Raw genomic sequence first — 56,973 nt, 5'->3', positions numbered from 1 at the left:
CGCCCGCGCGGTCGTCACCGTCGTGAACCTGCTCGACATCGACCACGTCGTCTTCGGCGGACCGTTCTGGGCGCCGCTCTCGCGCGTCGTCCTCGCTGAGGTGCCGGAGCTCATCGACCGGCATCCGGCCCTCGTGCAGCCGCACGGAGTCGTCGTCACGGGGTCGTCGACGGGGGAGGACGTGACCGCGATCGGCGCAGCCTGCCTGGTGCTCGACCACACGTTCTCGCCGCGTCCGTCCGCGCTCCTCATCTCGCGCGCGTAGTCCGATCACGGTTTCTCCACTTCTCGGAGAAATGTCTTGACATGGGTTACTCCATTCGATTGAGTTATGCGTGACCAACGCACTGCGGTGACGACGCCGCACGTGGAGATCCGGTCGTGGAGCAAAGGAGCATCCATGAATCGCACACTCGGAGTCCTCGCCGTTGCAGCGGCGAGCGCACTCGTCCTGTCCGGCTGCAGCGGCGGAGCGGGTGGCGGCGGAGACGCCGACACCCTCAAGGTCGCGTACCAGAAGTTCGGCACGTTCACGCAGCTCGACGACCACATGAAGGCCGTGAAAGCGGAGTACGAGAAGGCCAACCCCAAGGTGACCGTCCAGCTGATCCCCATCGAGGCGCAGCAGAACGACTACTTCACGAAACTCGCCCTCATGAACAAGTCCGCAGCCACCGCGCCAGACGTCATGTACGAGGACACCTTCATGGTGAAGTCCGACGCCGACGCCGGATTCCTCGCGCCGCTCGACGACTACACGGCGAAGTGGGATCAGTGGGACAGCTTCTACGAGAACGCCAAGGGCGCCGGTCTCGGAGACGACGGCAAGACGTACGGCATCCCGATGGGCACTGACACGCGCGCGCTCTGGTACAACACGAAGGTCTTCAAGGACGCAGGCATCGCGGTGCCGTGGGAGCCGAAGACGTGGGACGACGTGCGCGAGACGGCCGAGCAGCTGAAGAAGGCGCTGCCCGACGTGCTCCCCATCAACATCTACTCCGGCAAGGCGCAGGGCGAAGCGGCGACGATGCAGGGCTTCGAGATGTTCCTGTACGGCACCGAGGACACGCTCTACAACACGGATGACCGGAAGTGGATCACCGGTTCGAAGGGCTTCGAGGACTCGCTCGACTTCATCGGCAAGATCTACCAGGACGGCCTCGGACCGAGCCCGCAGCAGGCGCTCGACAAGAACGTCGCCACGACGGTCGCCTCGGAATGGCTGCCGAAGGGCAAGCTCGGCATCTCCCTCGACGGTTCGTGGCTGAGCAGCACGTGGATCGAGACCGGAACGGCCCCGTGGCCGGAGTGGAACGACGTGATGGCGCAGGCCCCCATGCCGACACAGGACGGCCAGGCTCCCGGCGCGACGAGCATGTCGGGTGGTTGGACGCTCGCGATGGGCGCGAAGACGGCCAACAAGCAGGCCGCCTGGGACTTCATCGAGACGGCCCTCAGCAAGGAGAACTCGCAGGCGTACGACATCGCGGCGAGCCAGATCGCGGTTCGCAGCGACGTCTCCGAGGACGCTGACTACCAGGCGTCGAATCCGACCTTCGGGTTCTTCTCGAAGATCGTCGACGTGACGCACTTCCGTCCCGCGACGAGCGACTACGCGAAGATCTCCAACGCGATCACGGTCGCCATGGAGGCCGTCATGACCGGTCAGCAGTCCGCGAAGGAAGCGGCGAAGGCGTATGACGAGGCCCTCGTCGGCATCGTCGGCGAGAAGAACACGGCGCGGGCGAAGTAGACGATGACAGCCGTCACTCCGAGCGCGACGGCGGGAGAGCTCGGCCGGGGTCCACACGGACCCGGGCCGAGCGGGTCCCGCCCGAGCGGCTCCGCACCGCGCACCCCACGCGGTGCGCCCCGCGGGCGCGGGCTCCTGCGGACCCTGCCGCTCCTGCCCGCCGTCCTCCTCCTCGGCGTCTTCCTGCTGGGTCCCGTCATCTCCTCGTTCACCGGGTCCTTCACCGACGCTTCGCTCTCGGGTGCAGCCGCCCAGGGCGCCAGCTTCGTCGGCTTCGACAACTACATCGCGCTGTTCACCGACAAGGACTTCCCGAAGTCGGTCCTCCTGACGCTCGTGTTCCTGCTCGCCTCGGCGATCATCGGGCAGAACGTCCTCGGACTCGGTCTGGCGATGCTCATGCAGTCGTCGAACAAGGTCGTCCGGTCCGTCGTCGGCACACTCGTCGTCGGCGCGTGGGTCCTCCCGGAGGTCGTCGCGTCGTTCGCCGCGTACGCGTTCTTCAGCGAGGCCGGCACGCTCAACAGCATCCTCTCCGTCTTCGGCATCACCGGACCGAGCTGGCTGTACACCTTCCCGATGCTCTCGGTCATCCTCGCGAACATCTGGCGGGGTACGGCGTTCTCGATGCTCGTCTACTCGGCCGCCCTCAACGACGTGCCGCCGGAGATCACCGAGTCCGCGGCCGTCGACGGCGCCCGCGGCTGGCAGCGACTCCGCTACATCGTGCTGCCGATGATCCGGCGCAGCATCTCGACGAACCTCATGCTCACGACTCTGCAGACGCTGTCAGTGTTCGCCCTCATCTACGTCATGACGGGCGGCGGGCCGGGGACCGACAGCACGACGCTGCCGCTCCTCGCGTACCAGGAGGCGTTCAAGTTCGGTGAGCTCGGCTTCGGAACGGCGATCGCGACGATCCTCCTCCTCGTCGGCGGCATCTTCGGCGTCGCGTACATCAAGGCCCTCAAACCGGAGGTGGACTGACCATGGCGATGACCTCACCCAGCGGGCGCTCCATGCGCGCCGTCTCGAACGGCGTCCTCGTGCTCATCGGCGTGTGCTTCCTGCTTCCGATGCTCTGGCTCCTGCTCGCCTCCGTCGATACGCGGGCGTCGCTCACGGTGAAATGGCCGGAGCAGTTCTCGCTCGACAACTTCCTCGCGGTGCTCACGCCGGAGACCTCGCTCATCCCGCTCTGGAACAGCCTCCTGCTGTCCGGTGGCTGCGCGATCCTCACGGTCGTGTGCGCGGTGCTCGCCGCGTACCCACTCTCGCGGTACCGGATGCGGATCAACAAGCCGTTCCTCTACGGCATCCTGTTCGGCACCTGCCTGCCCATCACGGCCATGATGGTCCCCGTCTACAGCCTGTTCGTGTCGCTCAACCTCATCGACTCGATCGGCGGATCGATCCTGTTCCTCGCCGCGACCTCGCTGCCCATGGCGATCTGGATGACGAAGAACTTCATGGACTCCGTGCCGATCAGTCTCGAGGAGGCGGCATGGATGGACGGCGCCTCGATGATGACGACGCTCACGCGCGTCGTCGTGCCGCTCATGCGCCCCGGCATCGGCGTCGTGTTCATCTTCGTGTTCATCCAGGCGTGGGGGAACTTCTTCGTCCCGTTCGTCCTGCTGCTGAGCCCGGACCGACAGCCGGCCGCCGTGAGCATCTTCACATTCTTCGGCCAGTACGGTTCGGTCGCCTACGGGCAGTTGGCGGCGTTCTCCCTCATCTACTCGGTGCCAGTGCTCGCGCTCTACGTCCTCGTGTCCCGCGGGATGGGCGGCTCGTTCGCGCTCGCCGGAGCGGTCAAGGGGTGACGGGGTGATGATGACGTAACGCCGGGCCACCGCCCCAGATCTGCCCTCACACACGCTCGAGCTGAAGGAACAGCCCATGCACACGGATGCCGCCCTCGTCGAAACCCGACTCGCCAGATTCGTCTCGGAACGCCTCGTTCCGGCCACCTATGCGGTGTCGGTGCCGCTCACCCTCACCGCGTGGGAGGTGCCGGACGAGCCGGTGCCGTTCGCGGAGGCCGTCCAGGCCGAGTACACCCCGTTCGTCGTCGGCAGCCCGTGGGGGAAAGCGTGGGGGACCACCTGGTTCCACGTCACCGGGACGGTCCCGGAGGGCTGGGACGGTGCGGACACCCGGGTCGAGATCGTCGTCGACCTCGGTTTCTCCTTCGCGCAGCCGGGGTTCCAGGCGGAAGGGCTCGTCTACGACCCGTCCGGCCGGATCGTGAAGGCGCTCGAACCGCTCAACGCGCACATCCCCGTCGAGGTCGGCCCGGGCGGCGCGATCGACGTCTGGATCGAAGCCGCCTCGAACCCGGACGTCGCGGGCGTGTGGAACTACGCACCGACACCGCTCGGCGACAAGGCGACCGCCGGCGACGCCCTCATCTACGTGCTGCGCCGCGTCGATGTCGCTCTGCTCGACGTGGCCGTCTGGGAGCTCGTGCAGGACGTGTGGACGCTCAGCGGCCTCATGAACCAGCTGAGCGCCGAGCTGCCGAGGCGAGCGGAACTCCTCCGCGGGCTCGAGCGGATGGTCGATGCGATGGACCCGGACGACGTCTCCGGGACCGCAGCCGCCGGCCGCGCTGAACTTGCGCCGCTCCTCGCCTCACCCGCCTATGCGAGCGCGCATCGCGTCGTCGCCGTCGGGCACGCGCACATCGACTCCGCCTGGCTGTGGCCCGTGCGGGAGACGATCCGCAAGTGCGCCCGCACCTTCTCCAACGTCCTCGACCTCATGGACCAGGACCCCGAGTTCGTGTTCGCCTGCTCCTCCGCACAGCAGTTCGCATGGATGAAGGAGCACTACCCGCAGCTGTTCGAGCGCATCCGGGCGCGCGTCGAGGAAGGACGGTTCGTCCCGGTCGGCGGCATGTGGGTCGAATCGGACACCAACCTGCCCGGCAGCGAGGCGATGGCCCGGCAGCTCATCGCGGGCAAGGGCTTCTTCCTGGGGGAGTTCGGCGTGGAGCCGCTCGAAGTGTGGCTCCCCGACTCGTTCGGGTACTCGGGCGCGCTTCCGCAGATCGTGACGGCCGCAGGATCGAAGTACTTCCTGACGCAGAAGATCTCCTGGAACGAGACCAACCGCTTCCCGCACCACACCTTCCAGTGGGAGGGCATCGACGGCACCCAGGTGTTCACGCACTTCCCGCCCGTCGACACGTACAACTCGATCCTGAGCGGCGACGAGCTCGCGAGGGCGCAGCGCCAGTACGCCGAGAAGGGCGCGTCGAACGTGTCCCTTGTCCCGTTCGGCTTCGGAGACGGAGGCGGCGGGCCGACGCGCGAGATGCTCGCGGCCGCCAAACGGACGAAGTCGCTCGAGGGCTCGCCGATCGTGGAACTCGCTTCGCCGCAGGCGTTCTTCGAGCGTGCGGAGGCGACGTACGAGCGCCCGCCGATCTGGTCGGGTGAGCTGTACCTCGAGTTCCACCGTGGCACCTACACCTCGCAGGCGCGTACGAAGCGCGGCAACCGCCGGAGCGAGCACCTCCTGCGCGAGGCGGAGCTGTGGGCCGCGACGGCCGCCATCCGCACGGGCGCCGAGTATCCCTACGCCGCGCTCGAGACGTCGTGGCGGACGGTCCTGCTCCAGCAGTTCCACGACATCCTGCCCGGTTCGTCGATCGCCTGGGTCCACCAGGTGGCCGAGGCGAACTATGCGGAGGTCGCCGAGCGACTGGGCGGGCTCATCGATGCGTCGCTCGCCTCGCTCGGCGGCGGTGCCGGTGATGCTGGCGCGACTGCCGCTTCGGCAGAGGTCGTCCACGTCAACGCATCGCCCTACGCGGTCGACGGCGTGCCGGCGCTGGGCGCTGCAGCTCGCGTCTCCGGCGAGGCGGCGAGCATCGTGCAGGACGCCGACGGCTGGCTCCTCGACAACGGCCTCGTGCGCGTGCGGATCGATGCGGTGGGCCGCGTGACGTCGATCTTCGACGTCGTCGCCGATCGTGAGACGGTCCCGGACGGGGAGACGTCGTTCGCGTTGCAGGTCTTCCGCGACACCCCCAACCAGTGGGACGCGTGGGACGTGGACATGCACTACCGTAGACACCTCACGGAGCTCGCCGCGGCGGAGTCTGTGGCGCTGGAGGCCGACGGGAGCGATGCCGTGGGGCGGGTCGCCGTCCGCATCACGCATCGCTTCGGCGCCTCGACGATCACGCAGTCGATCTCGGTGGAGCCCGGCCGTCCGACGGTCGATGTCGTCACGACGGTCGACTGGCACGAACGGCAGAAGCTCCTGAAGCTCGCGTTCCCCGTGGACGTCCGCGCCGAGAATGCGACCTCGGAGATCCAGTTCGGGCACATCCACCGGCCGACGCACGTCAACACCTCGTGGGACGCGGCGCGCTTCGAGACCTCCGCGCACCGGTGGGTGCACGTGGGGGAGCCCGGCTACGGCGTCGCCGTGGCGAACGACTCGACGTACGGGCACGACATCACCCGGGCGACGCGGACGGACGGCGGGACGACGACACTCGTGCGCCAGTCGCTCCTCCGCGCGCCGCTCTTCCCCGATCCAGAAGCCGACCAGGGCGTGCACGTCCTCCGGTCGACGCTCACCGTCGGTGCGGAGATCCTCGATGCGGCACGTGAGGGCTACCGGATCAACCTCCCGTTGCGGACCCTCACGGGTGCGCCCGTCGCGCCGATCGTGTCGGTCGACGACCCGGCCGTCGTCGTCGAAGCGGTCAAGCTGGCGGAGGACCGTTCGGGCGATCTCGTCGTCCGCCTGTACGAGGCGTCCGGCGGACGGTCGTCGGCGAACGTCCGCTTCGGGTTCGCCGTCGCGGGGCTCCAGCGGACGGACCTCCTGGAGCGCACGACCGGTGACCAGCCGGCACTCGCCGCGGACGGTTCGGTCGCGCTGCGTCTGCGTCCCTTCGAGATCGTGACGCTCCGCGTGCAGCGCGGATAGCGCCCAGCCCATCCGCTCGTCGGCGGCTTCGTGTCATCCGGGCCTGGCCTGGACGACACGAAGCCGCCGACGAGCGGTGCGTTCGGGTCAGGCGAGCTGGATGACCGCGGACTCGTCGTTGAGGACGACGATCGGCGTGATCGACGGATGTCCGGCGGCCCGGATCTTCGCGAGGTCGAACCGGAGGAGGGGCGTGCCCGCGGTCACCTCGTCGCCGACCTGGACGAGGGTCTCGAAGCCGTCGCCGCGCATCTGGACCGTGTCGATCCCGACGTGGATGAGGAGCTCCGTGCCGTCCTCGAGGAGGAGCGCGACGGCGTGGCCCGTGTCGAAGACGTGGCCGACGGTCCCGTCCACCGGTGCGATGACGGTGTCGCCGGAGGGCTCGATCGCGATGCCGGGCCCCATGATGCCCTCGCCGAACGTCGGGTCCGGCACCGCTGAGAGCGGCAGGACCGTACCGGCGAGCGGCTGTCGAAGGACGAGCGTCTTCGCGGGCGCTTCAGCGGTGAGCACGGTCGCGGACGGTGACGCATGCACCGGTTCGTCATCGCGGGTGGGCGCGGTGGCCGTCCCCGCGATGAGCTGTTCCATCGCGTCCTTCACGAATTGGACGTTCAGGCCGTAGACGACCTGGACCGATGTGCCGCCCGGTTTGATCGTGCCGGCGGCACCGGCGCGTTTCAGCGCCGCTTCGTCGACGAGGGTGGTGTCCGCCACCTCCAGACGCAACCGTGTCGCGCAGTTGTCGATGTCCGTCAGGTTGTCCTTCCCGCCGAGGGCGTCGATGAACTTCGAGGCGGTCGCTAAGTAGGCGGCGCCCGAGGTGCCGCCTGGTGCGGACTCGTCTGCGTCGACCTGGTCATCGTCCTCGCGACCGGGCGTCTTGAGCTTCCAGCGGAGGATCACGAAGCGGAACACGAAGAAGTAGATGAGGAACCAGCCGACGCCCATGACGGGGATGAGCCACGGGTTCTCCGCCATGGGGTTCGTCCAGTTGAGGACGAGGTCGATGAATCCTCCCGAGAAGCCGAAGCCCATCCGGACCGGCAGGAGTGCACTGATCGCGAGCGAGACGCCCATGAACACCGCGTGGACGAGATAGAGCCAGGGTGCGAGGAACATGAAGGCGAACTCGAGCGGTTCGGTCACGCCGACGAAGAACGAGGAGACGGCGGAGGACAGGAGGATGCCATAGACGATCTTCTTCCGCCTGGTCTTGGCGGTGAGGTACATGGCCAGAGCGGCGCCGGGGAGGCCGAACATCATGATGGGGAAGAAGCCCGTCATGTACTGGCCCGTGACCCCGTAGACGCCGGTCCCGTCGAGGAAGTTGCCCAGGTCGTTGATGCCGGCGACGTCGAACCAGAACACCGAGTTGAGGGCGTGGTGCAGCCCGAGCGGGATGAGCAGACGGTTCATGAAGCCGTAGATGCCCGCTCCGATGGGCCCGAGGGTCACGATGTACTCACCGAATCCCACGAGACCGCCGTAGACGAACGGCCACACGAAATAGAGGACCAGGGCGACGACGAGCGAGACGCCCGCGGTGACGATCGCGACGGACCGTTTGCCGGAGAAGAACGACAGCGCGTCGGGCAGCTTCGTGTCCTTGAAGCGGTTGTAGCAGAACGCGCCGATGAGGCCGCAGAGGATGCCGATGAAGGCGTTCTGGATGCTCGAGAACGCCGGATCGACGTCTCCCGGATCGATGCCCTGGAACAGCGCGACGGTCTCGGGTTTCAGGAGCGTCGTGACGGTCAGCCAGGACACGAGTCCGGCGAGGGCTGAGGTGCCGTCGGTCTTGTTCGCCATGCCGATCGAGATGCCGATCGCGAAGAGGAGCGGCATGTTGTCGAGCAGCGCCCCGCCCGCCGCGCTCAGGAACGTGGTCGCGAGGTTCTCACCCGCAGCGGATCTGATCCAGTAGCTGAGGCCCACGAGGATCGCCGCTACGGGCAGGACGGCGACCGGCAGCATGATCGATCTGCCGAGCCTTTGGAAAAACTTCATCGGTGCCTCCTACAGCATCGTCGTAAAACCATCTTACGCACTGACATACTGATGAGTTCACACCCATAGTTGATCCGGAAACGCCACAGGGCCCGGATCGCACGGATCCGAGCCCCTCGTCTCCCCTGGTGGGGAGTGGGAACGCTTAGGAGTTACAGGCGGTCTGCAGGTCGGTCGCGTCCGTCTGGAATGCGGTGATGCCGTCGCCGAGAGCCGTCTGGTCGGCCTTCGCCGGGTCGGCCGCGGCTGCGACGAGGAGGCTGATGACCTTCGAGAGTGATTCCTTCGTGGCCTGGGCGGGTTTCTTGATGTCCTCGTTCGAGACCTTGTCCATCGTCTCGCCGAAGTTCGTGTCGATCTTCTTGAGATCGGTCGTCGCCTTGTCCGGGTCGGTGGCGATCCCGGAGAAGGCTGCGGAGAGCTGTGCTGCGGAGTCGGTCAGCTCGGTGCTGATGAGCTTGCACGCGTCGGCTTTGCTCTGGCCGCCGCCGGCACAACCCGTGAGGAGCAGGCCGACGATGGCGAATCCGCCGAGCAGGGCTGCTGTGTTCTTCTTCATGCTGTGGGGTCCCCCTACGAATGTGTGGTGGCGCGAGCTGCGCACCGCCCTCCAGGCTATCTGGCGCAGCGGAGAGCGCCATGGGCAGTGGTTCCCATGTCGGTGCATCCGATGCGCACGTGTCGTGTTTCCGCGGGATAACGGCCGGGTGGCGTTTGTAACGACTGGGTAAACGAGTGGTGGATCGGTGCTGTCCTGCTTGCGATGGTTTAGTTCGTACGCTTTACTAACAAATACGACCGGATCGACGATGACCGGGAAGCGCGGCTTCTCGAACATGCGCAGACAGCATCACCGGCCGTCACGGTCCTGTAGACCACCCCGGGCGTCACAGTAGACGTCCGAACTCGATGTGTGGCTATCCCGGCCACGCTGACAGCACCAAGAGAAGGAAGATCACTATGAAGCGAAAGCTCGGTATCCTCGCGCTGGTCACGGCATCCGCCATCGCGCTCGCCGGCTGTTCAACCGGCGGTGCAGCGGGCAGCGAAGCCAGCGGCTTCGACGCCAAGGGCGCGAAGGACCAGGACGTCACGTTCTGGGTCATGGGCAGCGACACGCCCCAGGAACTCCGCGACTACCTCATCTCCGAGTACAAGAAGGCCACGGGCGGCACCCTCACGATCGAGGAGCAGGGCTGGGGCGACGCGCTCACGAAGCTCACCAACCAGCTCCCCGACGCGAAGAACACCCCCGACGTCACCGAGATCGGCAACACCTGGTCGCCGACCTTCACGAACGCCGGATCCTTCACCGACCTGAGCCCCATCTACAAGGACCTGGGCGGCGACAAGCTCCTCCACTCCTTCGTCGAGGTCGGCGAGGTCGACGGCAAGCAGTACGCACTGCCCTACTACTTCGGTTCGCGCTACATCACCTACCGCAAGGACATCTGGAAGGCTGCCGGCCTCGAAGAGCCGAAGACGCTCGACGAGTTCAACGCCGACGTCGCCAAGCTGAAGACGCCCGCACAGTCCGGCTTCTACATCGGCGGCGAGGACTGGCGCAACGGTGTCTCGTGGGTCTTCGCCAACGGCGGCGAGCTCGCCACGAAGGACGGCGACAAGTGGGCGTCCGCACTCTCCTCCGCTGACACGCAGAAGGGCCTCGAGCAGTTCCAGCAGCTGTTCACGGACGCGTCCAACGCTCCTGTGACGGAGAAGGACAGCACGCCGTGGGTCAACATCAACAATGACCGCAACGGCGGCGCTCCCGAAGCCGCGACGATCATCGCACCGGGTTGGGCCCACTGGTCCATCGGTGACTTCACGGGCGACAAGAAGGACGACGCGGGCAACGCGGTCGTCGACGCCAACGGCGCACCCGTCGAGGTCCGCACCTGGAACGACGACACCTTCGGCGTCTTCCCGCTGCCAGGCAACGACGGCAAGCCCGCCCCGGTCTTCGCCGGCGGATCCAACATCGCCATCTCCAAGACGAGCGCGAAGCAGGCCGGTGCGAAGGAACTCCTCCGCATCATCTTCTCCGACACGTACCAGGAGATGCTCGGCAAGAACGGCCTCGGCCCGGCGAACACCGACTACGTCTCCTCGCTCGGCGACGACCAGTTCGCGAAGGCGCTCGTCGACTCCGCACTGCACTCGAAGCTGACGCCGGCCGCACCCGGTTGGGCAGCCGTCGAGGGCAAGTCGTACCTCGAGGAGTTCTTCGGCAAGGTCGCCGGCGGTGGGGACATCAAGGCCCTCGCCAAGGAGTACGACGACAAGATCAACAAGATCATCAACGGCTGATCCAGCCCTCCACGGTTCGGACCCCGTCGCACGCGCGGCGGGGTCCGAACTCCGAACTCGAACCGAACGGAGGACGCACGTGACCTCGTCGACGCTGCAACGCACGCCGCGCGCCACCATCACCCGAACCGCGGTCCAGAACCGCCGCCGCAAGCGCTTCGCGCCGTACATGCTGCTCATCCCGGCCATCGCCATCCTCCTCTTCGGACTCGGCTATCCCGTCATCTGGCAGATCGTCACCTCGTTCCAGAAGTACGGGGCGCTGCAACAACTCGGTGGGCAGGCCCCGCCGTTCGTCGGACTCGACAACTACATCGCCGTCGCGACCAACCCGGAGTTCTGGGGCGTCGTCGTGCGCTCCCTCGTCTTCTGCCTCGCGACCGCGTTCATCACGCTCGTGATCGGCATGCTGTTCGCCCAGCTCATGACGGCCATCGGCAAGGCGGCCAGACTGACCCTGCAGATCGGCCTGCTCCTGGCCTGGGCCATGCCGGTCGTGGCCGCCACGACCGTGTGGATCTGGCTCTTCGACCGCCGCCGCGGCGCCATCAACTACCTGCTCGACATGATCCCCGGCGTCGACATGCACCGGTTCGACTGGATCGGCACCCCCAGCACCTTCTTCGTCGTCGCGAGCATCATCGTGATCTGGATGTCGGTGCCGTTCGTCGCGTTCTCCGCGTACGCCGCCCTGACCCAGGTCTCCGACGAGGTCCTCGAAGCCGCGGCCCTCGACGGCGCCGGCGGATGGCAGCGCTTCAAGGACATCATCTTCCCGACGATCCGGCCCGTCATCGCGATCGTGCTCCTCCTGCAGCTCATCTGGGACCTCCGTGTGTTCACGCAGATCACGCTCCTGCAGGACGCCGGTTCGAAGGGGTCCGACTTCGACCTCCTCGGCACCTACATCTACAAGTCCGGTGTGGCCGGCCTCGACTTCGGTCAGGGCTCGGCGATGGCGCTCTTCGTCCTCGCGCTGACGATCGCGCTCAGCTGGTTCTACATCCGCAGTCTCCTCAAGGAGGACGAGCAGTCATGACCGCAACCCTCATCGAAACGGGCACGCCCGGCGTCCCCGTCGCGGAAGCGCCCAGAGCGCGCGTGAGCGGAGGCCGCCCCGGCCGTGCCAAGCGCAAGGTCGGCAAGACGCTCCTCGGCGCACTCGCCGTGGTCCTCGGCCTCATCTGGGTCTTCCCCGTCTACTGGATGATCAACTCGGCGCTGCTGCCGAAGAGCTACCTCGAATCGTTCACGCCGACGTTCTTCCCCGTGGAGGCCTCACTCGGGAACTTCCGCGCGGCGATCGCCGACGGCTCGTTCTTCACGGCGCTCGGCATCAGCACGGGTGTCACCCTCACCGCCGTCTTCGCCTGCCTCATCTTCGCGTTCCTCGCCGCCATCGCGATCAGCCGATTCCGGTTCAAGGGTCGGACGACGTTCATCCTCGCCGTCCTCATCGTGCAGATGCTGCCGGCGGAGGGCCTCTTCATCGCCCAGTACAAGATGATGTCGACGCTCGGTCTGAAGGGCAGCATCGTCGGTCTGAGCCTGCTCTACATCGCGTTCGTGGTGCCGTTCACGGTGTGGATGCTGCGCGGGTTCGTCGCCGGCATCCCGGCAGAACTCGAGGAGGCGGCCATGGTCGACGGCCTGAGCCGCACCCAGGCGTTCATGCGGATCACCTTCCCGCTGCTTGCGCCCGGCCTCGTCGCCTCCGGCGTATACGCGTTCCTGCAGTGCTGGAACGAGTTCACCGTCGCCCTCGTCCTCATGGACCAGCAGACGCAGACGCTCCCGCTCTGGCTGCGCGGCTTCGTGATGCAGAGCTCCACGCGCGCGATCGACTGGGGCCAGGTCATGGCCGCATCCGCGCTCGTCGCCGTCCCCGTCATCATCTTCTTCCTGTTCGTCCAGGGTCGCCTGACGAGCGGGCTCGTGAGCGGGGCGGTCAAGGGCTGATGGCCGGACTCGGAACCGCCGCGGCGCGGCGGCCCGTCGGTGAGCTCTCGTGAGGGTCGGACTGGACATCGGCGGCACGAAGACCGACGCCGTCGTCATCGATGCCGAAGGACGCCTCCTGCACCGCGTGAGGATGCTGACGGGCCTCGGGCCGGAACAGGTCGTCGCGACGGCGATGCTCGCGGTCGAGGAGCTCGCCGCGCTCGCGGACGTGCCCGTGAACGGCTTCGCGTCCATCGGCATCGGGATCCCCGGCATGGTCGACGCGGTGAGCGGGAGAGTCGCGCACGCCGTGAACCTCGAGATCGAGGACCTCGACCTCGGCGGGATCCTCGCGTACCGACTGGGCCTCGCGGTGAGCGTCGAGAACGACGTGAAGGCCGCGGCGCTCGGCGCAGCGCACCTCCTCGGCGCGACCGGTTCGCTCGCCTACCTCAACCTCGGGACGGGCGTCGCCGCCGGCCTCGTCGTCGACGGCCGCCTCTGGCGGGGCTCGACGGGCATCGCGGGAGAAGTCGGTCACATCTCGGTCGACCCCGACGGTCCCCGCTGCGCGTGCGGCCAGTACGGTTGCGTCGAGGTGCTCGCATCCGGCGGCTCGCTGTCGAAGGAATGGGGCGGCTCGCACGAGTTCCCCGTCCTCGACCTCTTCGACGCGGCGGACCGCGGCGACGAGCGCGCCATCGCCCTCCGCACACGGCTCGGACACGGCGCCGCAGCCGCGCTCCGCATCCTCGCGCTCACGGTCGACGTCGACCAGGTCGTCATCGGCGGGGGCCTCAGCTCCCTCGGCGAACGCCTCCAGATCGTCGTCCGGGACGCGCTCGTCGAGTCCGCCCTGGACTCCCCGTTCCTCGCCTCGTTGCACCTCGAGGACCGGGTCGAACTCGTGCCGTCCGGATCCCCGGTCGCCGCGATTGGTGCTGCGCTCGTCGGTGTAGGAGAGTTATCGCATGGCTGAAGTTGTGATTGTGAAGAACGCCGCTGCGGCAGGCGACCTCGTGTCGGGAGCGATCGTCTCGCTCATTACCCGTAACCCCCGGGCGGTGCTCGGTCTGGCGACCGGATCCACCCCGTTGTCCGTCTACGAAGCGCTCGCGAAGAAGGTCGTCGGACTCGATCTGTCCGGCGTCCAGGGCTTCGCGCTCGACGAGTACGTCGGCCTGCCGGAGGGTCACCCGGAGTCCTACCGCGCGGTCATCACGCGCGAGGTCGTGGAGCCCGTCGGACTCGTCCCGTCGCAGATCCACACGCCGAACGGGGCAGCGGAGACCATCGAGCACGCCGGCGCCGACTACGAGAAGGCGATCCGCGCGGCCGGGGGAGTGGACCTGCAGATCCTCGGCATCGGGACCGACGGCCACATCGGCTTCAACGAGCCCGGTTCGTCGTTCGCCTCGCTCACGCGCGTGAAGACGCTCACCGAGCAGACCCGTCGCGACAACGCGCGCTTCTTCGACTCGATCGACGACGTCCCCATGCACTGCATCACGCAGGGCCTCGGCACGATCCTCCGCGCGGAGCACCTCGTGCTGCTCGCCTTCGGCGAGGGCAAGGCCGATGCGGTCGCCGCCGCCCTCGAGGGCCCCCTCGCCGCGAACGTCCCCGGCTCCGCCGTCCAGCTGCACGCGCACACGACCGTGGTCGTCGACGAGGCGGCCGCGTCGAAGCTGCAGCACGCGGACTACTACCGCTACACGTACGCCAACAAGCCCTCCTGGCAGGGCATCTAGGCGTTTCACCCATCGACAGGCTCAGGGACCGGACCTCGGTCACTGAGCCTGTCGCTGTGCGGTCGCTGAGGCCGTTCTCCGGTCACTGAGGCCGTTCTCCGGTCACTGAGGCCGTTCTCCGGTCACTGGGGCCGCTCTCCGGTCACTGAGCCTGTCGAAGTGGGGAAGCGGCGCCTCAGTCGTCGATGACGTGCACGAGCTCGTCGATGAAGCTCCCGAAGTCGTCCGAGCGCCGGATGATCCGCGCAACGCTCGCGCGCTCGGAGAACACCTCGACGAACTGATCGAAGACGGTCTGGAACGCGGCCCGATCGCTCTCGCTGAACGCGACGAGCGCCACGACGCTGACCCGCGCGCCGCCCCAGTCCATGGGCGTCTCGTTGACGGCGATCGCGATGGCCGTCGACGTCGCGCTCATCGCCATCGCGTGCGGCACCGCGAGGGTGTCGGTGAACGCGGTCGACGACATCCGCTCCCGCTCGATCGCGCCGGTGACATAGCCCTCGTCGATGACGCCGCGCGCGATCATCCGCTCGCCGAGGAGCCGGATCATCGACTCCTCGTCCTTCGCGTACGCGTTGCGGACGAAGAGCTCCGGGTGGAAGTACTGGAGCAGTTCGTCCTTGATGCTCGTGAGGCGGACGGCCCGTCGCACACGGCTGACGGCGGTCCGGACGCGTTCGACGTCGCCGGCCGTGAGGAACGGTTGGATGAGCACGATGCCGTCCGCCGGCGTCGGCGGTTCGATCGTCGTCAGGACGAGCTCCGTGTCGATCGACGACCAGTCGACGTCGCTCCGGGTGACGACGGCACGCACGTCGAGCACGTCGCCGAGCAGCGTCTCCACGCGAGTCCGCAGCACCTCGTGCATGTCGTAGTAGCCGGGGGACACGATCGTGCACCCGAGGAGCGTGTCCTTCAGCGCATTCTGTTCGAGTTGCGCGCCGACGTGCATCGCGATGTAGGCGATCTCGTCGTCGTTGATGACGATCGAGCCGTGCCGTTGCAGCTGGCTCGCGATGAACACGGCGAGCTCGTAGATCATCGGGTACGAGGTCTTGATCGAGCGCGTGAGCGGGTTCCGCGAGTACGACTGGTCGTGGGCCCGGCGGATGAGGTTCTGCACGTGGAGGGTGAGCCGCACGATGAAGTCCTCGTCCGAGAGGTCGACGAGGTACTCCTCGCCCGCCCGCCGCACGGCTTCGCGGACCGCCGCGAGGTCGCCCGCGTTGACGTAGTCGTCGACGATCGATTCCGCCGGAGCACCGCTGCCCGGCGTGATGACCCGTGTGACGAGGAGATAGGCGAGGTAGACGAGGTCCGCGTCGCTCAGCGTGACGTCGAAGTGGAGGGTCACGAGCCTGGCGAGGTCGACGGCGATGACGTCGACCTCCGGCGTCTGCGGGGTGTGCGTGACGACCTCGACGGGCCGGTCCTTCGCGACGCGGTCGACCGCGATCGCGATGTGGAGCAGCACGTTCGCGACGCCGTACTCGTTGACGTAGTAGCCGCGGTCCGTGAGCGATGCGATGAGCTCGCCCTTGAACGGACCGAACTCGGCAGGCGCGAACGCCCGCTGCAGGGCTTCGAGTTCCACGAGGCCGCGATCCGTCTCATCACGGAACATCCGACTGAGCAGGCGCCTGCGTTCGGTCTCGCCGCCCGTCATCGTGACCGTGCTGCCGGACCGTTCGAGCGTGAGCGTCGTCTCCGCGAGCATCGAACGGACCCTCGTCAGATCGCCCTCGACGGTCGATTCACTCACGTGCAGACTGCGCGCCGTCTCGAACACGTCGATGCCCTGTGGCGAGGCGATGAGGAGCCGGACGAGACCGTACAGGCGGTCCTTGGGCGTCTCGGACTCGTGGGCGGACGCCGCTCGCTGCCGGTAGACGGCGTAGCCGTCGGCGTTCAGCCGATAGCCGGACGGCCCGGATTCGACGACGTCGTGCGGTGCGGCGCGCGTGTTGACGGCCGTGACGTAGCTGCGGACGCTGCGGGGAGTGACGCCCAGGAGGTCGGCGAGTTCCGTGGCCGTCGTCCACGAACCGCGCTTGGCCAGATGGCCGAGCATCCGTTCATGTTTCTCGCGTGCCACGTCCCACTCCCACTCGGACTCGATCCGTCGACGATGACCGTTCTGCAGTCCTTCCCAACGAGTCAACCATCTCCAGCCGTCGGCCGTCGCGTATTCGAGAACCTTTCCGCCCGGGCGGAAGACGATCTGGTGGTGCCGGGGACGGCGAGGGGTGCACGATGACGGTGCAAGGTTCGGCGGTTTCTGGAGGCGGGTCGATGAAGATCCTGGTGGTCTGTGGCGCTGGTGCGTCGAGTACGTTCGTGGCGCTCCGGATCCGGACCGCGGCGAAGGCCCGCGGCATCGCGGTGACGGCATCGGCCGGGCAGGAATCCATGCTCGGCGACGGCCTGCAGGACGTCGACGTGGTCCTCGTCGGATCGCACCTCGGCGGTCGCCTCCACGCGATCACGGAGCAGGCCGGCCGGCACGACGCTGCCGTGGCGCTCCTCCCGGAGGACGTCTTCGGCGAGAACGGCGGCGACCGGGCCCTCGACCTCGCGCTCGGTGCGCGGACAGCGTCCGCGTGATGTGTCCACAGTCTTTTCACCACCCACGATCCACCACAGCACGGAGGTAGTCCCCATGGCCACTCGCACGGTTCGCATCGGCTCGTCGCACGGTTTGCACGCACGTCCCGCGAAGCTCTTCACCCAGGCCGCCACGAAGTCCGGGTCCGCGGTCACGATCTCGAAGGGTTCAGGCAAGGCCGTCAACGGCGCGAGCATCCTCGGAGTCATCTCGCTCGGCATCGAACACGGCGACTACGTGACCCTCACGGTCGACGGTGACGCCGCAGGCACCGAGTCGGAAGCGGTCCTCGACACCCTCGCCGAACTGCTCGTCACCGACCACGACGAGCAGTAGGAACCCCATGAGCACCACCACGCACCACCAGGGCATCGGCATCGGGCAGGGTTCCGCGGTCGGCCCGGTCGCACGGATGGCGGCACCACTGCCCGCCCCGGACGATGCCGCCAGCACCCTCGACGTCGCGACGGAGACCACCCGCACCCGCGAGGCGCTCGCCGCCGTCGCCCGTGAGCTCGAAGCCAGGGGCGAGGCCGCAGGCGGCGCCGCACGCGACGTCCTCGAAGCCCAGGCCATGATGGCCGAGGACCCGACCCTCGCCGAGGAGATCGATACGCGCCTCGCCGACGGCAAGACCGCCGAGTTCGCCGTGCACGCGGCCTTCGCCTCGTTCCGCGACCAGTTGGCCGCCATGGGCGGGTACCTGGGTGAGCGGGCCGCCGACCTCGACGACGTCTCGCAGCGCGTCATCGCGAACCTGCTCGGCGTCCCCGCGCCTGGCGTCCCGAACCCAGGGCACCCCTTCATCCTCGTCGCCCGCGATCTCGCCCCGGCGGACACCGCGCTCCTCGACCTCGACCAGGTCCTCGGCCTCGTCACGAGCGACGGAGGCCCCACCTCGCACACGGCGATCCTCGCCCGTGAGAAATCGATCGTCGCGATCGTCGGCGTCACGGAGGCTGCGGATCTCGAGGACGGCACCGTGCTCGTCATCGACGCGGCCACCGGCACCGTCACCCCGAACCCGGACGCTGCGCTCGTCGCGGAGACCGAGCAGCGCATCGCCGACCGCCTCGCGATCGTCAGCGCCCCCGTCGTCCCAGGTGTCCTCGCCGACGGCACCCCCGTCCCGCTCCTCGCGAACCTCGGATCGGCCGAGCACGCCGATGATGCGGCTTCGCTCGGTGCGGAGGGCGTGGGCCTGTTCCGCACCGAGTTTCTCTTCCTCGACCAGGCCCTCGCGCCGACGGTCGAGCAGCAGCGCGTCCACTACGAGAAGCTCCTGAACGCGTTCCCCGGCAAGAAGGTCGTCGTCCGCGTCCTCGACGCAGGAGCTGACAAGCCCCTCGCCTTCCTCAACGACGCGCACGAGGACAACCCGGCGCTCGGACTTCGCGGCCTCCGCGCACTCCGGGCGAGCGAGGACATCCTGCGCGAGCAGCTCACCGCCCTCGCCCAGGCCGATGCGGCGACGTCAGCGGATCTCTGGGTCATGGCGCCCATGGTGTCGACCGTCGAGGAGACCGTCTACTTCGTCGAACTGTGCCGCGAATACGGTCTGAAGACGCCGGGGGTGATGGTCGAGGTCCCCTCGAGCGCGCTCCTGGCCGACCGTGTCCTCCAGCACGCGGACTTCGCGTCCATCGGCACGAACGACCTCACCCAGTACACGCTCGCCGCAGACCGGCTCCTCGGTTCGGTGGGCGCGTTCCAAGACCCGTGGCACCCCGCGGTCCTCCGTCTCGTCCAGCTCGTCGGTGAAGCCGGGCGACGACTCGGAAAGCCTGTGGGGATCTGCGGTGAAGCCGCGGCGGATCCACTCCTCGCCGTGGTGCTCACCGGGCTCGGCGCGACGAGCCTGTCCATGTCGCCGTCGGCTCTCGCCGACGTCCGGCACGCACTGAAGCAGTACACGACGGCCGACGCCGAACGGCTCGCACAGGCGGCGCTCGCCGCCGATAGCGCAGCCGGAGCCCGCGCGGCGGCAACAGCAGCAGCACACCCGAACACGACGCCGGAGGCGACCCCCACCGCCGACGGCTCGATCCCGAAGCCCGTCGCGGCCTCCACCGCGACCGGCGACAACACGAAAGAGGCAACATCATGACGACAACGACGTCCACACCACGGAAGCCGGGAGGTGTCCGGGTCGGTGTCCAGCGGTTCGGCACCTTCCTCTCCGGCATGGTCATGCCGAACATCGCGGCATTCATCGCCTGGGGTCTCATCACCGCGTTCTTCATCGCCACCGGCTGGCTGCCCAACGGCATCCTCGGCGGTTTCGGCGATGCCGGTCAGATCGGCTGGCAGGGCGCCGCCACGGCGCTCGCCCAGGCGCCTGACGGCACAACGTTCCAGCAGTACGTCGGCCTCGTCGGCCCGATGATCACCTACCTCTTGCCCCTCCTCATCGCGAACACCGGTGGCCGGATGATCTACGGTGAGCGCGGTGGCGTCGTCGCCTCCATCGCCACCATGGGTGTCATCGTCGGCAGCAACATCCCGATGTTCATCGGTGCGATGATCATCGGCCCGCTCGCCGCGTGGCTCATGAAGCAGGTCGACAAGCTCTGGGAGGGCAAGATCAAGGCCGGCTTCGAGATGCTGGTCAACAACTTCTCCGCAGGCATCCTCGGTGGTCTGCTCTCGGTCGGCGCCTTCTTCGGCATCGCGCCGATCATCGAAGCGGTCAGCAACTGGCTCGAGGGCATCGTCGACTGGCTCGTCGCCAACTCGCTCCTGCCGCTCGCGAGCATCTTCATCGAACCGGGCAAGATCCTCTTCCTGAACAACGCCATCAACCATGGCGTGCTGACCCCGCTCGGTGTGCAGCAGTCGGAGCAGTCCGGCAAATCGATCTTGTTCCTCCTCGAGGCCAACCCCGGCCCCGGCGTCGGCATCCTGATCGCCTTCGCAGTGTTCGGCGTGGGCATGGCACGCGCATCCGCACCCGGCGCGATCATCATCCAGTTCTTCGGCGGCATCCACGAGATCTACTTCCCGTACGTGCTCATGAAGCCGATGCTCGTCCTCGCCGCCATCGGCGGCGGCATGGCAGGTGTCGCAACGAACGTGGCGTTCAACACGGGACTGCGAGCACCCGCATCGCCGGGCAGCATCATCGCCGTGCTCATCCAGACGGCCCCGGACAGTTACGTCGGCGTGATCCTCTCGGTCATCGTCGCAGCGGCGGTCTCGTTCACGATCTCCGCGATCATCCTGCGGGCCAGCCGCAAGCGCGACCTCGCGAACGAGAACGCGGGCGACCTGACGGCGGCTGTCGCAGCGACCGAAGCCGCCAAGGGCAAGAAGTCCAGCGTCCTCGGCAACCTCGCCGCCGACAGCGCGGCGGCCGGCGCCAACGTCACCGAGGAGGGCCTCGTCGCCACCCTCGAGCGGAAGCCGATCAGGAACATCGTCTTCGCCTGCGACGCCGGCATGGGGTCCAGCGCGATGGGCGCGAGCGTCCTCCGCAACAAAATCAAGAAGGCCGGCATCGACGAGGTCACCGTCACCAACAAGGCGATCGCGAACCTCGAGGACGACATCGACCTCGTCATCACCCAGCGCGAGCTCACCGAGCGCGCGCAGGCCAGGACGCCGAGCGCCGTGCACATGTCCGTGGACAACTTCATGAACAGCCCCAAGTACGACGAGGTTGTGGAGTTGCTCCGCGAGGAGGGTGCACACTAGCCCCGGGATCGAATTCCCGCCGGCGAGTGCGAAGGGCGCTCGCCGGCGGGAACCCACCGGTTCCACACGCCCTTCACCGGGTGGGCCACCACCCACCCGCAACGAACGCAGAGGATGACATGACGTCGCAGGTTTTGACCCAGGAGCAGATCAAGATCGTCACCGAACCGGTGACGAAGGAAGAGGCGATGCGGCAGGCCGCCGACATCCTCGAAGCGGCCGGCGCGGTCACCTTCGACTACTACGACGCCATGCTCGCCCGCGAGCAGGCCGTCTCCACCTACATGGGCAACCTCCTCGCGATCCCGCACGGCACGAACGACGCCAAGGACGCGGTCCTGAAGTCCGCACTGTCCTTCGTCCGCTACGAGAACACGATCGACTGGGGCGGCGACGACGTCCGTTTCGTCGTCGGCATCGCCGGCAAGGACGGGGGTCACATGGAGATCCTGTCGAAGATCGCCATCATCTTCTCCGAGGAGGACGACGTCGAGAAGCTCCTCGCCGCATCCACCCCCGAAGAGCTCTACGCCCTGCTCGGCGAGGTCAACGAATGACGAAGGCCGTCCACTTCGGCGCGGGCAACATCGGCCGCGGCTTCGTCGGTCTGCTCCTCCACCAGGGCGGCTACGAGGTCGTCTTCGCCGACGTCAACGCCGGCCTGATCGATCAGATCGCCGCGGCTGACGAGTACACGGTGCACGAGGTCGGCGTCGGCGGGTCCGACACGGTCGTCACCGGGTTCCGCGCCATCAACAGCGCTGCGGACGAGGAGGCGCTCGTCGCTGAGATCGCGACCGCCGACATCGTCACGACCGCCGTCGGTCCCACGATCCTCCGTTTCGTCGCGCCCGTCATCGCACGCGGCCTCGACCGTCGTTCCGCCGACCTCGGCCCGCTCGCCGTCATGGCCTGCGAGAACGCGATCAACGCGACGGACCTGCTCGCGAGCGAGGTCCGTGCCGCCGTCGGTGAAGTCGCCTGGGAGTCGCTGTCCACGAAGGCCGTGTTCGCGAACACCGCCGTCGACCGCATCGTCCCGGGTCAGCCGGAGGGCCACGGCATCGACGTGACCGTCGAGACCTTCTTCGAGTGGGCCATCGAGTCGCCGGCGTTCGGCGGGAAGCTGCCGAACCTGCCCGGTGCGCACTTCGTCGAGGACCTCGCGCCGTACATCGAGCGGAAGCTCTTCACCGTGAACACGGGTCACGCGACGGTCGCCTATTACGGCGCGCGTGCCGGCATCGGTCCGATCTCCGAGGCGCTTGCGAACCCCGAGATCGCCGCAGCAGTCGCTCGTGTGCTCGAGGAGACGTCGAGTCTGCTCGTCGCGAAGCACGGCCTCGACGAGGACGAGCTGCGCGAGTACCGCGAGACGATCCTCACGCGCTTCGCGAACGTGCACCTGCCGGACACCGTCGAGCGTGTCGGTCGTCAGCCGTTGCGCAAGCTGTCTCGGACCGAGCGGTTCATCGGTCCGGCCGCTGAACTCGCCGAGCGCGGGCTGTCCTCCGCCGCGCTGGTCGACGCCGTCGGCGCAGCGCTCGAATTCGATGTCGCCGACGACGAGCAGAGCGTCGAGCTGCAGCACCTGCTCGGCACGCTCTCCGCGGAACGTTTCGTCGAGGACGTCACGGGTCTCGCTCCCGAGCACCCGCTGTACGCGGCGATTCTCGCGACCGTCTCCGCGCGCCAGTCGTCCCGCTGACCGCACGCGAACCCTTCGACAGGCTCAGGGACCGGAGACCCCACTGAGGAGATCCCCGGTCACTGAGCCTGTCGAAGTGCACACCCCTCCGACAGGCTCGGGGACCGGAGACCCCGGTCACTGAGCTTGTCGAAGTGCTCTGACGCCTAGAAGACCTTGCCGGGATTCAGCAGGTTCTGCGGGTCGAAGACCGCCTTGATCGACTGCTGCAACCCCAGTTGATCCGCGCCGAGCTCGTCGCCCAGCCACCGCTTCTTGAGCAGGCCGATGCCGTGCTCGCCCGTGAGCGTGCCGCCCAGGCGGAGCGCCGTGACGAACAGTTCATCGGCGGCCTGCCAGATGAGGTCCGGCACCTCCACACCGTCGAACACGAAGTTCGGGTGCAGGTTGCCGTCACCGGCGTGCGCGACCGTGGGGATCACGATGCCGTACTTCCGCTCGATCTCGGCGATCGCCTGGAACATGGCGGCGAGCTGGCTGCGCGGCACCGAGACGTCTTCGATGAGGGTCGTGCCGATGGCTTCGAGCGAGGGGTGCAGAGCGCGGCGGACGGCCAGCAGGTGCTCGCCCGTCGCGGCATCGGTCGAGAGCTCCGCGCGGCCGCCGGAGGCGACGAGGACCTGCGCGATGGCGGCCGCATCGGCTTCCGATCCGGGTCCGTCGGTCTGGATGACGACGTGCGTCTCGCCGACTGCGGGGGCCGGCAGCCGCAGATAGCGGTGGATCGCCGCGAGGGCGTTGGGGTCGATGAGCTCCATGATGGAGGGCTGCACGCCCGACGCCGTGACGGCCGCGGTGGCGGCTGCGGCTGCGACGACGCTCGGGAAGTATGCGGCGACGGTGGCGACGGCCCCGACGGGGATGCGACGGATGCGCACGGTCGCTTCGACGATGACGCCGAGCACTCCCTCGGAGCCGACCATGAGGCTCGTGAGGTCGAGGCCCGTGACACCCTTGACGCTGCGGTGGCCGAGGGTCAGCAGGCGCCCGTCCGCGAGGACGACCTTGAGGCCGAGGACCGCGTCGCGCGTCACGCCGTACTTGGCGCAGAGGAGTCCGCCGGCGCCCGTTGCGATGTTGCCGCCGACCGTCGAGATGGCGCGGCTCGCCGGGTCCGGAGCGAACCAGAGACCGCGCTCGCCGAGCAGCGCGTTGAAGTCGCCGTTGATGATGCCGGGCTCGACGACCGCGAGGAGATCGGGTTCGTTGATCTCGAGCACCCGGTTCATGGCGAGGGTGGAGAGGACGATCTCACCGGCGGACCCGAGCGCGCCACCGGCGAGCCCGGTTCCGGCGCCGCGTGTGACCACCGGGGTCCCGGTCGCGGTGGCGATCCGCATCGTCGTCTGCACGTCCTCGATCGAACGGGCGCTCACGACGGCGAGCGGAGGGGTCGGCGTCACATGTCCGGACTTGTCCGCGCGCGCGATCGTGAGGGCCGCGTCGTCGGTCGAGACGGCGTCGCCGAGCGCTGCGCGGAGCTGTTCGAGGACGGGCGCGGTCATGCCTGGACCCCCGCGATCGCCACGCCGTCCGCCCAGACGCTGCGGACGTTCCAGCCGTGGTCGAGGAGGACCGCGTCAGCCGCGCGGCCGACGGTGAGGCTGCCGAAGCGGTCCTGGAGGCCGAGGACGCGCGCAGGGGTCGCGGTGAGCGCTTCGACCGCGACGGCCGGAGCGACACCGATCTCGACGGCGAGGCGGAGTGCGTGGTCGAGGGTGAGCGTGGAACCGGCGATCGAGCCGCCCTCGACGAGGCGCGCGACGCCTTCGACGACGTCGACGTCGAGCGAACCGATCATGTAGCGGCCGTCGGCTGCACCGGCTGCGGCCATCGCATCGGTGATGAGGGCGACGCGTCCCGGGGCCTGGGCGAAGACGAGCTTGGCGACGTCCGGGTGCACGTGGTGGCCGTCGAGCACGAGTTCGAGCGTGACGCGCGGGTCCTCGAAGCTCGCGATGACCGGGCCGGGAGCACGGTGGTGGATGCCGTTCATGGCGTTGAAGACGTGGGTGACGAGGCGGGCGCCCCCGTCGAAGGCGCGGCGGGTGAGCGCCTCGTCGGCGTCGGTGTGTCCGACGGCCACGACGACTCCGGCCTCCACGAGGACCTCGATCGCTTCGAGTGCGTTGGGGAGCTCCGGCGCGATCGTGATCTGGAGGAGCGTGCCGCGCGAAGCATCGATCAACCGTTCCACGATGGCGGGTGCCGGCTCGATGAGGGCGGTCGGTTCGTGCGCGCCCTTCTTGTCGATCGAGAGGAAGGGGCCTTCGAGGTGCGCACCGAGGATGAGCGGGTCGGATGCCGTGAGGTCGGCGATCACGCCGAGGCTCCTGACGAGGTCGTCGACGGGGTTCGAGACGAGGCTGATGACCGAGCGGGTCGTGCCGTGCGCCCGATGGGTCGCGAGGCCGCCGAGGATGCCTTCTGCGCCGTCGTCGAAGGCGAATCCGCCGCCGCCGTGGCCGTGGAGGTCGATGAAGCCGGGCGTCAGCCAGCCGCCGTGCGCGTCGACGACCGTGGCGCCCGCGCCCGCCGCATCGGCGTGTTCTCGCCAACCGATGCCGGTGCCGGTCGCCGTGATGTCGCCGCCGGTTGAAGCGAACCAGAAATCGTCGACTTGGCCGTGGCCGTCGACCTTCTGTGCGGAGTGGACGATGAGGCTCATGCGATCTCCTTACGACCGTTGACCACGCCGCTCACGACGGCGACGAGTGCGAATGCGGCCGCGACGATCGGCAGACCGAGGTTCCACCACGCCAGTGCGGCTGCACCGAAGATGAACAGCTCCACGAGGGTGCGTCCGTAGAGGTCGATCTTCAGGACGGCCTTGGGGGAGAGGAACAGCGCCCACACGAGGATCGCGAGCACGGGCGCACCGATGCCGATGACGATGTTCCAGGGGAGCGGCCACGCCACGAAACCCCAGAACCCGAGGGTGAAGAATGCGACGATCTCGAGGAAGAACCTCAGGATGTCGTTCGGACCGATCTTCGTTGCGTCTGTTCGTTCTGGCACCAGCCGATTCTACCGGCGCGTGCCTCTGCCGCCGGTCGTCGCTCCGTGCGGATGCGCGCCGGAGGGGTGAACCGCCTACCGGAAGATGATCGTGCGTGCTCCGTCGAGGAGGACCCGGTCCTCCGCGAACCACTTGACGGCCTGCGTGAGCGTGCGGCTCTCCTCGTCCTGGCCGATCGCGACGAGTTCGGACGGGCTCCGCGAGTGGTCGACGCGGACGACGTTCTGCTCGATGATCGGCCCCTCGTCGAGGTCGCTCGTCACGAAGTGTGCGGTGGCGCCGATGAGCTTCACGCCGCGGGCGTGGGCCTGCTTGTAGGGGTTCGCGCCTTTGAAGCCGGGGAGGAAGGAGTGGTGGATGTTGATCGCCCGGCCGGCGAGGCGTTCGCAGAGCTCGGGGGAGATGATCTGCATGTACCGGGCGAGGACGACGAGCTCGATGTCGTGTTCCTCGACGACCTCGATGACGCGCGCTTCGAATGCTGCTTTGGAGGCCGCATCGGTGACGGGGATCGATTCGAACGGGACGCCGTAGAACGCGGCGAGGTCGCGGAGCGTGCCGTGGTTGCTGAGGACGAGCGGGATCTCGACGGCGAGCTGGCCGGCCCGCTGGCGGAAGAGCAGGTCGTTGACGCAGTGAGCGGCCGTTGAGCCCAGGACGAGCGTGCGGAGCGGGCGGCCGACGACGTCGAGCTTCCAGTCCAGGCCGTACTGCGCGACGACGGGTGCGAGGGCCGCTTCGAGGTCGGCGCGTTCTGCAGCCGATTCCACCTGGAGGCGCATGAAGAACCGGCCCGTGTCGTCGCTCGAGAACTGCTGGCTCTCCGTGATGTTCCCCTGTGCGGCGACGATCGCCCCGCTCACCGCGTGGACGATGCCCGGCTGGTCGTCGCAGATGATCGTGAGCACCCAGTGCACGTGGGCTGGGCGCGGCGTGGTGGCTTCGACGGTTGCTTCGGGAGGGGTCACGCATTCAGAATACTGGGCCGTGGAGCCTGTCCAGCCCCGCGCTGTCGACCGCGGGACGCTGTGACGCCGAAGGGATCACAGCGTCCCGGTGTCGGATCCGTTTTCCGGAGTCCTAGTGTGCACTCACCGGGCTCAACAGACCGAGTTCCAGTTTCATCTGCGGCGTGGTCGCCGGGCGCAGGTAGGTGCGACCCAAGGAGCTCTTGAAGGTGGAGCCGCCCCATTCGGCGGAGGTGAGATGTCCGTCGGCGGAGATCACCCACTGGTGCTGGGTGCTGCCGTCGCACTCCTCAGCGGTGACGGCGGCTGCCTCGGAAACGGGTGAGGCGGTCAGGCACAGGCCCTCGGCGCTGATCTCGCCGGTGTCACCCGCGGCCGGGGTGGTCCAGGTGCCGGCGGTCTGCCACGTCACGAGCCGGAGGTTGGCGTCGCTCGCCGAAGGAGCAGGCAGGAAGCCGTACAGCGTGCTCGTCGAGATGCGACTGAGCTCGACCATGCCTTCGAGACGGTCCGCCGCTGAGGCAGACGTTGCGGTCGACGTGGTTGCGGAGCCGAGTTCCGCGGCGTTGGCGGGGAGGGCGACGCTGACGGCGGTGAGGCCTGTGACGGCGGTGGCGATGAGGGCTTTGGTCAGTGTGTTCATGGGGTCTCTCTCTAGGGTGGCGCGGCCGGGTGACGAAGCGCCGAAGCAATCATGTAACCATAGTTGATGATCAGATACCAAATGATTTGTTATGTCTTGGGGCGTGGCAAGGTCGGGTCTCTCTTGCCTGCGGACGCGGCTCTTGTAGACTGATCGACGGTCGCCGGGTATCGGACGGCCCTGGGCGCGCACACCAGCGCGCAGACGAACTCGGCCGGGTGCACGTACCCCGGCGAGTGAACGCCATCGTTGGAATCAATCCGATGACCTCCTCTGTCACTTCCCCTTCCGGCGCGACGACGACCCCGCCTCCCTTCCCATGGACGGGTCTCCTCGCGCTCTCCGCAGCGACCTTCCTGTCCGTCACGGGCGAGATGATCCCGACGGGCCTCCTCCCCGAGATGAGCTCGGCGCTCGGCGTGAGCGAGTCCCAGATCGGCCTGCTGGTGAGCGTCTTCGCGTTCACCGTCGTCCTGACGAGCACACCGATCATCCACTTCACGGCGAAGGTGTCGAGGCACACGCTCCTCGTCACGGTCATCGCGATCCTCGGTGTGAGCACAGCGCTCGGCGCCATCGCCCCCAGCTATGAGCTGCTCCTCGCGACGCGGGTCATGGGCGGACTCGCCCACGGCGTGTTCTGGGCGCTCGTCGGTGCGTACGCAGCGCATCTCGTCCCCAAGGAGCAGATCGCCCGTGCGGTCGCCGTCACGGTAGCGGGCGGAACGCTCGCGTTCGTGCTCGGCGTCCCGCTCGGCACCGCGCTCGGGCACGCGCTCGGGTGGCGGCTCGCGTTCGGGGTGCTCGCGGGGCTCATGATCCTCGGCGCGGCGCTCGTCTGGTGGAAACTGCCGACGGTGGACCGTGAGGAGTCGACCGCCGCGAAGGGCGCCGTGTCGACGGGACGGGACCCGAGCATCAAGCCGGTCGCGATCGTCTGCATCGCGGTCGCCATCATCATGATCGGCCACTACAGCTTCTACACGTACATCGCCCCGTACCTCATCGACCAGGTCGGCATCGACCCCGGACAGCTCAGCATCCTGCTGCTCGTCTACGGTGTCGCGGGAGCGATCGGCCTGCTGCTGACGGGCACGGTGTTCGCGAAGCACGCGACGGCCGGCCTCTTCAGCGCCCTCATCGTGTCAGCGCTCTCGGTGACCGCTCTCGCTCTCCTGAGCGGCTGGATGCCCGGTGCGATCATCGCCTTCTTCATCTGGGGCGCCGCGTTCGGAATGCTTCCGCCGCTCATGCAGACGCGGTTGCTGCACGCCGCGAGCCCTCGGATCCGCGATGCCGCGAACGCGTTCTACACGACGGCGTTCAACACCGGCATCGGTGGCGGTTCGGCGGTCGGCGCTCTGCTCCTCGACAAGGTCGGGCTCCACGTGCTGCCCTGGGTCTACGTCGGACTCTTCATCGTGGCCGGTCTGCTGCTCGGTACGTCGAGCCTCGTGACGAGGCGTCGCGCTCTGTAACGGACTATTCCACCGAGAAATCGACGGCGGTCGCCGGACCAGATCGGTTCCCGTCGACGTACTCGAGGACGACGTGGCGGGGACGCGCGCCCGGGAAGTTGACGAGCAGGGAGCGGGTTCCGGAGGCATCGAGTTGCAAGGGCTGAGCGCCGACGTCATTTCCTCCGGAGGTGAGCCGCACGTATTTTCCGGGTGCTCCACTCATGACGAGGGTTCGATTCGATCCCTCTTGCACCGTTTCCCCAGGGCTCACCCCGGTCAGCACCGGCGCCGCGACCGTCGTGACCGGTACGGCCACGGACACGGGCGAGGGGAGCTTGGTCTTCGGGTCCGTCTGTCTGGCGCCCAGGGTCCCATCGCCTTCGGGGAGGCCCGCGACCGTCACGGTCCAGGCGCCGAGGTTGTCAGCGGTGGTCGTAGCGACCGTGGAGCCGTCCTTCGCGAGGATGTCGATGGGCGCGTTCGGGACGGCGCCCGTTCCGGAGAGGATCGGCCAGACGTAGCCGTTGCCGATGTCGATGGACGGCTCCGCGAGGGCGGCCGGCGGGTCCACATGGGGGATCGGCGGGTCGGTCGGAGGGATCACGGGCGGGACCACCGGCGGCACGACGGGCGGGTCCACGGGAACGACCGGCACCTCTGGCGCGACGGTCGGTTTCGTCACGGGGGTCTTCGGCTCGGTCGGCTTCGGCGTCGCTGGAGGGTCGGAGGGTGCTGGTGATGCCGGCGGCACGGTGGGAGCGGTCGTCGGTGCGGTCACCGGCGGCACGACGGACGTGCCACCCTGCGGATCCGGTGCGGTCTGCTCGCTCGCACTCGTGTCGGTCTCCGGAGCCGCGGGGAAGACCATCGGTCCGAGGACGAGCGCCGCTGCGGTCCCGGCCGCGATGACACCGCCGACGATCGCGGCGATGATCCCGCCGGACAGTCCTGCCGCCGCACCCGCACCCGCGCCGCCCGCTGTTCCTCCAGCCGCGCCGCCGCCGGAACCGGCGCCAGATCCGGCACCTGCGCCTGCGGTCGCGGACAATCCCGTCGCCGCAGCCCCGCCGTGGGCGGCGCCGGCACCGTGCATGGCGACCGCCGCTCCGCCCGTGACCGTGAGCGGCATCGCTGCGGCGACCGCGCTCGACTGCGCGCCCGTCTGCAGCCAGGCCGTGTAGCCGAGTGCTCCGGCCGTGCCCGCCACGAGCGGGAGCAGGACGAGCGCCATGCGTGAGCCGACGTCCTTCGCTTCGGCGGCGACGATCATGCACCTCGCGCACTCGTCGAGGTGGGCTTCGACCTTCGTGGTGTCGCGGGCGCCGAGGTTGCCGCGGGCGTAGGAGCCCAGCCGGCCGATCGTGAACGCGTGATCGGAGTCGTCGTCGACCGACTTCAGGTGCGCCTGGATCCAGGCTTCGCGGAGCCCTTCGCGGGCCCGGTAGGCGAGGGCGGCCACGGAGTTGGCCTTCATGCCGAGGAGCGGAGCCACTTCGGCCGGCGTCATCTGCTCGATCTCCGTGTACCAGAGCACCTCCTGCCACCTCGTCGGCAGGCTGCGGAAGGCGCGAGCGCTGAGACTGCGGTCGAGCGCGTCGATCGATGCGTCAGGGCTCGATTCCGGGTCCTCGAACGAGTCGAGGGTGTCGAGGGAGGTCTCCCGGCGCGCGCGTCCCCACGCCGCCGCCGTGTTCCGGATCGTGGTGAAGAGGTAGGGGCGGAACGCGCCGGTCGGTCCCTTGCCCTTGTTGATGGCCTGGTAGATGCGGGCGAACGATTCGGAGACGAGGTCGTCCGGATCGATGCTCGACGTCACGGATCGCGCGACCGTCCGGCCCGCGCGCGAGTGGCGGCGCCAGAGTTCGGCGAACGCGTTCGTGTCGCCGCCGCGCGAGCTCTCGACGAGCTCGACGTCGGATTGCTCGGTGCTCGAGTGCTCGGTGCTGGCCGGCGTGGTCGTGCCGTCCGTGGTCATGGGGCCTCCGGATTCGTGGGGTGTGGACGACATGCGTCCAACCGAGAGAGCCGAAACGCGTCGGTTCATGACGCCGACTCTTCAATGTTGCCAGGGAAAGCCCAGAAAACACCTGTTGCGCAAAATTGTCAGAAGTTCGTGATGAAGTCGCGTCATGATCCCGAGGCGCCCGCATCTCTCAGGGTGAAGGAGAAGCCAGCGCGGAATCGACCCACTGGGTCGACGCGACTGAGATGTTCCATGAACGCACCCGATCTCATGCTGTGGCTCGTGGCGATCGCCACGACGTCCGCTGCGGCGCTCTTCGTGACGTCTGCAGTGCTCCGCCGACCCCGGTATCGGAGGTCGCCCGAGTAACTGCACACGGTGACCGTCCCTAGACGGTCTCGGCTCGCGACATTCGGCCGTAGCGAGTCGCACGCCTGACAGCCCGAACTGTTCCAGGCTTCGGCGGGAGTGGGGGAGCAGCGATGCTCTACCCGCCGATCACGGTCGGGGGTGATGCCCGGGGGCGGGCATCACCCCCTTCTCTCTGTCTGCGCTCGTGCTCTGCCAGCGCGTTCAGATCGTGCCAGCGCATTCAGATCGTGTCCGCGGCGTCGGCCGGAGGTGCTCCCGTCGCCTCACCCGCCCGCATCCGCCGCTTCCGGCGGAACGCTCGCTCGTCGCCGAGGACGACGATGAGGAGCACGAGGTTCGTGAGCCAGTTGAGGGCGAGAGGCGTCGCCAGCCCGTGCCCTGCGACGAGGAGCAGGAGCGCGAGCATCCCGATGAGGTGCGAGACGAGCCACGGGCCACCCGTCGCCCGCTTGAACAGCAGATTCCCGAGCAGGTAGACGAAGGCGCCGCCGCAGATGATCCCGGCGGTCCAGAGATCCGCGCCCGTCGCACCCCCCGCGAGGTGTTCGCCGGCCGTGCCCCCGCCGCCTTCGCCGCCTCCGCCGAACGGGTGCAGCAGCACGATCTCGTCGGCGACGGCGGTGAGGAGCACGCCCAGCACGACGAGGACGGGGATGTAGGTGTACGCGACCTGCGCGATGAGGCCTCGTTCATCCGCCCCCGAGATGTAGTCGCTGCCCTCCTCCTGCCCGTGGTTGAAGTAGAGCAGCCACATCAGGACGGTGCTCGCGAACGCTGCGAGGAACGCCGATGCCGTCGTCCAGCTGAGCGGTTCGGCGGAGAAGGCGCTGCCGGTGACGATGATCGATTCGCCGAGCACGATGATGACGAAGAGGCTCACCCGTTCCGCGAGGTGCTCGCCCGTGACGTCCCACGCGTGCAGGTCGGAGCGACCGAGTCCAGGCACCCAGAACCTGGCGCGCGGGCCCGCATAGTCGATGGCGACGGCGACGAGCCAGATCCAGATGCGCTGCTCGTCGGACGCCAGGGCTCCCGTGATCCAAAGTGTTCCCGAGACGGCCAGCCAGATGCTGATCCGCACGAAGTTCACGGCGTGCGCCCGCCGGTGCTCGCGGAGGAACGCGATCATCGTGAACACGCTCCGGCCCACCTGCATTGCCGCGAGGGAGCACGCGAACAGGAGCCCCCGATCGCCGAACGCCTCCGGGATGGCGCTCGACATGAGCAGCCCGAGGAGCATGAGCACGATAAGCATGCCGCGGACGGGTCCGCTCTGCGGGTTGAGCCAGTTGGTGACCCATGCCGTGTCCGACCAGATCGACCACACGGCGAGGGTGAGCACGATCGTGTGCAGGAGCGTCGTCGCATCCTGGTGGGCGATGAGGGAGTGGGAGATCTGCGTGATCGCGAACACGAACACGAGGTCGAAGAACAGCTCGACGAAGGTGACGCGGTGGGCGTCGCCGCCGGTCGTCGGTCGGAGCAGCCTCGTGATCACCATGGCCACATGCTACTCAGCAGGCGTCACCGCCCCGCCCCGCCCCGCACCGGTCCGGGTGCGGGTGCGGGGCGGTGGAGGTCATGCCTTCGGCGACCAGTCCACCTCGGGCGAGCGGTGGAATGCGACGCCGGCCGCAGTCCAGTCCTGGCCCAGTTCCGCGAGACGGCTGCGGAACTCGGACCAGTCCTTCGGTCCTGCCGCGGACCAGCCCGTCTCGGCGACGGAGGCGAGGCGGGGGAAGACGAGCGATTCGATGTCGGCGCTCGAGACGACCGTCTCGGTCCAGAGCGGTGCTTCGACGCCGAGGATGTCCTCCTCGGTGACGCCTTCGACGATCGCCGCGGGATCCCAGCCGTAGGACGCCTCGACGGAGGTGGGGCCCTCCGCCCAGGTGAGGCCGAGGGGGAAGTCCTCCGTGTACTTCATGTCGACGTACGCGACGTCGGCGGGCGACATCACGGCCTTCCCGCCCTGGTCGACGAACGAGCGGAGCTCCTCGGCGTGACCCTCCTGCGGCACGAGGTAGTTCCAGTACTGGCCGATCGTGCCGGGCACGAGCGCGGGGGACTTGCCCATCTCGTGCCAGCCGATGACGGTCTTGCCGGTCGCGGCGGCGATGCCGGTGGCCTGCTCGACGAAGGCGAGGAAGTCCTCCGGCTTCGTCGCGTGGGACTCGTCGCCGCCGATGTGGAGGAACGGTCCGGGGGTCGCCGCCGCGACCTCGCCGAGCACCTCGGTGAGGAAGCGCTCGGTGATCTCCGCGCCGATCGTGAGCGTCGAGAAACCGACCTCCGTGCCCTCGTAGGGCGCCGGCGCCACGCCGTCGGCGTTGAGCTCGGCGTAGGAGGCGAGCGCCGCATTCGTGTGTCCCGGCACGTCGACCTCCGGGACGATCGTGATGAAGCGGGCCGCCGCGTAGTCGACGATGGCGCGGTAGTCGTCAGCCGTGTAGAAGCCGCCCTTCCCGTCCTTCGCACCGTTCACGTTGGTGCTCGCGCCGACGCCCGTGAGCTCCGGCCAGCTGTCGATGTGAAGGCGCCACCCCTGGTCGTCGGTGAGATGCAGGTGCAGGACGTTGATCTTGAGCGCGGCGATCTGGTCGATGAAGCGCTGGACCTGCGCGACCGTGAAGAAGTGGCGCGCGACATCGAGCATCGCCCCGCGATAGCGGAATCGGGGCGCATCCTCGACGGTCGTCGCCTTGACCGTCCACGCGACGGCCTGGACCCGGGGGCTCCAGTTCGCGGCCGGGAGCAGCTGACGAAGCGTCTGGACGGCGGCGAACGCGCCGGCGGGCTCTGCCGCGACGATGTCGACGCCCGACTCGTTCGCGCTCAGCCGGTAGGACTCGTCCTCGGCGAGACCCGTGCCGGCCTGAACCGATGCCGGTCCAGCCGTGATGCGGATGTCGTGCTCACGCCCGTCGGTCGGTTCATCCTCGGCCCGGACGACGGCCAGCGGGTACCCGGTCGACGTGCGGAGTGCGCTCGCGAGCAGATCGGCGACCGACGCGGCATCGGGCGAAGCGATGATCCTGCTCGCCGACGTGAGCGTGAACGGTGCCGATGCGGCATCGACGACGACGCTCGCGGGCTGGGGGATGACACGTGCCATGGGTGAAGACCTCCGGATCGGTGGGTGAGGCGGACGGTTGTTGCGTGGTTGGTCGTGCGGGCGTGCGGCGGTGAGGACACCGCCGCACATGATTTTGCGCGGCGTGCGTGCAAACCCCGTCGGCTCATGATTGCACGGGGTCGGCGCGACCCGCCAGAGTCCGGTGGCACCCCGTCTGCACCCCGTCGACCGGTGGACGCGGTGCGCTCCGCTGCTATGCTGGCCGGGTCGCAACTGGCGTATAGAGGGGGCTTCGGCTCCGTCTCAGATGGGCTCACCATCGGGGAGCGACCCTGCACCTTTTCAGAGGGCGGATTCGGCCGCACGCCTGGGCCGAGACGAAGAACCTACAATCGTCATGTCCGCCGCTGTCACAAAGGAGCAAGTCTTGTCCGACACGTTCAACGCGCCTCTCTCCGAGGTCGACCCTGAGATCGCTGCCGTCCTCGAGCAGGAACTCGGTCGCCAGCGCAACACCCTCGAGATGATCGCGAGCGAGAACTTCGTTCCGGTCTCCGTCCTGCAGTCGCAGGGCAGCGTCCTCACCAACAAGTACGCGGAGGGCTACCCCGGTCGCCGCTACTACGGCGGATGCGAGTTCGTCGACATCGCCGAGTCGCTCGCCATCGAACGCGCCAAGAGCCTCTTCGGCGCCGCGTACGCGAACGTCCAGCCGCACTCCGGCGCAACGGCCAACGCCGCCGTGCTGTCCGCGATCGCCACGCCCGGCGACACGATCCTCGGCCTCGAGCTCTCGCACGGTGGCCACCTCACGCACGGCATGAAGCTCAACTTCTCCGGCAAGCTCTACAACGCCGTGTCCTACGGCGTCGACCCGGAGACCTTCCTGGTCGACATGAACGTCGTCCGCGACAAGGCCCTCGAGCACAAGCCGCAGGTCATCATCGCCGGCTGGTCCGCGTACCCGCGCCACCTCGACTTCGAGGCGTTCCGCGCCATCGCAGACGAGGTCGGCGCGAAGCTCTGGGTCGACATGGCGCACTTCGCCGGTCTCGTCGCAGCGGGCCTGCACCCGTCGCCCGTCCCGTACGCCGACGTCGTCTCCTCCACGGTGCACAAGACGATCGGCGGACCGCGTTCCGGTTTCATCGTCAGCCGCGACACCGAGCTCGCCAAGAAGCTCAACTCCAACGTGTTCCCCGGCCAGCAGGGCGGCCCGCTCATGCACGTGATCGCCGCCAAGGCGACCGCGTTCAAGCTCGCGGCCACGGCTGACTTCAAGGACCGTCAGGAGCGCACCATCCGCGGCGCTCGTCTCCTCGCCGACACGCTCACGTCCGACGCGTCGAAGGCCGCCGGAATCGACGTGCTCACGGGCGGCACCGACGTGCACCTCGTCCTCGCGGACCTGCGCACCTCCAAGCTCGACGGCCAGCAGGCCGAGGACGTCCTCCACGAGGTCGGCATCACGGTCAACCGCAACTCGGTTCCGTTCGACCCCCGCCCGCCGATGGTGACCTCGGGTCTCCGCATCGGCACGCCGGCCCTCGCGACGCGTGGCTTCGGCGATGTCGAGTTCGCAGAGGTCGCCGACATCATCGGTCTCGCACTCCGTCAGGAAGCCGAGATCGGCGCATTGCGCGAGCGCGTCACGGCGCTCGCCGAAGCGTTCCCGCTGTACCCCGGCCTCCAGCAGTAGTCGGTGCGGTTCCGGCCGTCGAGCGCGTCTCGGCGGCCGGTTCCCTCCGCCCGGTCACCGGGCCCACCCTCCGGTCGCTGAGCCTGTCGAAGTGCTCAGCCGTCTCCGGTCACTGAGCCTGTCGAAGTGCTCAGCACCCGCACCACCACCTCGCACCACCGCCCCACAGGAGTCACCATGACCGCACAGATCCTCGACGGCACGGCCACGGCCGCCGTCATCAAGTCCGAACTCGCCGTCCGTGTCGCCACGCTGCGTGATCGCGGTGTCGTCGCCGGTCTCGGCACCGTCCTCGTCGGTGAGGACCCGGGCTCACAGTGGTACGTCGCCGGCAAGCACCGCGACTGCGCCGAGATCGGCATCGAGTCCATCCGCCGCGACCTGCCGGAGTCGATCACGCAGGACGAACTGCTCGCCGTCATCGACGAGCTGAACGCCGACGACACCTGCACGGGCTACATCGTGCAGCTCCCGCTCCCGTCGCACATCGACACGGATGCGATCCTCGAGCGCATCGACCCCGAGAAGGACGCCGACGGCCTGCACCCGACGAACCTCGGTCGTCTCGTCCTCAACGTCAACAAGCCCATCAACACGCCGTTGCCGTGCACGCCGCGTGGTGCCGTCGAGCTCGTGCAGCGTCACGGCATCGAACTCGCCGGGAAGCACGTCGTCGTTGTGGGTCGTGGTGTCACCGTCGGTCGTGCGATCGGTCCGCTGCTCACGCGTCGTGAGTACAACGCGACCGTCACGCTCACACACACGGGGACCGTCGGCCTCGACGAGATCCTGCGCACCGCCGATGTCATCGTCGCTGCCGCTGGCGTCCCCGGCATCGTCAAGGCGTCCGCCGTGAAGCCCGGGGCCGTCGTCCTCGACGTCGGTGTCAGCCGTGCCGTCGACCCTGAGACGGGCAAGTCCCGCGTGGTCGGCGACGTCGCCCCCGATGTCGCCGATGTCGCCGCCTGGATCTCCCCGAACCCCGGCGGCATCGGCCCCATGACACGGGTCCAACTCCTCACCAACGTCGTCTCCATGGCCGAGCGCCGCTGACCTCCTCCCTCCCTCCCTCCTATCTCTGCCGAGGGGTCCCAAATTGCGGGTGTTCCGTCTCCGGACCCGCACTTTGGGACCCCTCGGCAGAAGAGGAGGGCTAGAAGGGGGCCCCACGCGAACGGAGCGCGTGGCGGATTGTCATGAGGATCGCGTCCGGGGTCGGAAAGAGGTGGCTCCGGTTCACACGGATGACTCTCCAGCCCAACGCCATGACGGCGTCGAGCCGATCGATGTCGTGGAAGATCTGCTGCTCATCAGCGAAGTGAGTTCCGCCGTCGTATTCGATGAGGATTCGATACTCCGCATACACGAGGTCACCGAGCGCGAGGAACCGACCCGCTCCGTCGAGAATCGCATGATTCACTCGCGGCTCCGGCAGCCCCGCGTCGACGATGAGGAGACGGAGCTCGCTTTCCTTCGGTGAGTCTGTTCCGGGACGCGAGCGTTCATATGCCGAGCGGAGACGAGTGACTCCTCGTCGCCGGCCCATTCTCGCGAGACCGATGAGCAGGTCGTGGCGTGAGCCGAGCGGGTCGACCCGACGCATGATGCTGTCCGCGACCATCACGAGTTCACCCTCGTGCAGCGTCGTGCCGAGTTGGCACCATGCGTCGATCGGATGGGCCAGAACGAACCCGTCGAACTCGACGGCCCGCCAGTGCGAGCCGTCCAGTTTGTGACCACGTACGCCGCTTCCGCGCGGTGCTCGCGACGGAGACTGAACCGAGACATGGATCGGCGCGGCATCGAATCGCCGCGGCACAGGCAGCCCCCACAGATGCGCAGCAGTCACGTGGCTGAAGAACGCTCCGAAGGGCATTCTCGTCGCGTACGCCCGGCATCGCGAGAGCACGTCGTCTCGCTCGGCCGCGATGCTGGCGTCGTCCTCGGCAGTGGCGACGCGGACTCCGTGAAATGGCCGGTCCAGGTCGTTCGCACGGAGCCTGGACGCACTGATGCTGAGCGACGAGCCATCAGCGACGCTGAATGGTTCTCGATCGAACGGCGAGGGCAGGTCAGGTCGTCTACTCATCCGCCCAATAGTGGCGAACAAGCTGCTTCTCCCGTCTCAACTCTCCACAGCCCCGCCGCGCCCCCGTCCACGCTCTGCCGAGGGGTCGCAAAGTGCGGGTGCTCGGAGCGAACACCCGCATTTTGCGACCCCTCGGCAGAGAGGATTGAGTTGGGGGGGAGGGTCAGTCGCGGGCGGCGCCGGGAGCAGCGTGGACGGCGAAGATCGTCGGCGGCGTGTACGAGCGCGCGGCGAAGGCGGCACGAACGGCATCGGCGACCTCGGATGACCGCGACGACGGAACCAGGGCGATCGCCGCTCCGCCGAATCCGCCACCCGTCATCCGGGCGCCGACGGCACCTGCAGCGAGTGACGCTTCAACGGCCGTGTCCAGCTCCGGGACCGAGATCTCGAAGTCGTCCCGCATGGACGCGTGCGATGCCACGAGCAGCTCGCCGATCGCGGCCGGCCCCTGTTCGCGGAGCGTCCGAACGGTGTCGAGTACGCGCTGGTTCTCGGTCACGACGTGACGCACCCGGCGGAACGTCTCATCGTCCATGACCTCGGCGGCACGTTCGAGATCCTCGACGCCGACATCTCGCAGCGACGGCACGTCGAGCGCCGACGCACCCGCTTCACACGATGCGCGACGGGCCGCGTACCCGCCCGACACGTGCGCATGTGCGACGTGCGTGTCGATCACGAGCAGTTCGAGCGCGTGCTCCTCGAATCCGAGCGGGATGAGGTCGGTCTCGAGTGAGCGGCAGTCGAGGAAGACGCCGCAGTCGCGCTGTCCGAGGAGTGATGCGGACTGGTCCATGATCCCGGTCGGGGCGCCGACGGCACGGTTCTCCGCGAGCTGCCCCACCCGTGCGAGCGTCTTGCGGTCGTGGTCGAGCTGCCAGATCTCGTTGAGGGCGACGGCGACGGCGGATTCGATCGCCGCGGAGGACGACAGGCCTGCGCCTACCGGCACATCGGAGTCGATGAAGATGTCGACTCCGGGCAGCGAGTGGAGCGGCGCGCCGAACTCGCCGAGTGCCCAGACGACGCCGAGCGGGTAGGCGGACCAGCCGTCGAGGGCGTCGGGGTCGAGGCTTCCGAGGACCGCTTCGACGATGCCGGGGGAGAAGGTGCTCGCCACGCGTACGCGGTCGTCGTCTCGCGGGCGGACTGCGGCGACGGTGCGCCGGTCGATCGCCATCGGGAAGACGAATCCGTCGTTGTAGTCAGTGTGCTCGCCGATGAGGTTCACACGGCCGGGCGCCGACCAGATGCCGCTCGGCTCCGTGCCGAACGTCTGCTGGAAGCCCGTGGTCACACTCTGGTGCAGCTCACTCATACCGGGTTCTCCTCGTCGGCGCGGGCGATCGCGGCCCGCAGGTTCGTTGCTGTCGTTTCGGGTGGGATGTCGCCGATCCAGGCTCCCATCGCGGCTTCGGAACCGGCCAGGTACTTGAGGCGGTCGGCTCCTCGGCGGGGGGAGGTGAGCTGGAGGTGGAGGCGGATGTCGTCGCGGTGGACGCGCGTCGGCGCCTGGTGCCACGCGGCGATGTACGGTGTCGGCGTCTCGTAGAGGGCGTCGACGCCGCGGAGCAGCCGCAGGTAGAGGGTCGCGAGTTCGTCCCGTTCCTCGAGGCTCGTCGCGGCGAAGTCGGGAACGTGCCGATGCGGCATGAGGTGCACCTCGACGGGCCAGCGGGCGGCGAACGGCACGAACGCGGTCCAGTGCTCGCCGCGCAGGACGACGCGTTCGCCGGCCTGTTCTGCGGCGAGGATGTCGGCGAAGAGCCCGGGGCCGTACTGTTCGACGGAGTCGATGAGGCGCTGCGTTCGCGGCGTCACGTACGGGTAGGAGTAGATCTGCCCGTGCGGATGGTGGAGGGTCACGCCGATCTGCTCCCCGCGGTTCTCGAACGGGAACACCTGTTGGATGGCGTCGATCGGCGAGAGCGCGTGCGTGCGGCGGGCCCAGGCTTCGATGACCGTGCGTGCACGCGTGGGGGTCAGCGCTCCGAACGAGCCGGTGCTCGCGGGGCTGAAGCTGACGACCTCGCAGCGGCCCACGGAGGTGAGGGAGCGTTCGATGCCGATGCTCGCGAGGTCGTCGAGGCTCTCGGGCTGCGCGGCATCGGTCAGGAGGGGGCCGAACGACGGCGACTTGTTCTCGAAGACCGCGACGTCGTACTGGTCGGGGATCTCCGACGGGTTCGTGGGGCTTGCCGGGGCGAGCGGGTCGAGGTCCGCGGGCGGCAGCATCACGCGATTCTGGCGCGCGGCCGCGATGGACACCCAGTCGCCCGTGAGGGGATCCTGGCGCATGCTCGCTGTGGGCGGCCGCACGGCGCTCGCGCGCGCGTCCGGCTTGCGTTCCGGCGGAAGCGTCGTATCGACGTCGTCGAAGTAGATGAGTTCGCGTCCATCGGCCAGCGTGTGGCTCTGGCTTGCGATGCGGGGCTCGATCACGAATGGATCGGAGGGATGTGGCACGTGTGTCCTCACAGAGAGATTGTCACTATGAAAGGTAGTAGCTTTCCGTTTCAAAAGTAAAGGCAAGTCGCTACAGTTGCAAGCGTGACCATCGCCGACCCGAATCAGCTGCCAGCGCCCGCCCGCCGGGATCGGATCCGTGACCTCTTGGAGGAGCGCGGGTTCGTGCGGGTGACCGAGATCTCCGAGGCGTTCGGCGTCTCGCGGGTGACCGCCAGGACCGACCTCGACACGCTCGTGGAACGAGGCGACGCCGTCCGCGTGCACGGCGGTGCGATGCCGGTGGGAACGCGGGCCGCGCCGGAGTCATCGCTCGAAGTGGCCGTGATCCGGTCCGCCATCCCCAAGCAGCGCATCGCGGAGGTCGCCGCGGCGCTCGTCCGCTCAGGTCAGAGCGTCATCCTCGACGTGGGGAGCACGGGCCTCGCCGTCGCTCGAGCGCTCAAGGCGCGTCGTGAGCTCACCGATGTCGTGATCATCACGAACGGACTGACGATCGCCCTCGAACTGGAGTCCGAGGTTCCGCGCTTCACGGTCATCGTGACCGGGGGAGTGCTGCGGCCGCTCCAGCACTCGCTCGTCGACCCGCTGGGTGGCCTCATCCTCGCGCAGGTGCACGCGGACATCGCGTTCATCGGCTGTAACGGCATCGATGTGGAGCACGGGGTCACGAATGTCAACTTGCCGGAGGCTGCGGTCAAGTCGCGCATGGTTCGAGCGGCGAGTCAGGTCATCGTGCTGGCCGATGCGAGCAAGGTCGGCCGCACGCAGCTGGGACGGATCGGAGCGCTCGACGAGTTCACCGGCCTCATCACCGATTCAGCTGCGGACCACACGGTCGTCGAGGACCTCCGGACGGCCGGCCTGCCCGTCACTGTGGTTCCCGTGAACGATGCGGATGCCGACGACGAGGAGACCGACGTGCTCCCCGGTCACTGAGACCCAACGGTCACTGACCCCCAACCCCGGTCACTGACCCCCAACCCCGGTCACTGAGCTTGTCGAAGTGCCCTTCGACAGGCTCAGGAATCGAGTGTCGTGTTCAGCGACTGAGCAGGAGCGCCCGGGTCGACTGGCCCAATCCGCACCGGCCTCACCGGCAACGGGGCACGTGACGCTACCCCGTTCCGTCTGCCCCACCAGATGCTGACGAGGGCGGCGGCGACGCACAGCGCCATCGGGATGAGCATCCAGGCGCTGCCGGTCCCGACGCCCCGGTCGAAGATCTGGTCGGTTTGCGACATGAGTGCGGTCGGGATGAGGAGCAGCACGTTGTTCGTCGCGTGGATGAGGACGGGTGCTTCGAGGCCGCCCGTTCCGCGTGCGGCGAGTGACATCGATGCGCCGAAGACCAGGTAATAGGCGATGAGCCAGGGGTCCGCGGCGGCATGCGCGAGTGCGAAGAGCGACGCCGACACGATCGTGGACACGACGAACGCGGCGACGGGCGAGCGGAACCAGGAGCCGACGGATCGTTGGATGAGACCTCGGGCGCCGAACTCCTCGCCGGCGGACTGCAGCGGTGTCGTGACGAGCACGACCACGAGCATCGCGACGACGGTGCCGCTCACGGTCACGGGGTCGGTGTCGCCGGGCAGGAACACGGTGATCGCCACGTAGACGATCCACACGGGCACGATGATGAGTGCCAGCCGGCCGAGCCACCGCCATCGGAATCGTCCCTGCACCGAGGTCAGCCAGCGTGGTCGGACGTTGAACAGCGCCCACTGGAGCAGCATGGCGATGGGCAGCAGCGATGCCAGCGCGAGGTTGTTGGCGGCCATCAGGGCCGGAGTGAGGGGCGTCGCCCCCGACGCGAGCTGGTCGAGCGAGTATGCCCCGGTCGCCACGTCGATGCCGATGGCGATGGCCCCGAAGAGGAACGACATCGTGAAGAACATGGCGATGAGCGTGATGATCGCCACGGCCCCGCGCCACCATGCCGGTGCTCCGCGAAGCCCTTGGTCGTACGTGAAACGGGGCGAGGGTTCCTGCGCGGGAGTCAAGGTGGTCGCCGGTGCTGCTGTGTCGCTCATCCGTCCAGCCTAGGCGCGGGCGCCGAGGCACGAGCGAACGATCCACAGCCCGCGTCGTCCGCGCGATGCGCATTCCGCACCCCGGAGCGCGACATGCCCGCCTCGCATGAGCGTGGCGGGCATGTCGGAGTCGCAGGACGCTGTGAGGCTACTCCTGGTCGAAGCTCGACGAGGAGCACATGACGCTCGCGTAGGCGCCCGTGGACGTCTGCTCCGAGACGACTTCGCCGTCGACCGTGATCTTGCAGGTGATGTCGCCTGTGTCGTCCGCGCCGTTCATGCCGCTGAGCGTGAGCGAGGTGAAGTCGAACGCTCCGCCGGCCTTGACGGTGAGTTCCTTCGTGAAGGGGAGCGCCTGGCCGTTGGCCTGCTCGGTTCCCGAGGTGCCGTTCGTGTAGGTGCTGTAGGTGATCGAAGCGTCGGTCGATGCGCCGCTGATCTCGTAGACGACGGCGACGTCGCGGTCGGCCTTGGCGTCCGAGGTCTTGATCGCGTCGCTCACGGCACCTGCGAAGCCCGCCGTGTACACGATGGCGAGCACGATGCTCAGGATCAGGGCGATCACGGCGATGATCGTGCCGGCGATCGCGGTGCCCTTCGACTTGCCCTTCTGCACCAGGCCGATGACGCCCAGCACGAGCGCGATGAATGCGAGGAAGCCGGTGCCGTAGTTGAGGAACGGGATGAACGAGCCGATGAGGGCGATGATGCCGATCACGAGTGCTGCGACGCCGAGGCCGTTGCCGGTCTTCACGGGTGCGTTGCCGGGCTGCGGTGCGTAGGCAGGGGGCTGCTGGGGGTACGACATGTGGTGCCTTTCGGGTGATGAGTCGGTCGATCGTATTACATTCGACGGCCCCACTCCGGGGGCGTTGCGCAACCGTTATCGCGCACATGTCGGTTTCGTTTGCGCGCGCGCAGCTCCGCCCGTGTCACGAGCGTCCCGTTTTTCTCGTAGAGTAGACGCGTACGGGCCTGTAGCTCAGTTGGCAGAGCATCGGACTTTTAATCCGCGGGTCGTGGGTTCGAGCCCCACCGGGCCCACACTTTTTTCCCCAGATCAGACGTCCTTTTGGGTTTGAGTGCCAGTCACTCGCCCGTTGAACCGTCGATCGACTCTCTGATGAGGTCCGCGTGGCCGTTGTGGCGGGCGTACTCCTCGATCATGTGCACGAGGATCCAGCGGAAGCTCAGTGCTCCGTCCGGCCCCTCCTAGGATGAGGTATGACCTGGATCGAGGCGCATGCCGCCGCCTGGAACGCTCAGTACGCCGCCGGTCGCTACCTGGATCAGGAACCTGAACCGTTCGTCGCCGATGTCATTCGGTGTGCGGCCGACCAGCGTCTCGCCTCGGGGCTGTACATCGGCTGCGGCAACGGGCGAAACATGTCCGCACTGCTCGAGGCGGACCTCGACCTGGTCGGCATCGACATCTCCCCGGTCGCCATTCGGCAGATCGTCAGTGCACGACCAGCCGATGCACGACGGTTTCGGATCGGTGATCTCGCCATCCTGTCCGACGACGAAACCTTCGACATCGTGATCGGCATCCAGGTCTTCATGTTCGGCACCCGTCAACAAGCGCATGAGCATGTGATCGCAGCGATGGCGCGAGTGAATCCGGGCGGGATCCTGTGCTTCCGCGCGAACGCGGTAGGGACGGACGTCTGGCCGGCGCACGACCTCGGTCCGAGTCATGCGGACGGCAGTTTCACGGTTCGATACGTCGATGGACCGAAAGCGGGACTTGACGTCCACTTCTTCTCTGCGGATGAACTCGCCACGTTGTTCGCCGGTTGGGAAGAGCTGCTCCCGTTACGGGTCGATTCTCGTCTTCGCTCAAACGGGCACGGTCAGTGGAGCCAGTTCGAAGCAATCTGGCGGCGCCCGAACTGAGCCGACGAGCACGTTCGACGAACCGGACCGGTCACTCGCCCGTTGAACCGTCGATCGACTCTCTGATGAGGTCCGCGTGGCCGTTGTGGCGGGCGTACTCCTCGATCATGTGCACGAGGATCCAGCGGAAGCTCGGCGCACCGCCGTCGGGCCAGCGCTTGACCGACAGCCGGTCGAGACCGCCGTCCCCCATCGCCGATGCCACGAGCTCGCGGGATCGGGACACGGAACGCTCCCACAGCGTCCGCAGCTCGTGCGGGCTGTCACCGGCTGCTGAATGCCATTCCCAGTCCTCATCGGCGGCCCAGTCGACGGTGTTCCACGGCGGCTGCGGCTGGTTCCCGAACAGCCACCCGGAGAACCAGTGGTCCTCGATGTACGCGAGGTGTTTGAGGAGCCCGCCGAGCGTGATCGCCGAGGCTGCGACTGTCCTCCGGAGGTCGGCCGCGCCCAACCCCTCGCACTTCCACGCGAGCGTCGCCCGCTGATAGTCCAAGAAGCCGAGGAGCGTTTCGACCTCCCCGGCCGCGAGTGGCGGTTCCGGCCGGCCCTGATCGTCGATGCGCTCCATGCGCGCCGAGTGTACGCTCACGCATGCAACCGGGCAATGGGCGATCGTCGACGGCTGGAGGGCCGACTGGTCGCCGTTCGCGAGCAGCGCAGGAGTCGCGTCGCTGAGGGGCGCCATCGCTGCAGAACGCGACTACCGTTGAACGGGTGCGCGTCGCATCGGCGCCACGGAAGGAGAGGTGACTCCATGACGGAAGAGTTCCACCGGCCCACCAAGTTCCCACCGCGGATGTTCGATGGATTCGTCGGCGGACGCGATCCGGCCGAGCAGAGTCGTGTCGCGCACGCATCGGCTGTCGCGCTCCTGTCACGGGTCCGCAACGATCCCGATCCGGAGGTCGTCGACCGACTCGTCTCGTACACGGACGAGCACGGCATCGACGCGATCGCCGAACTCTGGTCGCACGCGACGCCGCGCAGCCTCCCCGGCGCCATGTGGCGCATCTACCTCCTCCGACTGCTGATCCGCCAGGATCCGACCGGAACGGCTTACTATTTCACGCGCGGCACCGAGGTCATCTCCACGATCGACCCCGTCGTCGCTGGTGCCTCCATGCCCACGGGCCCTGAGGAGATCATCGCGCTCGCCGATCAGATCCTCCGCGGCCTCTACACGGGCGATTTCGCGATCGCACTCGAACGCGCGGCCTCGTTCTGCCGGGTCACCGCGGCGGGCTGCGCGAGCGTCGCCGATGATCGCGATGTCGTCGATCCGCTGAAAGCGACCCAGCTCACCACGAAGGCCGCCCGGTTCAGCACGATCGCGGACGAGCTCACGAGCTGCGCGAAACTCTGGCGCACGGAGTCACTCGACTGAGCTGAGCTGTCCGTTACCTCGCTCGATTGAGTGGTCGCTGGGAATACCCGGGCCATCACCATTGCTACACTTCTACAGCCGGGCCGCATAACCCCGGGCTCCAATATTCGCCGCTCCGAGCGGCCTCGCGCCGAGAGGCGTTCTGCGGCCCGGCTTTTCCATGCCTGCCCGAGCGCGGTTCGGAACTTCGATAGCGCGAGCCCGGTCAGGGGGCCGAACCGAGTGGCACGAACCGAAGAAAAATCTCGGATCACGGCAATCGGATCGGCCGAGGGCGCCGAATACTCGATATGACCGCCGAACAGCACCTCCTCACCCCGAACCGAGGTGGCGTCGCGCACAAGGTCGGTGGGCGTGAGAAGCTAAGACTTGTGACTACTGGACCGGAAGCCGACGCACCGCAGGTGTCCTTGGCGACGATCCTCGACGCATTGCTCGCACGAGTCGCCGAGGGCGACCAGGCAGCGTTCGGCGAGCTCTACGACCACATCGCCCCCAGAGTCCTCGGACTCGTGAAGCGGGTGCTCATTGATCATGCGCAATCCGAGGAGGTCACTCAAGAGGTGTTCCTCGAGGTGTGGCAGACCGCGACCCGGTTCGAATCGGGCAAGGGATCAGCCACCACGTGGGTGCTCACGATGGCGCACCGGCGGGCGATCGATCGGGTCCGCGCTTCGCAGGCGGGTCGGGATCGAGACATGAAGATCGGGATCCGCGACTTCGAGCCCGGGCACGACTCGGTGCAGGAGACGGCGGAGATCCGCATCGAACACGAACGCGTGAAGCGTGCGTTCACGAGACTCAGCGAGCTGCAACGGGAAGCCGTGTCGCTCGCGTACTACGGCGGGTACAGCCACAGCGAGATATCGAAGCTGCTGGATGTGCCGATCGGCACCGTGAAGACACGGTTGCGAGACGGAATGATTCGACTACGAGACGAACTGGGGGTGAGGACATGACCGAACGAGACGATGCAGAACTGCTGGCGGCCGGGAACGCGCTGCACACACTGACCCCTGCCGAGCAGGCGCAGTACGACCGCCTGCTGGCGGAGGACGAAACCACGCGTGTCGAAGCTGCCGAGTTCGAGGAGACCGTTGCCATGCTCGATCTCTCTGCACCTCCGGTCCAGCCTTCCGCCGGACTGAAGTCCTCGATCATGGCGTCGATCGCGAATCTGCCGCAGCTGGCGCCTGTCGACGCTCCTGTCGATGCATCTGTGGCTGCACCTCCTGCGGCGAAGCACGCGGCTCCTGCAGCACCGCCCACGACGGCGATGCCGCTGACCAAGCCTCCGGTCGCCCCTGCGACCACGAAGGCGGCCTCGGCTGCCGCTGCTGCGCAGGCGACGCCGTCCAGCCCCAGCTCGTCCTCCGATGCATCCACCGAGGGTCCCGCTGCTCGCAAGGCTCGTTCCCGTTGGGCACGCGGCGCCATCACGGCCGTCGTCGGCGCCGCAGCAGCGGTCGCCCTCGTCCTCGGAGGATCCGGCCTCGCTCACGTCCTCGGCGGCGGGTCGATCACGCAGACCGTCGCGCTCGCCGAGATCAACGGCGCACCGGACGTGCAGCGTGCTCGCGTGACCGTCGACAAGGGCGCAGCGACCCTCGTGTGGTCCGGTGAGCTCGGCAAGTCCGCGCTCCTGGTCGACGGCCTCGGCCCGCTCCCCTCGGACAAGGTCTACGAACTCTGGTACATCAACGACAAGGGCGCGGTCTCGGCCGGCACGTTCACCACGGGTGGCGGCACGAGCTGGCGCGTCCTCGAAGGAACGATGAGCGCCGGTGATGCGGTCGGCGTCACGGTCGAACCGCACGGCGGCTCCGAGCAGCCGACGACGAACCCGGTCGTGGTCGTCAAGACCGCATAGCGGCGCCTCGCACCGAACGAACGAATGGCCCGTCCCACACCGGGGGCGGGCCGTTTCGTCTGCCAGAGCGCCTGCTGCGCCGTCTGACAGGCGTCGTCCTCGACCCCCGTGGTCACGCTGGGCAACGAAGAAGCCCGCCCCGAGGTTCGGGGCGGGCTTCGGACACGTGCTGCGGTTCAGCTCAACCGAAGCGGCCGGAGACGTAGTCCTCGGTCGCCTGCACGGACGGGTTGGAGAAGATCGTGGTCGTGTCGTCGTACTCGATGAGCTTGCCCGGCTTACCGGTGCCCGCGATGTTGAAGAACGCGGTGCGGTCGGAGACGCGTGAGGCCTGCTGCATGTTGTGGGTGACGATGACGATCGTGTAGTCGTTCTTCAGCTCGCCGATGAGGTCCTCGATGGCGAGCGTGGAGATCGGGTCGAGCGCTGAGCACGGCTCGTCCATGAGCAGGACGTCGGGGGAGACGGCGATCGCGCGGGCGATGCACAGACGCTGCTGCTGACCGCCGGACAGGCCTGAGCCCGGCTTGTCGAGGCGGTCCTTGACCTCGTTCCAGAGGTTCGCGCCCTGCAGCGACCGTTCGACGAGCGAGTCGGCGTCCGACTTCGACATCTTGCGGTTGTTGAGCTTCACGCCGGCGAGGACGTTCTCCTTGATGCTCATCGTGGGGAACGGGTTGGGACGCTGGAAGACCATGCCCACCTGGCGGCGCACGAGCACGGGGTCGACGCCCGGGCCGTAGAGGTTGTTGCCGTCGATCAGGACGTCGCCCTCGACGCGTGCGCCGGGGATGACCTCGTGCATGCGGTTGAGCGTGCGGAGGAAGGTCGACTTGCCGCAACCGGACGGGCCGATGAACGCGGTGACGGTGCGGGGCTGGATCTGGAGTGAGACGCCTTCGACCGCGAGGAACTTGCTGTAGTAGACGTTGAGGTCGTTGACTTCGATGCTCTTGGACACGGTGTTCCTTCTGCTTGCGGCCTAGCGGCCGAACTTGGGGGCGAAGATCTTGGCGATGAGTCTGGCGATGAGGTTCAGCGCCATGACGATCAGGATGAGGACGAGCGCGCCTGTCCAGGCGCGGTCGACGTAGGAGGCTCCATCGGTTCCCTGGTTCGCGTACTGCGTGTACACGAACACGGGAAGCGTCATCATCGGGCCGTCGAAGAGGTTGTAGTTCATGCTCTGCGTGAAGCCGGCGATGATGAGGAGCGGGGCGGTCTCACCGATGACTCGGGCGATGGCGAGGGTCACACCGGTGATGATGCCGGCGATCGACGTCGGCAGGACGACCTTGAGGACCACGAGCCATTTCGGGACGCCGAGGGCGAGCGCTGCTTCGCGGAGTTCGTTCGGGACGAGTTTCAGCATCTCCTCGCTCGATCGCACGACCACGGGGATCATGAGGAGTGAGAGGGCGATGGCGCCACCGATGCCGAGCCGCACGCCCGGACCGAAGAACAGGGCGAGCAGCGCGAAGGCGAAGAGGCCGGCGACGATCGACGGGATGCCGGTCATCACGTCGACGAGGAAGGTGATGCCGCGTGCGAGCGAGCCGCGGCCGTACTCGACGAGGTAGATCGCGGTGAGGATGCCGATCGGGATGGAGATGATCGACGTCGCGAGGGTGATGAGGAGCGTGCCGGTGATGGCGTGGAGCGCTCCACCGCCCTCACCGACGACGTTGCGCATCGACAGGCTGAAGTAGTTGGCGTCGAAGCGGGCGGCTCCGGCCGAGATGACCGTGATGGCGACCGAGACGAGTGGGAGGAGGGCGATGACGAATGCTGCGGTCACGAGCGTCGTGAGCAGCCGGTCCTTCGCCTTGCGGCGGCCTTCGATGAGGAGCGAGGCCGTGTAGGTGATGACGGCGTAGAGCAGGGCTCCCACGATGACCGCGCCCGTGACGTTGTACGACTTGTCGGCCGTCGACTGCTGGACGAGGAGGAAGATGAGGCCGCTCACGATGAGGCTGCCGCCGAGGATGGAGAGCGGCGCGTACTTCGGGAGCTTGCCTGCGGTGAGCGTGTTGCCGAGCGGCCGGGCGATCGCGGGCGCGCGGTTGGTCGTGGCGGTCATCAGTTCGCTCCAGAGAATTCTTTGCGGCGGTTGACGATGAGTCTGGCGATGAAGTTCACCACGAAGGTGATGATGAACAGGATGAGGCCGGTCGCGATGAGCTTGCTCACGTCGATGCCGAACGACTCGGGGAAGTTGAGGGCGATGTTCGCGGCGATCGTGTTCGGGTTGCTCGAGGTGAGGACGAAGAACGAGTAGACCGCGGCGGGGGAGAGCACGAGGGCGACGGCCATGGTCTCGCCGAGCGCGCGGCCGAGGCCGAGCATGGAGGCGGAGATGATGCCGGGGCGTCCGAACGGCAGGACGGCCATCTGGATCATCTCCCAGCGGGTCGCGCCGAGGGCGAGGGCGGCTTCTTCGTGCAGCTTGGGCGTCTGGAGGAAGATCTCGCGGGAGATCGCGGTGATGATCGGGATGATCATGACGGCGAGGACGAGTGCGACGGTGAGCATCGTGCGTCCGGTGCCGGAGACGGTTCCGCCGAAGAAGGGGATCCAGCCGAGGTTCTCGTTCAGCCAGGCGAAGAACGGCTGGACGAAGGGGGCGAGGACGAGCGCGCCCCAGAGGCCGTAGACGACCGAGGGGACCGCGGCCAGGAGGTCGATCACGTAGCCGAGTGCCTGGGCGAGGCGGCGGGGCGCGTAGTGGGTGATGAAGAGGGCGATGCCGAGCGAGAGCGGGACGGCGATGGCGAGTGCCAGGATCGCCGACCAGATCGTGCCGAAGACGTAGGGGCCGACGTAGGACCAGAAGCTCGTCGGTGAGCCGGTGAAGGACTTGGGGTCTGCGACGAGTGCGGGTGTCGCCTGCACGATGAGGAAGATCGCCACCGCCGCCAGGATGACGAGGATGAGTGATCCGGACACGACCGTGAGCGTCGAGAAGACGCGGTCGCCTGCCCGTTGCTTCGCTTTCGGTCTCGCAGCTAGGGCCTCGACAGCCATGTGTTCCCGTTCTCTCGTGGTGGTGCTGGTCGGGTTGGTGGTGCTGGTGGAGCTGCTCTTCGTCCGCTCACTGGGCCGGAGCCCGGTCACTGAGCCTGAGCCCGGTCACTGAGCCTGAGCCCGGTCACTGAGCCTGTCGAAGTGCGGGTGCTGCTGGATGACGCTGGTCGAGCGTGCCGGACGATGGATCGCCCGGCACGCTCGACCGTGGGAATTACTTGATGGTCGCGATCGCGTCCTGGACCTTCTTGGCGAGGTCTGCGGAGAGCGGAGCGGCACCGGCGGACTTGCCGGCGACTTCCTGGCCCTCGGTGCTCGCGATGTAGCCGGCGTACGCCTTCACGAGTGCGGCTGCGTCAGCGTCTGCGTAGGTCTGGCAGGCGATGAGGTAGCTGACGAGGACGATCGGGTAGTGCGTCGGGTCCGTGGTGAGACGGTCGAGCTTGATGGCGATGTCGTTGGCTTCGCGGCCCGTGACGAGCGGCGAGGACTCGACGACGGCTGCTGCGCCTTCGGGGCTGTACTTGACGAACTTCTCGCCGACCTTGATCTTCGCGACGCCGAGGTCGCCTGCCTTCGATGCGTCCGCGTAGCCGATGGTGCCGGTGCCGCCCTTGACGGTGTCGACGACGCCGGACGTGCCCTTGGCGCCTTCACCGGTCTGGAACGGGAAGGTGTCGGCGGGAGCCGCGGTCCACACATCGGGTGCCGACTGGTTCAGGTAGTCCGCGAAGTTCTTCGTGGTGCCGGAGTCGTCCGAGCGGTGGACTGCCGTGATGGCGGTCGCGGGGAGCTTCGCGTCGGGGTTGAGGGCCACGATGGCCGGGTCGTCCCACGAGGTGATCTGGCCGGCGAAGATCTTCGCGGTCGTCACTGCGTCGAGGTTGAGGTCCTTGACGCCATCGATGTTGAAGATGATGGCGATGGGGGAGATGTAGACGGGGAGGTCGATCGCCTTGCTGTCGGCGGCGCACGCTGCGAAGGTGCTCTTGAGCTCGTCGTCGGAGAGGGCCGAGTCGGATCCGGCGAAGTTCACACCACCGGCGATGAACGCCTTGCGGCCGGCGCCGGAGCCGTCGGGGGAGTAGTTGATGGTGACGTCGGGGTTGGCCGTCTGGAAGGCTGCGACCCAGGCTTCCTGCGCGCTGCCCTGCGATGAAGCGCCGCTGCCCGTGAGGCTGCCCTTGAGGCTGCTGGCGGCGGTGGACGGAGCGGTCGCTCCACCTTCGTTGGCTGCACACGAGGTCAGTGCGATTGCTGCGACTGCTGCCACGACCGCGACGCGGCCGAAACGTGAGAACTTCACAGGGTGTCCATTCATTGGTGTGGGGCGAGCCGGTGCTGGCTCGTCAGCGACGCTAACGATGAGGCATTACGAGAATCCCCCACATCGGTAAACAGCAGGTGAACGAGCGCTGACTCCTTGTGTTGTTCCCAGCACCTGCACAGGCCTGTGCATCCTCCTCGTGCCCTGCATGTTCGCAACTCCTTCGATCCGGACAGACGCAGAAACGGAGCCCCGGAATTCCGGGGCTCCGTTTCTGGGCGGGGCTCAATCGAAGGAGTTATGGTCGATCAGATCGGGCGGAGCGGCGACGCGAGACCGTCCGGATCACCAGGAACGCCGCTCCGGCGAGGACGAGCACGCCCGCGACGCCGAGGAGCGCACCGCCCGCGAAGCCCGTTTCCGGGAGTCGTGCCGCGCTGGGTGTTCCGGCGCTCACGATGGGCGATGCGGACACCGCAGCGATCGTGATCGTGTACTCGGTCGTGACGTCGGGGGATGCCCCGTTGCTCGCGGTCACGGTGAAGGTGAACGTTCCAGCCGTGGTCGGCGTCCCCGAGATCACGCCCGTCGTGGTGTCGATCTGCAGGCCGCCCGGGAGCGTTCCCGTCACGGTGTACGTCGGGGCCGGTGATCCGGTCGCGGTGGCGGGGAAGGAGTACGGCGTTCCCACGGTTCCGGTCGGCGGGGTCGATGCGGCGACCTCCGGGCTCGTGGTGACGGTCCCGGGTGTTTCGGCGCAGCCGGTCGGAGCCGTGATGACGTTCGTGTCCAGGGTCACGGAGGCGTTGCTCGCGAGCAGGCGCCCTTCGATCGTCGCGCCGGTCACCGCGGTGATGGACTCGGAGGCGAGGACGGTTCCGACGAATTGCGCGCCGCCCTGGATCGTCGCGGAACTCGGAACCCGCCAGAACACGTTGCACGCGCTCGCGCCGCCGGTCAGGAGGATGTGGGCTCCGGTGGCGACCGTGAGCGTGCTTGCGGCCTGGAACACCCAGACCGATTCTGCAGTCCCGGCCAATGTCAGGTCGCCGGAGAGGGAGAGCTCGCCGCCCGAGTAGACGCCTGGGGTGAGGGAGAGTCCGGTCAGGTCGGCGAGCCCGGAGGTGTTCGGGGTGAGGCTGCCCGCCGTGTTGTAGGCGACGAGAGCGTCGGCCTGCGCCTGCGAGGCCACGGCGTCCGTCGGATGCTGGGTTCCACCGATGATGCCGGGCGGGAACCCGGTGATGGACGTGCCGGGGGAGACGCCGAGGTCGCCCGCGAGGACGGAGGGCCCCGTGTTGGTCACGGATTCGCCGCCGAGCACGCTGAATGAGGCCGCGGTCCCGAGGTCGATGGGTCCGTCGATCGTCGTGGCGGCCTGCGCGGCACCGCCCGTGAGGACCGCGGTGGCGAGGGCGAGACCGACGGTGAGGCCGGCGGAGAGGCCGGCTGGAAGGAGGGCGCGTGGGCTGCTGGTGCGCTGGCGTCTGGCGGTTGCGGTCATGGAGGACCCCTTCCGTTCACGAAGGGGGTCGTCGGCAGGTAGTCCGGCCGCATCAGCCTCTAGTCACTCCTGTGTACCACGAACAGGGGGTGCTGACTAGGAAAAGTTCCTCTTCAGACGCGCGGCTCGTGGGTCTCGATCGCGATGATGCCGGAGCTCGGGTTGGTGCGGGACAGGTGCACGACCGAGAACGCGCCGGTCTCGAGGGACGCCGCGCTGCTGATGTAGGAGCCGTGCGTGGTTCCCGTCGCGAGTGCGATCTCGTGCAGGATCTCCGGCAGAACCGGCCCGTGGCTGCAGATCACGGCCGTCTTGAGAGCGCGGACCCGTCGACCGACGACGCGTCTGACATCGGACTCGCCGTGTTCGTAAGCGTCCTGGCTGATGAGGTCCGTGCGCTTGGGCTCGATGCCGGTGGCGGCGGCGAGCGGGCTGACGGTGCTGACGCAGCGGACTGCGGTGCTCGTGACGATCTTCCGCGGACCGAAGGCCTGCAGCGTCGGGACGATGCTCGCCGCCTGCTTCACGCCCTTGGGGAGGAGCGGGCGGGTCGAGTCCGGGCCGGACCACTCGGAAGGCTGCTTGGCCTTGCCGTGGCGGAGGGCGATGAGCGCGAACGTCTCGGTCACGCCCTCGTCGACGAGTGCCGCGAACACGTCGACGATCTCGACGTCGCGTTCGTAGCTCAGGTAGGTGCGGGCGCGCTTGATGCTGACCCATTCGAGCGCGGCGACCTCACCGTTGGGGATGAAGGTGCTCTCGCGGATCGCCTGCTCGGTCACTTCGGCGGACCAGTAGTGCACGATCTTCTCGCGACCGCTCGACAGCGGGTACGTGGAGACGCCGAGCGGCACGCCGAGGAAGACGCTGAGACCGGTCTCCTCCTTGATCTCGCGCACGGCGGTCTGCGGCAGCGACTCACCCGGGTCGACCTTCCCCTTGGGGATGGTGATGTCTCCGTAGACGGTCCGGTGGATCACGAGGATCGACACCTTCCCGTCGATGATCCGCCAGCAGACGGCTCCCGCTGCATAGACGGCTGTGGTCATCGGCGTATCCTCGGTCTGCGTCGTACGGCGGTTTCGACCATCAGCGTATCCTGCAGATCGGACAGCGGCGAACCGTTCGCGTCGACCGCGTGCCTCGTCCAGACGCCGTCCGCGTCGAGCCACCACGAGGACGTGCCTTCGTCGAGCGCCCGCTCGAACAATTCATCCACGGCGGCCAGGTGGCGGGGGTCGGTGAGGCGTACGAGTGCTTCGACGCGGCGGTCCAGGTTGCGGTGCATCATGTCGGCGCTGCCGATGAAGACGTGCGGGTCGCCGTCGTTGTGGAACGAGAAGATCCGCGAGTGCTCGAGGTAGCGGCCGAGGATCGAGCGGACGCGGATGGTCTCGCTCATCCCCGGCTGGCCGGGCTTCAGCGCGCAGATGCCTCGCACCCACAGGTCGACGGGCACGCCGGCCTGGCTGGCGCGGTAGAGCGCATCGATGATCGCTTCGTCGACCATCGAGTTGACCTTGATGCGGATGCCGGACGGCAGACCGGCCTCGGCGTTGTTCCGCTCCTGCTCGATGTGCTTCAGCAGGCCCTTGCGCAGGTGGCGCGGAGCGACGAGGAGGCGCTTGAACTTCTTCTCGATCGCGTAGCCGGAGAGTTCGTTGAAGAGCCTCGTGACGTCCTTGCCCACCTGGTCGTCGGCGGTGAAGAGGCCGAAGTCCTCGTAGATGCGGCTCGTCTTGGGGTTGTAGTTGCCCGTGCCGATGTGGCTGTAGTGGCGGAGGACGCCCTTCTCCTGGCGGATGACGAGGGCGAGCTTGCAGTGGGTCTTGAGGCCGACGAGGCCGTAGACGACGTGCACGCCCGCCTTCTCGAGCTTGCGGGCCCAGGAGATGTTGTTCTGCTCGTCGAAGCGGGCTTTGATCTCGACGAGGGCGAGGACCTGCTTGCCGGACTCCGCGGCGTCGATGAGCGCTTCCACGATGGGGCTGTCGCCGGACGTCCGGTAGAGCGTCTGCTTGATGGCGAGCACGTCCGGGTCCGCCGCCGCCTGTTCGAGGAACGCCTGCACGCTCGTGGCGAAGGACTCGTACGGGTGGTGGACGAGGACGTCCTGCTTGCCGATGGCGGCGAAGATGTCCGCTGTGCCGTTCGGCTCGTTCGGCTGGAACTGCAGCGCCGTCGTCGGCACGCGCTTCGGGTACTGCAGGTCGGGACGGTCGATGCCGGCGAGGCTGAACAGTCCGCCGAGGTCGAGCGGCGACGGGAGCCGGTAGACCTCCTGCTCGGTGATGTCGAGCTCGCGGACGAGGAGGCCGAGGGTCACGTCGTCCATGTCGTCGGTGATCTCGAGGCGGATGGGCGGTCCGAAGCGGCGGCGGAGGAGCTCCTTCTCGAGGGCCTGGATGAGGTTCTCGGTCTCGTCCTCCTCGATCACGACGTCCTCGTTGCGCGTGACGCGGAAGACGTGGTGGTCGACGATCTCCATGCCGGGGAACAGGTGTCCCAGGTGGTTCGCGATGACCTCCTCGAGGGCGATGTAGCGCACGCTCGGCGCGGCGACGTCCGGGTTCGTGGAGCGACGCTCCTCGGGGCCGACGCGCACGAAGCGCGGCATCATCTGCGGCACCTTCAGTCGGGCGAACTCCTCTTTGCCGGTCTTCGTGTTGCGCACGCGGACGGCGAGGTTGAGGGAGAGGCCGGAGATGTAGGGGAACGGGTGCGCCGGGTCGACGGCGAGCGGCATGAGCACCGGGAACACCTGGTTGCTGAAGTACACGCCGAGGTACTCGCGGTCGGCGGTGTCGAGCGTGTCCCACGTGACGACCGTGACGCCCTCTTCCGCGAGGTCGGGGCGGACGAGGTCGTGCCAGGCGCGAGCATGGCGGGCCTGCAGGACGTGGGCCTTCTCGGAGATGTCGGAGAGGACTTCCGCCGGCGGATGGCCGATGTTGGTGGGCACGGCGAGTCCCGTGAGGATGCGGCGCTTGAGCCCTGCGACGCGCACCATGAAGAACTCGTCGAGGTTCGAGGCGAAGATCGCGAGGAAGTTCGCACGCTCGAGGACGGGCAGCGCCGGGTCCTCGGCGAGTTCGAGGACGCGCTGGTTGAACGCGAGCCAGCTGAGCTCGCGGTCGAGGTAGCGGTGCTCGGGGAGCGCCGGGTCGTTGCGTTCGAAGGCTGGGTCGAAGTCCTCGTCGTCTCCGTCGAGGCCTACATCGAGCACGGTCGGGTCAGCTGGCATGTCTTCATCCTGCCACCCGCCGCTCCGCCGACGCGACGCCTGGGGTGAACACTGTGTAAAACGGTGCGGCTCGGGCGAGTCGCCCGGAGCGTCGCGCCTCGCCCCGAATCACCGGCTACGAGGCGATCGGCCTGCTGTACTGCACGTCGATCGTGTGATCGGTGAAGCCGAGCGAGCGGTAGAGGTTCACTGCGGCGGTGTTGTCCGCCTCGACGTAGAGGGCGATCGTATCGAGGTCCCGACCTTCGAGGCGT

Annotated in this window: 49 protein-coding genes, 1 tRNA gene, 1 pseudogene and 1 riboswitch (2 of these 52 running past the window's edge); of the genes and pseudogenes, 25 read left to right on the top strand and 26 right to left on the bottom strand. The window is 67.8% G+C overall.

The genetic code is table 11. The features are described from left to right. The 5 genes from ACQ3HB_RS11245 to ACQ3HB_RS11225 all read left to right on the top strand — a co-directional run. A protein-coding gene (locus ACQ3HB_RS11245; RefSeq protein WP_430920142.1) for an ROK family transcriptional regulator crosses the window boundary here: on the top strand, positions 1-265 show its 3' portion. 995 nt of this gene lie to the left of the window's left edge; 265 of the gene's 1,260 nt are visible here — the last part of the coding sequence; the start codon falls outside the window, past its left edge; its stop codon occupies positions 263-265. 135 nt (positions 266-400) lie between these two features. Then, positions 401-1,756 (top strand): extracellular solute-binding protein, encoded by a 1,356-nt coding sequence (locus tag ACQ3HB_RS11240; RefSeq protein ID WP_430920141.1) that lies wholly within the window; start codon positions 401-403, stop codon positions 1,754-1,756. 3 nt (positions 1,757-1,759) lie between these two features. Beyond that, the gene (locus ACQ3HB_RS11235) at positions 1,760-2,743 is read left to right on the top strand and encodes a carbohydrate ABC transporter permease (protein ID WP_430920140.1); all 984 of its coding nucleotides are present in this window, start codon (positions 1,760-1,762) and stop codon (positions 2,741-2,743) included. Between the two features lie 2 nt (positions 2,744-2,745). Beyond that, complete coding sequence (locus ACQ3HB_RS11230) at positions 2,746-3,582, top strand: carbohydrate ABC transporter permease (protein WP_430920139.1); 837 nt, start codon at positions 2,746-2,748, stop codon at positions 3,580-3,582. Between the two features lie 76 nt (positions 3,583-3,658). Beyond that, the gene (locus ACQ3HB_RS11225) at positions 3,659-6,709 is read left to right on the top strand and encodes an alpha-mannosidase (protein ID WP_430920138.1); all 3,051 of its coding nucleotides are present in this window, start codon (positions 3,659-3,661) and stop codon (positions 6,707-6,709) included. A gap of 87 nt (positions 6,710-6,796) precedes the next feature. Here the strand turns inward: ACQ3HB_RS11225 and nagE are convergent, their stop codons facing one another. Then, positions 6,797-8,722: an N-acetylglucosamine-specific PTS transporter subunit IIBC gene (nagE, locus tag ACQ3HB_RS11220; protein WP_430920137.1), complete on the bottom strand. Its 1,926-nt coding sequence runs from the start codon at positions 8,720-8,722 to the stop codon at positions 6,797-6,799. 145 nt (positions 8,723-8,867) lie between these two features. Continuing rightward, positions 8,868-9,281, bottom strand: coding sequence for a hypothetical protein (locus tag ACQ3HB_RS11215; protein ID WP_430920136.1), 414 nt, complete (start codon positions 9,279-9,281; stop codon positions 8,868-8,870). A 401-nt stretch (positions 9,282-9,682) separates the two neighbouring features. Between ACQ3HB_RS11215 and ACQ3HB_RS11210 the strand changes: the two genes are divergently transcribed. From ACQ3HB_RS11210 to ACQ3HB_RS11190, 5 genes are all read left to right on the top strand, one after another. Further along, positions 9,683-11,032, top strand: a complete 1,350-nt coding sequence (locus ACQ3HB_RS11210) for an extracellular solute-binding protein (RefSeq protein ID WP_430920135.1) — start codon at positions 9,683-9,685, stop codon at positions 11,030-11,032. A gap of 79 nt (positions 11,033-11,111) precedes the next feature. Then, positions 11,112-12,071: a carbohydrate ABC transporter permease gene (locus ACQ3HB_RS11205; RefSeq protein WP_430920133.1), complete on the top strand. Its 960-nt coding sequence runs from the start codon at positions 11,112-11,114 to the stop codon at positions 12,069-12,071. Further along, positions 12,068-12,991: a carbohydrate ABC transporter permease gene (locus ACQ3HB_RS11200; protein WP_430920132.1), complete on the top strand. Its 924-nt coding sequence runs from the start codon at positions 12,068-12,070 to the stop codon at positions 12,989-12,991. The genes ACQ3HB_RS11205 and ACQ3HB_RS11200 overlap by 4 nt, the downstream gene beginning before the upstream one ends. A gap of 49 nt (positions 12,992-13,040) precedes the next feature. Next, the gene (locus ACQ3HB_RS11195; RefSeq protein ID WP_430920131.1) at positions 13,041-13,952 is read left to right on the top strand and encodes an ROK family protein; all 912 of its coding nucleotides are present in this window, start codon (positions 13,041-13,043) and stop codon (positions 13,950-13,952) included. Then, positions 13,945-14,724, top strand: a complete 780-nt coding sequence (locus ACQ3HB_RS11190; protein ID WP_430920130.1) for a glucosamine-6-phosphate deaminase — start codon at positions 13,945-13,947, stop codon at positions 14,722-14,724. The genes ACQ3HB_RS11195 and ACQ3HB_RS11190 overlap by 8 nt, the downstream gene beginning before the upstream one ends. Positions 14,725-14,899: 175 nt before the next feature. On the opposite strand, the gene ACQ3HB_RS11185 is transcribed toward ACQ3HB_RS11190, so the two are convergent. Continuing rightward, positions 14,900-16,822 (bottom strand): BglG family transcription antiterminator, encoded by a 1,923-nt coding sequence (locus ACQ3HB_RS11185; protein WP_430920129.1) that lies wholly within the window; start codon positions 16,820-16,822, stop codon positions 14,900-14,902. Between the two features lie 197 nt (positions 16,823-17,019). Here ACQ3HB_RS11185 and ACQ3HB_RS11180 point away from each other — a divergent pair, with 197 nt between their 5' ends. The 6 genes from ACQ3HB_RS11180 (at position 17,020) to ACQ3HB_RS11155 (ending at position 22,733) form a co-directional block, all read left to right on the top strand. Further along, positions 17,020-17,331, top strand: a complete 312-nt coding sequence (locus tag ACQ3HB_RS11180; RefSeq protein ID WP_430920128.1) for a PTS sugar transporter subunit IIB — start codon at positions 17,020-17,022, stop codon at positions 17,329-17,331. A gap of 55 nt (positions 17,332-17,386) precedes the next feature. Next, the gene (locus ACQ3HB_RS11175) at positions 17,387-17,668 is read left to right on the top strand and encodes an HPr family phosphocarrier protein (protein WP_430920127.1); all 282 of its coding nucleotides are present in this window, start codon (positions 17,387-17,389) and stop codon (positions 17,666-17,668) included. 7 nt (positions 17,669-17,675) lie between these two features. After that, complete coding sequence (gene ptsP / locus ACQ3HB_RS11170) at positions 17,676-19,439, top strand: phosphoenolpyruvate--protein phosphotransferase (protein WP_430920126.1); 1,764 nt, start codon at positions 17,676-17,678, stop codon at positions 19,437-19,439. After that, a complete protein-coding gene (locus ACQ3HB_RS11165; RefSeq protein WP_430920125.1) occupies positions 19,436-21,025 on the top strand; it encodes a PTS mannitol transporter subunit IIBC in 1,590 nt (529 codons plus the stop codon). Before ptsP ends, ACQ3HB_RS11165 begins: the two co-directional genes overlap by 4 nt. A gap of 119 nt (positions 21,026-21,144) precedes the next feature. Next, the gene (locus ACQ3HB_RS11160; RefSeq protein ID WP_430920124.1) at positions 21,145-21,582 is read left to right on the top strand and encodes a PTS mannitol transporter subunit IIA; all 438 of its coding nucleotides are present in this window, start codon (positions 21,145-21,147) and stop codon (positions 21,580-21,582) included. Further along, complete coding sequence (locus ACQ3HB_RS11155; protein ID WP_430920123.1) at positions 21,579-22,733, top strand: mannitol-1-phosphate 5-dehydrogenase; 1,155 nt, start codon at positions 21,579-21,581, stop codon at positions 22,731-22,733. Before ACQ3HB_RS11160 ends, ACQ3HB_RS11155 begins: the two co-directional genes overlap by 4 nt. A 146-nt stretch (positions 22,734-22,879) precedes the next feature. Here ACQ3HB_RS11155 and ACQ3HB_RS11150 read toward each other — a convergent pair whose 3' ends face one another. From ACQ3HB_RS11150 to ACQ3HB_RS11130, 5 genes are all read right to left on the bottom strand, one after another. Continuing rightward, positions 22,880-24,238, bottom strand: a complete 1,359-nt coding sequence (locus ACQ3HB_RS11150) for an FAD-binding oxidoreductase (RefSeq protein ID WP_430920122.1) — start codon at positions 24,236-24,238, stop codon at positions 22,880-22,882. Continuing rightward, entirely contained in the window at positions 24,235-25,401 is a 1,167-nt protein-coding gene (gene nagA, locus ACQ3HB_RS11145; protein ID WP_430920121.1) for an N-acetylglucosamine-6-phosphate deacetylase, read from the bottom strand. Before nagA ends, ACQ3HB_RS11150 begins: the two co-directional genes overlap by 4 nt. Next, entirely contained in the window at positions 25,398-25,751 is a 354-nt protein-coding gene (locus tag ACQ3HB_RS11140; RefSeq protein ID WP_430920120.1) for a YrdB family protein, read from the bottom strand. The genes nagA and ACQ3HB_RS11140 overlap by 4 nt, the downstream gene beginning before the upstream one ends. A 75-nt stretch (positions 25,752-25,826) precedes the next feature. Next, positions 25,827-26,720, bottom strand: coding sequence for a formyltetrahydrofolate deformylase (gene purU, locus ACQ3HB_RS11135; protein WP_430920119.1), 894 nt, complete (start codon positions 26,718-26,720; stop codon positions 25,827-25,829). 112 nt (positions 26,721-26,832) lie between these two features. Continuing rightward, positions 26,833-27,363 carry a hypothetical protein gene (locus ACQ3HB_RS11130; protein ID WP_430920118.1) on the bottom strand — a complete coding sequence of 177 codons (531 nt, stop codon included), beginning with the start codon at positions 27,361-27,363 and terminating at the stop codon, positions 26,833-26,835. 263 nt (positions 27,364-27,626) lie between these two features. Between ACQ3HB_RS11130 and ACQ3HB_RS11125 the strand changes: the two genes are divergently transcribed. Continuing rightward, positions 27,627-28,841, top strand: coding sequence for an MFS transporter (locus ACQ3HB_RS11125; RefSeq protein WP_430920117.1), 1,215 nt, complete (start codon positions 27,627-27,629; stop codon positions 28,839-28,841). Between the two features lie 4 nt (positions 28,842-28,845). Here ACQ3HB_RS11125 and ACQ3HB_RS11120 read toward each other — a convergent pair whose 3' ends face one another. The 3 genes from ACQ3HB_RS11120 to ACQ3HB_RS11110 all read right to left on the bottom strand — a co-directional run bounded on the left by ACQ3HB_RS11120 (position 28,846) and on the right by ACQ3HB_RS11110 (position 34,273). Continuing rightward, on the bottom strand, positions 28,846-30,798 hold the full coding sequence (locus ACQ3HB_RS11120; protein WP_430920116.1) for a sigma-70 family RNA polymerase sigma factor: 1,953 nt from the start codon (positions 30,796-30,798) through the stop codon (positions 28,846-28,848). Positions 30,799-31,378: 580 nt separating this feature from the next. After that, positions 31,379-32,659 (bottom strand): low temperature requirement protein A, encoded by a 1,281-nt coding sequence (locus ACQ3HB_RS11115; RefSeq protein WP_430920115.1) that lies wholly within the window; start codon positions 32,657-32,659, stop codon positions 31,379-31,381. 78 nt (positions 32,660-32,737) lie between these two features. Then, entirely contained in the window at positions 32,738-34,273 is a 1,536-nt protein-coding gene (locus ACQ3HB_RS11110) for a family 20 glycosylhydrolase (protein WP_430920114.1), read from the bottom strand. Positions 34,274-34,493: 220 nt separating this feature from the next. Next, positions 34,494-34,614, top strand: a riboswitch (ZMP/ZTP riboswitch). A gap of 17 nt (positions 34,615-34,631) precedes the next feature. Between ACQ3HB_RS11110 and glyA the strand changes: the two genes are divergently transcribed. Together glyA and ACQ3HB_RS11100 are read left to right on the top strand one after the other, a co-directional pair. Further along, positions 34,632-35,933 (top strand): serine hydroxymethyltransferase, encoded by a 1,302-nt coding sequence (gene glyA, locus ACQ3HB_RS11105; RefSeq protein WP_430920113.1) that lies wholly within the window; start codon positions 34,632-34,634, stop codon positions 35,931-35,933. Between the two features lie 177 nt (positions 35,934-36,110). After that, entirely contained in the window at positions 36,111-36,986 is an 876-nt protein-coding gene (locus ACQ3HB_RS11100) for a bifunctional methylenetetrahydrofolate dehydrogenase/methenyltetrahydrofolate cyclohydrolase (protein WP_430920112.1), read from the top strand. A 100-nt stretch (positions 36,987-37,086) separates the two neighbouring features. Here the strand turns inward: ACQ3HB_RS11100 and ACQ3HB_RS11095 are convergent, their stop codons facing one another. The 3 genes from ACQ3HB_RS11095 to galT form a co-directional block, all read right to left on the bottom strand. Then, the gene (locus ACQ3HB_RS11095) at positions 37,087-38,022 is read right to left on the bottom strand and encodes an endonuclease domain-containing protein (protein ID WP_430920111.1); all 936 of its coding nucleotides are present in this window, start codon (positions 38,020-38,022) and stop codon (positions 37,087-37,089) included. 163 nt (positions 38,023-38,185) lie between these two features. Continuing rightward, entirely contained in the window at positions 38,186-39,343 is a 1,158-nt protein-coding gene (galK, locus tag ACQ3HB_RS11090) for a galactokinase (RefSeq protein WP_430920110.1), read from the bottom strand. Further along, on the bottom strand, positions 39,340-40,467 hold the full coding sequence (galT, locus tag ACQ3HB_RS11085) for a galactose-1-phosphate uridylyltransferase (protein ID WP_430920109.1): 1,128 nt from the start codon (positions 40,465-40,467) through the stop codon (positions 39,340-39,342). The genes galK and galT overlap by 4 nt, the downstream gene beginning before the upstream one ends. A gap of 108 nt (positions 40,468-40,575) precedes the next feature. Between galT and ACQ3HB_RS11080 the strand changes: the two genes are divergently transcribed. Further along, the gene (locus tag ACQ3HB_RS11080) at positions 40,576-41,430 is read left to right on the top strand and encodes a DeoR/GlpR family DNA-binding transcription regulator (RefSeq protein ID WP_430920108.1); all 855 of its coding nucleotides are present in this window, start codon (positions 40,576-40,578) and stop codon (positions 41,428-41,430) included. Positions 41,431-41,513: 83 nt separating this feature from the next. On the opposite strand, the gene ACQ3HB_RS11075 is transcribed toward ACQ3HB_RS11080, so the two are convergent. Beyond that, positions 41,514-42,527: a CPBP family intramembrane glutamic endopeptidase gene (locus ACQ3HB_RS11075; protein ID WP_430920107.1), complete on the bottom strand. Its 1,014-nt coding sequence runs from the start codon at positions 42,525-42,527 to the stop codon at positions 41,514-41,516. 148 nt (positions 42,528-42,675) lie between these two features. Continuing rightward, positions 42,676-43,335 carry an MmpS family transport accessory protein gene (locus tag ACQ3HB_RS11070; protein WP_430920106.1) on the bottom strand — a complete coding sequence of 220 codons (660 nt, stop codon included), beginning with the start codon at positions 43,333-43,335 and terminating at the stop codon, positions 42,676-42,678. A gap of 163 nt (positions 43,336-43,498) precedes the next feature. Here ACQ3HB_RS11070 and ACQ3HB_RS11065 point away from each other — a divergent pair. Beyond that, positions 43,499-43,571, top strand: a tRNA-Lys gene (locus ACQ3HB_RS11065). A gap of 45 nt (positions 43,572-43,616) precedes the next feature. Here ACQ3HB_RS11065 and ACQ3HB_RS11060 read toward each other — a convergent pair. Further along, positions 43,617-43,721, bottom strand: a pseudogene (locus tag ACQ3HB_RS11060) (mycothiol transferase); the annotation flags it as partial. 30 nt (positions 43,722-43,751) lie between these two features. Between ACQ3HB_RS11060 and ACQ3HB_RS11055 the strand changes: the two are divergent. Continuing rightward, a complete protein-coding gene (locus ACQ3HB_RS11055) occupies positions 43,752-44,423 on the top strand; it encodes a class I SAM-dependent methyltransferase (protein WP_430920105.1) in 672 nt (223 codons plus the stop codon). Positions 44,424-44,454: 31 nt separating this feature from the next. Here the strand turns inward: ACQ3HB_RS11055 and ACQ3HB_RS11050 are convergent, their stop codons facing one another. Continuing rightward, a complete protein-coding gene (locus tag ACQ3HB_RS11050) occupies positions 44,455-44,994 on the bottom strand; it encodes a DinB family protein (protein ID WP_430920274.1) in 540 nt (179 codons plus the stop codon). A 186-nt stretch (positions 44,995-45,180) separates the two neighbouring features. Between ACQ3HB_RS11050 and ACQ3HB_RS11045 the strand changes: the two genes are divergently transcribed. From ACQ3HB_RS11045 to ACQ3HB_RS11035, 3 genes are all read left to right on the top strand, one after another. Next, the gene (locus ACQ3HB_RS11045) at positions 45,181-45,810 is read left to right on the top strand and encodes a DNA-directed RNA polymerase subunit beta (RefSeq protein ID WP_430920104.1); all 630 of its coding nucleotides are present in this window, start codon (positions 45,181-45,183) and stop codon (positions 45,808-45,810) included. 290 nt (positions 45,811-46,100) lie between these two features. Beyond that, positions 46,101-46,769, top strand: coding sequence for a sigma-70 family RNA polymerase sigma factor (locus tag ACQ3HB_RS11040; protein WP_430920103.1), 669 nt, complete (start codon positions 46,101-46,103; stop codon positions 46,767-46,769). Further along, complete coding sequence (locus ACQ3HB_RS11035) at positions 46,766-47,680, top strand: anti-sigma factor (RefSeq protein ID WP_430920102.1); 915 nt, start codon at positions 46,766-46,768, stop codon at positions 47,678-47,680. The genes ACQ3HB_RS11040 and ACQ3HB_RS11035 overlap by 4 nt, the downstream gene beginning before the upstream one ends. 181 nt (positions 47,681-47,861) lie before the next feature. Here ACQ3HB_RS11035 and pstB read toward each other — a convergent pair whose 3' ends face one another. From pstB to mshD, 8 genes are all read right to left on the bottom strand, one after another. Beyond that, positions 47,862-48,641, bottom strand: a complete 780-nt coding sequence (gene pstB, locus ACQ3HB_RS11030; protein ID WP_430920101.1) for a phosphate ABC transporter ATP-binding protein PstB — start codon at positions 48,639-48,641, stop codon at positions 47,862-47,864. 21 nt (positions 48,642-48,662) lie between these two features. Next, positions 48,663-49,760: a phosphate ABC transporter permease PstA gene (gene pstA / locus ACQ3HB_RS11025; RefSeq protein ID WP_430920100.1), complete on the bottom strand. Its 1,098-nt coding sequence runs from the start codon at positions 49,758-49,760 to the stop codon at positions 48,663-48,665. Next, positions 49,760-50,704: a phosphate ABC transporter permease subunit PstC gene (gene pstC, locus ACQ3HB_RS11020; RefSeq protein ID WP_430920099.1), complete on the bottom strand. Its 945-nt coding sequence runs from the start codon at positions 50,702-50,704 to the stop codon at positions 49,760-49,762. The genes pstA and pstC overlap by 1 nt, the downstream gene beginning before the upstream one ends. Positions 50,705-50,918: 214 nt before the next feature. Beyond that, entirely contained in the window at positions 50,919-52,010 is a 1,092-nt protein-coding gene (pstS, locus tag ACQ3HB_RS11015; protein ID WP_430920098.1) for a phosphate ABC transporter substrate-binding protein PstS, read from the bottom strand. 259 nt (positions 52,011-52,269) lie between these two features. Continuing rightward, the gene (locus ACQ3HB_RS11010; RefSeq protein ID WP_430920097.1) at positions 52,270-53,475 is read right to left on the bottom strand and encodes an ice-binding family protein; all 1,206 of its coding nucleotides are present in this window, start codon (positions 53,473-53,475) and stop codon (positions 52,270-52,272) included. Positions 53,476-53,588: 113 nt separating this feature from the next. Further along, entirely contained in the window at positions 53,589-54,524 is a 936-nt protein-coding gene (locus ACQ3HB_RS11005) for an NUDIX hydrolase (RefSeq protein WP_430920096.1), read from the bottom strand. Next, on the bottom strand, positions 54,521-56,719 hold the full coding sequence (locus ACQ3HB_RS11000; RefSeq protein WP_430920095.1) for an RNA degradosome polyphosphate kinase: 2,199 nt from the start codon (positions 56,717-56,719) through the stop codon (positions 54,521-54,523). The genes ACQ3HB_RS11005 and ACQ3HB_RS11000 overlap by 4 nt, the downstream gene beginning before the upstream one ends. A 115-nt stretch (positions 56,720-56,834) precedes the next feature. Next, positions 56,835-56,973, bottom strand: the end of a protein-coding gene (gene mshD, locus ACQ3HB_RS10995; RefSeq protein ID WP_430920094.1) for a mycothiol synthase. The gene runs 782 nt beyond the window's last position; the window shows 139 of its 921 coding nt (coding positions 783-921); the start codon falls outside the window, past its right edge; it ends in the stop codon at positions 56,835-56,837.

Source organism: Plantibacter lichenum (assembly GCF_050587525.1).
GTDB lineage: Bacteria > Actinomycetota > Actinomycetes > Actinomycetales > Microbacteriaceae > Plantibacter.
This window is presented reverse-complemented; position numbering and strand designations above follow the sequence as displayed.

Excerpts from the sequence above, each read along its gene's own strand:
- ACQ3HB_RS11240 (WP_430920141.1), top strand. The coding sequence starts at position 401 with ATGAATCGCACACTCGGAGTCCTCGCCGTTGCAGCGGCGAGCGCACTC.
- ACQ3HB_RS11235 (WP_430920140.1), top strand. The coding sequence starts at position 1,760 with ATGACAGCCGTCACTCCGAGCGCGACGGCGGGAGAGCTCGGCCGGGGT.
- ACQ3HB_RS11230 (WP_430920139.1), top strand. The coding sequence starts at position 2,746 with ATGGCGATGACCTCACCCAGCGGGCGCTCCATGCGCGCCGTCTCGAAC.
- ACQ3HB_RS11225 (WP_430920138.1), top strand. The coding sequence starts at position 3,659 with ATGCACACGGATGCCGCCCTCGTCGAAACCCGACTCGCCAGATTCGTC.
- nagE (WP_430920137.1), bottom strand. The coding sequence starts at position 8,722 with ATGAAGTTTTTCCAAAGGCTCGGCAGATCGATCATGCTGCCGGTCGCC.
- ACQ3HB_RS11215 (WP_430920136.1), bottom strand. The coding sequence starts at position 9,281 with ATGAAGAAGAACACAGCAGCCCTGCTCGGCGGATTCGCCATCGTCGGC.
- ACQ3HB_RS11210 (WP_430920135.1), top strand. The coding sequence starts at position 9,683 with ATGAAGCGAAAGCTCGGTATCCTCGCGCTGGTCACGGCATCCGCCATC.
- ACQ3HB_RS11200 (WP_430920132.1), top strand. The coding sequence starts at position 12,068 with ATGACCGCAACCCTCATCGAAACGGGCACGCCCGGCGTCCCCGTCGCG.
- ACQ3HB_RS11190 (WP_430920130.1), top strand. The coding sequence starts at position 13,945 with ATGGCTGAAGTTGTGATTGTGAAGAACGCCGCTGCGGCAGGCGACCTC.
- ACQ3HB_RS11180 (WP_430920128.1), top strand. The coding sequence starts at position 17,020 with ATGAAGATCCTGGTGGTCTGTGGCGCTGGTGCGTCGAGTACGTTCGTG.
- ACQ3HB_RS11175 (WP_430920127.1), top strand. The coding sequence starts at position 17,387 with ATGGCCACTCGCACGGTTCGCATCGGCTCGTCGCACGGTTTGCACGCA.
- ptsP (WP_430920126.1), top strand. The coding sequence starts at position 17,676 with ATGAGCACCACCACGCACCACCAGGGCATCGGCATCGGGCAGGGTTCC.
- ACQ3HB_RS11165 (WP_430920125.1), top strand. The coding sequence starts at position 19,436 with ATGACGACAACGACGTCCACACCACGGAAGCCGGGAGGTGTCCGGGTC.
- ACQ3HB_RS11160 (WP_430920124.1), top strand. The coding sequence starts at position 21,145 with ATGACGTCGCAGGTTTTGACCCAGGAGCAGATCAAGATCGTCACCGAA.
- ACQ3HB_RS11155 (WP_430920123.1), top strand. The coding sequence starts at position 21,579 with ATGACGAAGGCCGTCCACTTCGGCGCGGGCAACATCGGCCGCGGCTTC.
- ACQ3HB_RS11150 (WP_430920122.1), bottom strand. The coding sequence starts at position 24,238 with ATGACCGCGCCCGTCCTCGAACAGCTCCGCGCAGCGCTCGGCGACGCC.
- nagA (WP_430920121.1), bottom strand. The coding sequence starts at position 25,401 with ATGAGCCTCATCGTCCACTCCGCACAGAAGGTCGACGGCCACGGCCAA.
- ACQ3HB_RS11130 (WP_430920118.1), bottom strand. The coding sequence starts at position 27,363 with ATGAACACACTGACCAAAGCCCTCATCGCCACCGCCGTCACAGGCCTC.
- ACQ3HB_RS11125 (WP_430920117.1), top strand. The coding sequence starts at position 27,627 with ATGACCTCCTCTGTCACTTCCCCTTCCGGCGCGACGACGACCCCGCCT.
- ACQ3HB_RS11120 (WP_430920116.1), bottom strand. The coding sequence starts at position 30,798 with ATGACCACGGACGGCACGACCACGCCGGCCAGCACCGAGCACTCGAGC.
- ACQ3HB_RS11115 (WP_430920115.1), bottom strand. The coding sequence starts at position 32,659 with ATGGTGATCACGAGGCTGCTCCGACCGACGACCGGCGGCGACGCCCAC.
- ACQ3HB_RS11110 (WP_430920114.1), bottom strand. The coding sequence starts at position 34,273 with ATGGCACGTGTCATCCCCCAGCCCGCGAGCGTCGTCGTCGATGCCGCA.
- glyA (WP_430920113.1), top strand. The coding sequence starts at position 34,632 with ATGTCCGCCGCTGTCACAAAGGAGCAAGTCTTGTCCGACACGTTCAAC.
- ACQ3HB_RS11100 (WP_430920112.1), top strand. The coding sequence starts at position 36,111 with ATGACCGCACAGATCCTCGACGGCACGGCCACGGCCGCCGTCATCAAG.
- ACQ3HB_RS11095 (WP_430920111.1), bottom strand. The coding sequence starts at position 38,022 with ATGAGTAGACGACCTGACCTGCCCTCGCCGTTCGATCGAGAACCATTC.
- galK (WP_430920110.1), bottom strand. The coding sequence starts at position 39,343 with ATGAGTGAGCTGCACCAGAGTGTGACCACGGGCTTCCAGCAGACGTTC.
- ACQ3HB_RS11075 (WP_430920107.1), bottom strand. The coding sequence starts at position 42,527 with ATGAGCGACACAGCAGCACCGGCGACCACCTTGACTCCCGCGCAGGAA.
- ACQ3HB_RS11070 (WP_430920106.1), bottom strand. The coding sequence starts at position 43,335 with ATGTCGTACCCCCAGCAGCCCCCTGCCTACGCACCGCAGCCCGGCAAC.
- ACQ3HB_RS11055 (WP_430920105.1), top strand. The coding sequence starts at position 43,752 with ATGACCTGGATCGAGGCGCATGCCGCCGCCTGGAACGCTCAGTACGCC.
- ACQ3HB_RS11050 (WP_430920274.1), bottom strand. The coding sequence starts at position 44,994 with ATGGAGCGCATCGACGATCAGGGCCGGCCGGAACCGCCACTCGCGGCC.
- ACQ3HB_RS11045 (WP_430920104.1), top strand. The coding sequence starts at position 45,181 with ATGACGGAAGAGTTCCACCGGCCCACCAAGTTCCCACCGCGGATGTTC.
- ACQ3HB_RS11040 (WP_430920103.1), top strand. The coding sequence starts at position 46,101 with ATGACCGCCGAACAGCACCTCCTCACCCCGAACCGAGGTGGCGTCGCG.
- ACQ3HB_RS11035 (WP_430920102.1), top strand. The coding sequence starts at position 46,766 with ATGACCGAACGAGACGATGCAGAACTGCTGGCGGCCGGGAACGCGCTG.
- pstA (WP_430920100.1), bottom strand. The coding sequence starts at position 49,760 with ATGACCGCCACGACCAACCGCGCGCCCGCGATCGCCCGGCCGCTCGGC.
- pstC (WP_430920099.1), bottom strand. The coding sequence starts at position 50,704 with ATGGCTGTCGAGGCCCTAGCTGCGAGACCGAAAGCGAAGCAACGGGCA.
- ACQ3HB_RS11010 (WP_430920097.1), bottom strand. The coding sequence starts at position 53,475 with ATGACCGCAACCGCCAGACGCCAGCGCACCAGCAGCCCACGCGCCCTC.
- ACQ3HB_RS11005 (WP_430920096.1), bottom strand. The coding sequence starts at position 54,524 with ATGACCACAGCCGTCTATGCAGCGGGAGCCGTCTGCTGGCGGATCATC.
- ACQ3HB_RS11000 (WP_430920095.1), bottom strand. The coding sequence starts at position 56,719 with ATGCCAGCTGACCCGACCGTGCTCGATGTAGGCCTCGACGGAGACGAC.